Here is a 57,671-nt window from a genome sequence, read left to right on the forward strand (position 1 = left end):
TCAGGTTCCAGAAGCTCATCACCACGCCCTTCATCGCCTGCGGCGCCTGGCTGTAGGCAAACTCCAGACCGGTTGCCGAGACCAGCACCTCACCGAAGGTCAGCAGCGCGTACGGCAGCATCTGCCAGAAGATGGACATGACGTTGCCGCCGTCCATCATCACCTGGATGCCACCGACCACAATCCAGGCCAGGCCGCTGAAGGCGATACCGGCGGTCATGCGGCGCAGCGCGGTCGGCTCGAAGCCGAAGCGGCGCAGCATCGGGTACAGCACCAGGTTGTTGAACGGAATCAGGATCATCACCAGCAGCGGGTTCAGGGCCTGCATCTGCGAGGCGGTGAACCACGACGGCATGGCCATCTGCTGGCCCTGCAGCACCCAGGTGGACGCCTTCTGGTCGAACAGCGAGAAGAACGGCGTGGTCAGCGCGAAGATCACCAGCACGCGCAGCACCGAGCGTACGCCTTCCACGGCTTCGGCCGGATGCACCGCCCGGGCCCGGTCGAGCTGGATCCAGGTTCCGCCCCCCACGCCGGCCAGCACCAGCACCAGCGCGATGCACAGGCAGATCACGATGCCCAGGCTGCCCACCAGCCCCATCGACGCCACCGCCAGCACGGCACCGAGGATGGCCAGGGTACGGCCCGGACGGCCCTTGCCCGGCACCTGCGCCGACAGCGCGGTCCGCACCACGTTACCGAACGAATGCGGGTCTTTCGGCGGCAGCGGCACCAGTACGTAGCGCTTGCGGCCCATCCAGAACACGAAGGTGGCCACGAACATCAGGATGCCCGGGATGCCGAACGCCCACTGCGGGCCGAGGTTCTTCAGCGCCAGCGGAATCAGCAGCGAGGCAAACAGCGAACCGAAGTTGATGATCCAGTAGAACGCGTCGAAGACCAGCTTGGCCAGGTGCTTGTTGCTCTGGTCGAACTGGTCGCCCATGAACGAGGCCACCAGCGGCTTGATGCCGCCGGCGCCCAGCGCGATCAGGCCCAGACCGACGAAGAAGCCCTCGCGGCTGTTCTCGAACACCGCCAGGCAGGCGTGGCCGGCGCAGTAGATCAGGCTGAACCACAGGATGGTGTGGTACTTGCCGAAGAATCTGTCGGCCAGCCAACCGCCCAGCAGCGGGAAGAAGTACACGCCGATCATGAAGCTGTGCATGATGTCCTTGGCCTCGCCGGCCCGGCCATCGGCCGTGATCTCCTGCAGCAGCAGCGAGGTGATCAGGAACTGCACCAGGATGTTGCGCATCCCGTAGAAGCTGAAGCGTTCGCAGGCCTCATTGCCGATGATGTAGGGAATCTGGCGCGGCATCTTTCCCTTGCCAGCGCTGGCGGCTGCGATCATGCTCATCCTATGGGGCTGTCCTGCGAATACGAAAGGGCGCGAGCTTACCGGAAGCCCCACACCTGCGCACGCTGCGGCCCTACATGACAGCGGCCGGCGAACATGGCAGGCCAATGGCGACAGACGCTGCCGGAAGTCACGAGGCGTCGACGGACAAAGCGTAAACTTATCGTTATGCGCATGACGTCGACTGCTGTGTTGGGACGCTGGCCAGGATGGGTCCTGTTGCTGGCGCTTGTCGTGTCCGCTCCTGCGGCCAGCGCGCGCCAGGCCGAGGGCACCCGCCCGCACCTTCTCAAGATCGCCACCCTGGAACTGCCGGTCGCCGACGACGGCCAGTGGCAGCAGCGCCGCGACCAGGTGCTGCAGTTGCTGGAATCCCTGCAGCCGGATGTGATCGCGGTGCAGCGGGTGCTGCAGAGCCAGGGCCGCAACCCGGCCTGCTGGCTGGCCACGCGCCTGCGCTACAGCTGCGACTTCGTCACCGCCGACCCGCCCAGCCAGGGCCTGCGCCACGGCAGCGCCATGCTTACCCGGCTGCCGGTCACCGAAGACGGCGTTACCCTGCTGCACCCGCCCGGCCAGTTCAGCGCGGCCGGCATGATGCGGGTCAAGGTGCAGGAGGAACTGGTCAACATCTACATTGCCCGGCTGCGTCCGGACCCGGACGAGCCGGACGTGCGCCGCCATCAGACCAGCGACCTGATGACCTGGATCGGCGCCACCTCCGATGGGCTGCCCTCGCTGATTGCCGGCGATTTTTCCGCCGAGGCCGGCGAGCTGGTCCGCAGCACGCCCGGCTTCCAGCCGGCGCGGAAGAACCCGGGCGAGCGTGTCGATCCGCCATCAATGGCCGGCGCGGCACGCGGCCACGGCCTGGACGTGCTGTTCCAGGTCAAGCACTTCGATGGCCTGCGGCAGGAAAACGTCAAGCTGCCGGCTGCCGAGGGCGAGACCGGCGCGCTGCGCCTGGGCGTGATGGCCACCCTGCGCCTGCAGGGCGAAACGCTGTAGCGCCTCCCGCTGGAACGACAACGGCCAGGCATTGCTGCCTGGCCGTTGCGTCATCCAATGCCCTGTGATCAGGCGATGGCGTCCTGGTAACGACGCTCGACTTCGTTCCAGTCGACGACGTTGAAGAACGCGCCGATGTATTCCGGGCGACGGTTCTGATACTTCAGGTAGTACGCGTGCTCCCACACATCCAGCGCCAGGATCGGCGTGTTGCCGTCCATCAGCGGGCTGTCCTGGTTGGCGCTGCTTTCTACCACGACCTTCTTGTCCGGGGTCACGCTCAGCCACGCCCAGCCGCTGCCAAAACGGGTCAGCGCAGCCTTGGTGAAAGCATCCTTGAACTTGTCGAAACCGCCCAGCTGGGACTCGATCGCCTTGGCGACGTCACCGACCGGCGCACCGCCGCCGTTCGGCGACATCACGGTCCAGAACAGCGAGTGGTTGGCGTGGCCGCCGCCGTTGTTGCGCACCGGGCCCTGCAGGTTTTCCGGCAGCGACTTGGTCTTCTTCACCAGCTCTTCGACCGGCAGGTCGGCGAACTCGGTGCCTTCCAGCGCCGCATTGACGTTGTTGATATAGGTCTGGTGGTGCTTGGTGTGGTGGATCTCCATCGTGGCCGCGTCGATATGCGGCTCGAGCGCGTCGTAGGCGTAGGACAGCTTGGGCAGGGTGTAGGCCATGTGGTTCTCCTGGTAGCTCACTCACCCGGCGAAGACCGGGCGTTGCGGTGTCGATGATGGGGATGGTCTGCGAGCATACCAAGGGGCATGTAAAGGATTCTTCGTCGCGCGCGGTGTGCCGCGTGATTGTTATGCAGCGGTGACGGCGCATCCCGCAGGCAGTACGCAGCGTCATCGGAGATGCAGGCCGATGGCGGTAGAGTACGCGTCACCTTTCCTGCCTTCCGCCCCTCATGCGCAAGCCCTTGCTGCTCCTGCTCGCCATTGTGCTGCTGATCGGCGGACTGGCCGCCATCAAGCTGGCCCAGCGTCCGCCACCGCCGCAGTTCGCCCCGTCGCTGACCCAGCCGGAGGCCGCGCCGGTACCGGCCGCCGCATCGACGCGACCCCGCGATGCGTTGCCGCCGTTCCTGCCACCCGAGGCGCGACGCACGCTCGCCCTGATCCAGCAGGGTGGCCCCTACCCGCACCGCCAGGACGGCAGTGTGTTCGGCAACCGCGAACAGCGCCTGCCGCAGCGCCCGCGCGGGTATTACCGCGAATACACCGTCGACACCCCGGGTGCCGGCAACCGGGGCGCGCGCCGCATCGTTACCGGCGGCAACCCGCCGACCGCGTGGTTCTATACCGACGACCACTATGAAACCTTCCGCAGTTTCGACGTACCACCGGCCGGGAGCTGGCAATGACACATGATGGATTCGAGCTGGGCCTGCACGACATCAACAATGCCGGCGTCTACGCCATCGGCAACGAAGACGTCGCCCCCCTCTCGGCCGCGATGCGCGATGCCGGCCTGCGCATCTGCCGGATCGACCTGGCCGGCTGCAGCGACAAGCGCACGCTGCTGATGCGGCTGGCTGCGCAGCTGGACTTCCCATCCGGCTTCGGCGGCAACTGGGATGCGCTCGCCGACAGCCTGCGTGATCTGCAGTGGCTGCCGGCCAACGGGTATGCGCTGTTCTTCAACGATGCCGACGACCTGCGCGCTGGCGCGTCGGCCGACTTCGACACGCTGCTGGACATTCTGGACGAGGCAAGCGCGCACTGGAGCGGGCAGAACGTGCCGTTCTGGGCCTTCGTGGCGCTGCAGGATGCCGCGGTGGAGCCGTAAGACAACTCCGTTGGGGCCGTTGGCCTCAACGGCTGCCGTTGTCTTCCTGCAGTTCCTTCTTGAACGGGATGTCCGGCGGCGGTCGCGCCACCGCCGGCTGGTCGTTCATGTTCGGATTGGTCAGGCCACAGCCGCCACCGAACTGCAGCATCGACACCACACAGGAGATCTTGGTGCTGGTACCGGGAATCGGAATCTCCACCGCCTTGATGCCCTTGCGAACCCACTCGGCGAGCAGTGACTCGTTGGGCGCCCAGTACTTGTCGAACGAGGTCGGGGTGTAATCGTACGGCGGACGCTTCAGCCAGGTGCCCGACTGCGCGATGCGCTCGCGGCTCCAGCCATCTTTGTCACCGCCGGGCGCCCCCCGCTCATGGTCGCCCTTGCCGTCGTCGCCGGGCACGCGCACGCTGCCATCGGCATTGAACAGGCCGGTACCGGCCTGGTTGGCCTGCTGGGCGCCGCGCCGCGCGCCATCGCGCGCCTGGGCGTCTGCACCCCAGTCATCACCCCGCTGCGGCGTGGCCCAGCTGCCGGGCTGCGGCGCCAGCTGCGTACCCGCGCGCGAACTGGCCGGGGCCGACGCGGCCGGGCCATCGCGGACCGGCGCGGACGTGGTCGACGGGGACGACGTGGTCGCGGCACTGGTGCTGGTGCCGGCGGCCGCCACGGTCGGCGCGCTTGGCGCCGGCCGGGGGGCGGCATTGGGAATGCTGCGCTCCCGCACCTCGATTTCCGCTGCAGCGCCCCGCACGTTGACCTCGCGCTGAGGCACCGGGGCCATCGCCACCGGGGCGGTGGGCGCCGGCTGCACCTCGCGCTCGCGCACCTGCAGTTCGCGTTGCGGCACCGTGGCCTCCACCCGCGACTGCGGCATCTGCATCGGCACCGGGCGCTCGCTCATCAGCGTCACCTCGCGCTCGCGCACACTGACCTCCGGAGTGCGGTCACGCGGCGGCGTGGCAAGCGCCGGCAACGGGACGGCCGAACGCGCCACCGGCGTTTCCACCACCGCCACGGTGCGTTCGCGCACGGTTACGTCCTGCGGTTCGCGCGGCACCACGCGGACTTCGGTGCGCGGCACGCTCGGCGGCGGCACCACAAAATCGGTAGTGGCCTCCTGCACGACGGTGGCCTGCAGGGGTTGTTCGTTGGCCGGCGTCGCCTCGGCCGGGGGCGCCGGCTCGGCGGCCGCCGGTGGCGGCGCGGCGGCCGATGCACTGGCGTCGGTCGGCTCGGCCGCCGGGGACGGCGACAGCGTGGCGGCCTGCGCCGACGCCCCCGCTGCGGTGGCATCGATCTGCGTGGCCGGCGCATTGGCCGCCACGGCTTCGGCACTGGACGCGCCACCGCCATCCTCGGCCGGCGTGCCCTTGCCGACGAAGGCGACCTGGATACGGTTGCCTTCGCCACCCTCCTCCGGATCGACCGGGGTGCGCACCAGTGCCACCCACAGCAGCAGTACCGCAAACAGAACGTGCAGCAGCGCACTGATCAGCGCCGAGGTCCAGCGCATCCAGCGCTGGTCGCGGGGGGCCGGCTCCCAGGTCTGCCAGAACAGGCGGCGCACCGCCTGCACAAAGCCCAGCGCGGGCAGGTGACCGGTCGGCACAGGCGCAGGCCGCTGCAGCATCTCCGTCACGACGCCCGTGGCCCGTGGCGGGCGCGGCAGCGGCGTCAGCGCACGCAGCCACAGGCCCCAGCCATACGGCAGGCCCGTGGTTTTCTCCAGGATGCGTTCATCCGGCTGGCGTGCCAGCAACCAGTCGAGAATCTCGTCGGCTCGGCGCAAGGGCACGCAGTGCGGTCAGGCGGCCGTGCCGCGTGGAATGTACGGCGCGTCGCCACTCTCGTGGTCGGTCGCGTCGCGCACCGCGGTAATGCCGGGCACACGTCCCATCAGGGTCTTCTCGATCCCCTGCTTGAGCGTGACATCGGCCATCCCGCAGCCCTGGCAGCCGCCACCGAAGCGCAGCAGCACCACGCCATCGGAGGAGACTTCCTGCACGGCCACCTTGCCGCCGTGCGAGGCCAGCTGCGGGTTGACTTCGTTCTCCACCACCCAGCGCACGCGCTCGACCAGCGAGGCGGCATCGGTGGGCGCCTCGCCCTTGATCTTGGGCGCCTTGATGGTCAGCTGCTGGCTGCCGGCGGCGTTGGCGACGATGTCGATGTCGGCGCCGTCGAGCCAGGCCACACTGGCGGCATCGACGTACAGGGTGAACCCGTCGCAGTCCACCGCCCACTCGTCACCGAGCAGTTGGGTGGGTTCGGCGAATTCCAGCCGCGCGTCGGCGCGCGGCGTGCCGGCATCGACCGCGCTCAGGCGGACGCCCATGCCGGGCACGGCCTCACGCTCGATCAGCTTGCGGAAGTAGGACTGGGCAGTGTCGGATATCTGGATCATCAGGCTATTCTAGCCAATCGCTCGTTACGCGCTCATTCGGTTTATACACTGAACGGCGCATTGTTCAGACATCTAGATGTGGAGGATTGCATGGCCGACCTGATTCCCCTGGCGCAGGCCCATTGCGTGCCGCGCAAAGGCAGCGACCACAAGCTGGGCGCAGCCCGCGTGGCCGAGCTGCTGGCCCAGGTGCCCGGCTGGGAGCTGGCCGAACAGGGCCAGGCCCTGACCCGGACCTTCCGCTTCGATAATTACCACGGCACGATGGCGTTCGTGAATGCCCTGGCGTGGGTGGCCCACCGCGAGGACCACCACCCCGACCTGGGCGTGCATTACGACCGCGCCGTGGTGCGCTTCTCCACCCATGATGTGGGCGGACTGAGCGAAAACGACTTCATCTGCGCAGCGAAGGCTTCGGCCCTCACGGAGTGACCCCATGAAACTGTCATCCATTCTGTTGTCCAGCGTCGCCGTGGCCGCCCTGGCCGGCTGCAACAGGCCCGCCGAACCGGCCGCACCGGTTGCGCCGCCCACCGAGGTCGCGGCAGTGAAGACCCCGCCGCCGGAGTACCCGATCGAACTGGCCTGCCAGGGCATCGGCGGCACCAGCACCTTCAGGGTGGTGATTGGTGCCGACGGCGCCCCCGGCGAGGTGGCGCTGGTCACCGGCAGCGGCAACACCCAGCTCGACGAGCAGGCGAAGAAGGCGGTCCAGGCCTGGCAGTTCAAGGCCGCCACCCGTGCCGGCCAGCCGGTGTCCACCACGATCCAGGTGCCGATCAGCTTCAACCCACCGCAGCCCAAACCCGACCAGTGCTTCGCGATCGAAGAGCGGCTGCGTCAGGGCGGTTGACCGCCCCGTTCCTGCCCCCCGGAAGCCAGCGCACGCCAGCTCCATCCCCCCCTGATCACGCACCGCCTGCCCCGCACGCCCTTTCCCCGGCGTGACGACTACAGGGGCGACGGCGCGTTGTTACCCGTGTAAAGGATGCGGTAGCGCATGCTGGATATTTCGAGCGACAACGTATGGATCGCCCTGCTGGTGACCCTGGCTGCCGGCCTGGCCACCGGCCTGGGCAGCCTGATGGTGCTGTTCTCGCAACGCCCCAATCCCCGTCTGCTGGCATTCGGGCTGGCCTTCGCCGGCGGGGCGATGGTGTTCGTGTCGCTGACCGAGATCCTCAACAAGGCCATCGATTCCTTCACCCTGGCCTACGACGCGCGGACCGGCTTCGCCTACGGCACGATGGCCTTCCTGGCCGGCGTGCTGCTGATCGTGCTGATCGACCATCTGATCCCGAACCCGCACGAAAGCCTGGACAAGCAGGACCCGCTGTTCCGCGACAACAACAAGGCCTATATCAAGCGGGTCGGCCTGCTGACCGCGATCGCGATCACTGCGCACAACTTCCCTGAAGGCCTGGCCACCTTTTTTGCCACTCTGGAAAGCCCGTCGGTGGGCATGCCGCTGGCCTTCGCCATCGCCATCCACAACATCCCCGAAGGCATCGCGATCGCCGTCCCGGTGTACTTCGCCACGCAGAACAAGGTTTACGCCTTCGGTGCCAGCCTGCTGTCCGGCCTGGCCGAACCGGTGGGGGCCGCGATTGGCTATTTCGCCCTGTCCGGCGTCCTCAACCACGCCACCTTCGGCTGGGTATTCGGCCTGATCTCCGGGGTGATGGTGTTCCTGGCGCTGGACGAACTGCTGCCGGCCGCCAAGCGCTACGCGAAGGGTCACGAAACGGTCTATGGCCTGGTGGCCGGCATGGGCAGCCTGGCCATCAGCCTGGTTCTCTTCAAATGGTAATGCCGTCCCGCAGCGCGTCATGCCGGCCGCTGGCCGGCTCCACGCGCTGCCGCATTCCGCGCGCACCCGGCCGCCCCTGACCGGGACGGCAACCACGCCCCATCAACGCAACCGGTTCAGCACCTCGGTCAACTCGTCGGCCAGCGGGGCGTTGAGCAGGTACGGGGTCTTGCCGTTGTCCAGCGCAAATTCCAGCGAGGCGGCGTGCAGGAACAGGCGCTTCAGCCCGATCTGCTCACGAAGCCGCTTGTTGACGTCCGGATCGCCGTACTTGTCGTCACCGGCCACCGGGTGGCCCAGGTGCTGGGCATGCACGCGGATCTGGTGGGTGCGCCCGGTTTCGATGCGCACCTCACAGTACGAATGGCCGCCCTTGCGCTCCAGCACCTTGAAGTGGCTGATCGATTCCTTGCCGATCGGATTGACCTGCACATGCCGCTCGCCGCCCTGGCGCAGCCCCACGTGCAGCGGCGCGTCCACCGTCATCGTGCCATCCGGCATGCGCCCCACCAGCAGGGTCAGGTAGCGCTTGCGGATGCCCGCACCGTGGTCCTCCCGCAGCAGCGCCTGCAGTTCGCTCAGCGCCGACCGCTTCTTGGCCACGATCAGCAGCCCCGACGTGTCCCGGTCCAGCCGGTGCACCAGCTCCAGCGTCCTGCCCGGGCGCAGGGCGCGCAGGGTCTCGATCGCGCCGAAGCTGATCCCGCTGCCGCCGTGGCTGGCCACGCCCGACGGCTTGTTCAGCGCCAGCAGCCGCTCGTCCTCATAGACGATGGCGTCTTCCAGGCGCTTCATGAAAGCAGCGGGCGGGCCCGCCTTGTCTCCTTCCTCGGTGAGACGGACGGGCGGCACCCGCACCTCGTCGCCGGCCTCGAGCTTCCGCTCGGCCTTGGCGCGGCCGCCATTGACCCGGACCTGGCCGCTGCGCACCAGCTTGTAGATCAGGCTGCGCGGTGCACCCTTGAGCTGGCCGAGCAGGAAGTTGTCCAGGCGCTGCCCGGCGCGGTCGGCCGGGACGGAGATCATACGTACGCTGGTCATGGCTTCAGCGGCTTTGGGGGTGGGCTCGGTAACGGTCATTGGCCTTTTATTCTGTTACACTCGGCGGGCGAGATAAGGGATTGATTTCGTTGGAAGTTGCTCTGGGCCAGAAGCCCGACTTCCCGCGATTCCGGCACAGTGCGCAGCCACCGCCCCCGGGGCGGCCATGTTAGCGGCTCACCGGCGGTCCCGGCCATCGCCGGATGCCTGACACGCATCTGCGCTGAACATGTCCCTGTGGCGCTCCAGCCTGGCTGAAAGCTGCCTCCGGCCCAGAAACACCCAAACCAAAACAAATGAAGCGCTCCCGCGGCCTGCCGTGGTGTCGTAGCGCTGGAAACCCAAGCCGCCCTCCCCGCGCATGCGCGATGGGCGTCGAAGCGTGACCAGAAGCGAAACCCCATGGCGTTCCGCGCGGTAGCAGCGCGCGAGGAACGCAAGTATGAAGCGAATGCTGATCAATGCCACGCAGGCCGAAGAGCTGCGGGTAGCCATCGTGGATGGCCAGACGCTGTACGACATCGACATCGAACAGCCGTCCAAGGAACAGAAGAAGTCGAACATCTACAAGGGCCGTATCACGCGCCTTGAACCGTCGCTGGAAGCGGCCTTCGTCGAGTACGGCGCGGACCGTCACGGCTTCCTGCCGCTGAAGGAAATCTCCCGCGATTACTTCCAGGCGGGCGTGGACCACAACAAGGCCGGCATCCGCGAACTGCTGCGTGAAGGCCAGGAAGTGGTTGTCCAGGTGGACAAGGAAGAGCGTGGCAACAAGGGCGCCGCCCTGACCACGTTCATCTCCCTGGCCGGCCGCTACATGGTGCTGATGCCCAACTCGCCGAGCGCCGGTGGCGTCTCGCGCCGGATCGAAGGCGAAGACCGCGCCGCCCTGAAGGACGCGCTGGACAAGCTGAACATCCCCGACGACATGGGCGTGATCATCCGCACCGCCGGCGTCGGCCGCGATGCCGAAGAACTGCAGTGGGATCTGGATTACCTGCTCCAGGTCTGGAAGGCCATCGCCGAAGCGGCGCTGACCAAGCCGGCCCCGTTCCTGATCTACCAGGAGTCGCGCCTGATCGTGCGCGCCCTGCGCGACTACCTGCGCGCCGATGTCGGCGAGATCCTGGTGGACACCGAGGAGCTCTACGAGACCGCCCGCGAGTTCATGCAGCAGGTGATGCCGCAGACCCTGCGCAAGCTCAAGCATTACAAGGACGACATCCCGCTGTTCAACCGCTTCCAGATCGAATCGCAGATCGAAGGCGCGTATGAACGCAACGTGCGTCTGCCGTCGGGTGGCTCGATCGTGGTCGACCAGACCGAGGCCCTGACCGCCATCGACGTCAACTCCTCGCGCGCCACCAAGGGTAGCGACATCGAGGACACCGCGTTCCAGACCAACCTGGAAGCCGCCGAGGAAGTGGCCCGCCAGCTGCGCCTGCGCGACCTGGGTGGCCTGGTGGTCATCGACTTCATCGACATGGCCTCCAACAAGCACCAGCGCGAAGTCGAGAACCGCCTGCAGAACGCGCTCAAGTACGACCGTGCGCGCGTGCAGCTGGGCCGCATCTCGCGCTTCGGCCTGATGGAAATGAGCCGCCAGCGCCTGCGTCCGAGCCTGGGTGAATCCAGCCAGATCGTCTGCCCGCGCTGCGACGGCCACGGCCGCATGCGCAGCGTCGAATCGCTGTCGCTGTCGATCATCCGCGTTGCCGAAGAGCATGCGATGAAGGAGAACACCGGGCAGGTGCTGGTCCAGGCCCCGGTCGAGATCGCCAACTACCTCCTCAACGAGAAGCGCAGCGCGCTGCGTGAGATCGAACAGCGCCATGACGCGCCGATCGTGATCGTCGCTGACGAGCAGCTGCACACGCCGCACTACGAAGTGACCCGCCTGCGCGAGAACGAGCTGGGCGAGGAAAGCGGCAAGCCGAGCTACCAGCGCGGCACCCCGCGCAAGCTGCCGGTGCATGCCCTGACCAAGGCGCAGCTCAACATCCCGGCCGCCCCCGTGGTGACCCAGGTCAAGCACAGCCAGCCGGCCCCGGTGCGAGAAGCGCCCGAACCGGTCGTCGCGCCGGCACCGGTCGCCCCGGCACCGGTCGCCGCCCCGGCGGCCACCGGCGTGGTCGGTTGGCTCAAGCGCATCTTCGGTGGCGAACCGGCTCCGGCCGCCGCCCCGCAGCCGGGCAACCGCCCGGCCCAGGAGGGCAACCGCGCCAACCGCACCAAGGACCGCAACGGCAAGGACCGCAACGGCCGTCGCGATGAGCGTGGCGAGCGCGGCGGCACTGGCGCCGCGAACGGCCAGGCCCAGGGGCGTGGCAAGGACCGTCGCGAGGACCGCGGCGAGCGCGGTGAGCGCGGCTCGAAGAACGAGCGCCGTGACGAGCGTCGCCAGGACGTGGCCCCGGCCGCCGGTGCTGCCGCGCAGGTCCAGGCTCCGGGCCAGGGCAAGCCGCGCGGTGAGCAGCAGCCCAAGCAGCCGCGCAGCGAGCAGCAGCCCAAGCTGAAGCAGCCCAAGCAGCCGCAGCAGCCCAAGCCGCAGCAGGGCGAGGAGAAGGCAGCCCGTCAGCCGCAGACCGACGCACCGAAGCCGGGCAACACCGCCGCGCCGGTCGCCGATGCCGCCGTGGTGGCCGCCGCAGCCGTGACCGTGGCCGACGCCACCGTCGTGACCTCGCCGGTGCAGGACGCTGCGGCGCTGGCCGCCGCATCGGCGGCAACCGAGCAGGCACTGACTGCCGGCGATGCCGCAGAGCAGAATGATGCCGCCGGCAATGGCGATGATGCCAATGGCGAAGGCGGCTCGCGCCGTCGTCGCGGCCGTCGCGGTGGCCGTCGCCGCCGTCGTGGCAATGGCGAGCAGGCCGCAGGCAACGATGGCCTGAACGATGACGGCGGTCTGGACGACGACGGCGACGAGCAGGACGGCGAGCAGGACGGTACCGACGCCGCCCAGGCCGAGCGTCCGGTTGCCGCCAACGGCCAGCCGCAGCCGGAGTTCGACTTCGACGATGAAGCTGGCTCGGCGCCGAACGCTGCGGCACCGGTCCAGGCCCCGCGCCCGGCACCGGCCGCCGCTGCTGCACCGGCGCCCGTGCAGGCCCCGGTCGCTGCCGTCGCCGCTGCCGCGCCGGTTGCCGCGATCAGCAGCCCGGTGGTGACCGCCGGCCACACCGAAGCCGCTCCGGCCGAGGAAGCCGCGGCACCGTCCTACACGGATCGCGTGCCGTTCGTGGAATCGCCGACGCCGGCCCCGGCCGTGGTCGCCGCCTCCGCACCGGTTGAACCGGTCCGTGCCGACGCCCCGGTGGCCGACGCACCTGTCGCGCCGACGCCGGCCGCTGCTCCGGATCCGGTGGCGGACGCGCCGGTGGTTGAAGCGCCCGTCGTGACCCCGGTGGTTGCCGAGGCACCGGCCGTTGTCGCACCGGCCGCCGCGACCGTCGTCGAGGCACCGGTGGTCGTGGACACCCCGGTCGAAGCCGCACCGGTCGAAGCCGCACCGGCCGCGCCGAGGGTGGACGCCGCGCCGGTCGTGGCCCGCAGCGAGACCGCCGAGACCGTCCGTCCGGTGCAGACCAGCATGCTGGATGCCGTGGATCCGGTGCCGGCGGCCGTCGAGAAGGTCGACGCCGCGCCGGTAACCCGCGTTGAACCGGCGCCCGTCGCACCGGTGGTGCAGAACGGCCAGTTGTTCGGCTCCGCCACCAGCGATGTCCCGGCCAGCACCGACGCGGCCGCACAGGCAGCGCAGGCCGAGGCCCGCGACGACATCCCCACCGATGCCGCGCAGACCGATGCCGCCCCCCAGCAGGACCCGGAAAAGACCGACAAGGCCTGATCCCGATCCAGCGGCATGTGCAACAACAGACAGCGGCCTTCGGGCCGCTGTCTGCGTTTGGGGTCACCGCCGGCTGTGGCATGCTCGGGCCCATGCGCCGATCCGTTCCCCTGCTTGTCTGCGCGCTGCTGTTGGCCTTGTCCGCCTGCCAGCCCGCACCGTCACCGCTCAGCGATGCCGCCATTGCCGTACGCGATGCGCCGCCCGAGCACCACTTCCGCGGCACGCTTGGCGGCACACCGGTGGAGCTGCTCGTCCAGGACTGCAAGGTGTTCAAGGTCGTGCGCGGCACCGGCCAGACGCTGTCGCTGGCCGAGGTGCTGGCACCGGCGCCCTACCCGTTCTTCACCGCGTGCCAGCGTCAGTCGCTGCGCCAGGAAGACGATGCGGTGGTCGCCGTGCTGGGGCGCATGGCCCTGGGCGCCGGCGGCTGCTGCGCGACCGGCGGGACCTGGCGGACCCGCAATGGCCAGGCCTGGGAAAAGACCAGCGAACAGGCCGTCCCCTGAGCGCCTGCCACGCGGCCGTCGATCAGGGAGCGGTGGCCGCCGGAGCCGCCGCGCGCGGCGCGAACTGCAGGCGCGTCCACACGCCGTAGTGGTCCGATGCCCAGCGGCCTTCCGCGTAGGGCTGATCGAACAGCAGCCGGGCTTCGCGCGCGATCAGCCGATCCTGCTGGAAGAAGATGTGGTCGATCCGCGAGGGCGCCTGGTAGTAGTGCCGGTTGAGCGTGCTGACCGCCGCGAGATCATTGACGTGCACGCTGCCGTAGCTGTCGCCGTAGTGGTTGCGCAGCGCGCTCAGATCGCCCGCATCGACCAGCGCGTTGAAATCCCCGGCGATCACCACCGGCGCGTCGTCCGACGTGGCGGCGATGAAGGCCAGCAGATCGGCCACCTGTTCGCCACGGATGCGGCTGCCGCTGTCATCGGAGCGCTCGTTGAGATGGGTGGCGTACACGTTCACCGGCTGGCCATCGACCGCGATCCGCAGGTGCGCCACCGTGCGGTAGTCGGTAAGCGGGGCGAGCAGATGGTCGTTGCGCGCCAGCACGGGGCGCGCGGTCAACAGTGCGTTGCCGTAGCGTTTGGAGGCACCTGGCGGGTCGGTGGAGACGAACTGGTAGTCGTACCCAAGTCTGCGTGCCAGCCACTGCGCCTGGTTGCGCACCTTCGGCTTCTGGATCACTTCCTGCAGCGCGATCGCATCCGGACGCAGTGCCTTGAGCTCGCGCAGGATCACCTCACGGCGCGCCGGCCAGTCCTCGCGGTCATGGTGCAGGTTGAACGTCACCATTGTCATGCCCGACGACGGCGCTTGGGCAGGCTCCGCTGCGGCGGCCGCTTCAGCCAGTGCCAGCAACGCCAGCAGACACACAGCGAGGCAACGGCTGCCGCGGCGTCCCCATCGGTTCAACAGGTGCGTCATTACGGTGCCTTGCGTTCTGCCCGGCGTACCGCCGCCGGAATGTCGATCTGGACGGTGGCCGGCAGCTGCATCACCCGCAGTTCCTTGCCTTCCCACTGGGCCGGTTCGCCGTTGATGGTGGTCCCGCCGGGTTCACCGCTGTACGGCCACGGCAGCACCACGCCACCGGGCGGGGCCACCAGGCCGGCCGACACGGTGAGGGTCAGCTGCTTCTCGCTGCGGCTCAGTGCGTAGTTCAACTGGCCGTTGGGCGTGCGCAACCCCTGTACGGCGATGCCCTTGCCTTCCAGCCAGCGCACCGGCACGCCGGCCGCCAGCACCAGGCTGTCGTCGAGGTCGCGGTTGTAGGCGAACATGTCCAGCGCCGAGCGGACGAAGTCCGAGGCAACCCAGGCATGCGGCAGGTCGCCGACAAAGAACGGTTTGCGCGGGGTGTGCGACACCACTTCGGCCCACTGGTTCCAGGCCTGCGGGGCGCGATCATTGAAGAAGAACCCGGTGGCCTGCCAGGCGCGGTCGCGCCAGCCCAGGCGTACGAACGCGGCGACATTGCGCCACTCGTACGGGGTGTAGTCCTTCCATTCCCGCTTGCCGTCGCGCCGTTCCACGAACTGGCTCCAGTAGCGCTCGAACGTGTTGTCCAGGTACGGCTGCGGCAGACGCCCCTGCTCACCGCCCGGTGCCAGCGCGATGGTGGTGGAGGTGGCGTCGAAGTCACCCAGTTCGGCCGAGCCAGGCAGGTAGTCGATCTTGTGCAGCGCGACCGCGGCCTGCAGCGAGGCCTGCAGATCGTCACGGAACTGATCGCGCGATTCGCTCATCTGCAGCGCTTCGGCCTTGCCCAGCGCCGTGGCGATGATCGCCGCATCCTTGTAGCCGCGCAGCGCCCAGAAGTTGTCCCAGTACGAATGCATCGGCTTGGCCGAATAGCCTTCGTGGCTGATCGAGGCCGGCATCATCCCGTAGAACGCCGGATTGCGTGCCCGGTTCTCTTCGGTGCGCTCGCTCAGGCGCAGCTGTTCCATGTAGTTGAACGCGCCCTGCACGTGCGGCCACATCTGCTCCAGGAAGGCGGTGTCGCCGGTGTAGCGCCAGTACTCGGCAATGTTGAAGATCAGCTCACCGTGGCTGTCGTTCTCCGGCACCGGGTCGCTGCCGCGCGCATCCACGCAGCACGGCACCTTGCCGTTGTCGAACTGGTACGGCGCATACCAGCTCACGTAATCGCGCACCGCGTCATTGCGGCCCATGCGCAGCAGACCCTCGGAAATCATCGCGCCGTCGCGGATCCAGCTGCGCGAGTACGAACGCGTGCCCGGCTGCAGGCTCGGGCCGATGCGCGAGATCAGCATGTGCGCCAGCGCGGTGCGCAGCGTATCCACCAGCGGCTTGCCGGCGTCGGGTACCTGCAGCTTCACCTGGTCCAGCCGGGTGCGCCACATCGAGGCCACCTGCTGCTGGGCCTTGGCGGCGTCGAACCCCTTGGGCATGGCCCAGGTACCGGTCTGCGGGAGGACCAAGGCCACCTCGCGGGTTTCGCCGGGTGCCAGCTTAAAGCGGTACAGCAGCGCGCCGGAGGCCAGCCCGGTGCTGTCCTTGACCTCGCGGGTCTCCGGAAGTTTGCCGCTGGCCAGGTGCATCACCTCCAGCTTGCTGTCGAAGGCGGTGGCGAAGGCCGCATCGGCCGGCTGCACGGCATGGATGCGCGGGGTACCGTTGACGTCGACATGGGTCGGGTCCACCGCGAGTGCGTCGATCCGGCTGAAGCCGCCCACGGTGTTGAGGAACTGGGTCGGCGGATTGACCTGCCACGGCCGCACGGCCAGCGCCAACGTGTACTCGTGGGCCACCTTGTCCGGGTTGCGCAGGGTGTAGCGGCCGATCAACTGCGCGTTGTCCGGCCGCCCCTGCACGAAACCGGTCACCTGCAGCGCGGCCTTGTCGTGGGCCCAGTCCACGCTGGCGATCGGCAGATAGCCGTCCTGCAGCGATTGCCGGCTCTTCACGTCCGCCCAGGTGAGCAGCTTGTTGTCCACCAGCACGAACGGTTCAACGCTGAAGCTGGACTTCGCCACCTCCAGCGCGCCATCTTCGCCGATCAGCGCCTGCTCGCGGCCGCCGTCCAGCCCCAGCAGGGTCCAGTAGGGCTGCTCGCCGCTGAAGCCGCGCGGCACCGAGCCACGCGGCAGATCCGAACCGACCGACTGGATGAAGTCATTGGGGGTGTCGGCGAAATCCAGCGGCTTCAACCCGATGTCGCGGATGCCGTAGCGCCAGTTCGGGCCGCCCTTGAGGTCGAAGCGCAGGTAACGCGCTTCGGTTTCCGGCAGCGCCAGCCAGTCGCGGCCGCCGCCACCGGCGGTGACCTCGCGCAGCGTCTTCCAGCTGCGTCCGTCCTGCGAGGAGCGCACGGTGTAGCGCGTGGCCTCCAGCCCCGGCAACCATTGGATCACCGCGCCACCGAACTCGCGGACCTTGTGCAGGTCTAGGCTGATGGTCTGTTCGGCGACCCCGCCACTGATCCAGACCGTGTCCGGCTTGCCATCGACGATGCGGTTCTGCAGCGCGGTGGCGGTGTCGGCGATCACCGACGGCGTCAACGCACTGGTGTCTTCCGGTGGCAGGGCCTGCAGGGTGAGGCGGTCGAAGCACACCGTGCCCTTGCCGCCGACCTTGCTGTAGAGGGTGAACTCCACGGCGGCGCTGCGGGTCAGCGTCTTCTCGGTACCCGGCCCCCAGGCCTTGTCAATGTGGCGCTTGCGGTACTGCACGCCGGTCCACGCCTTGGGAAAGACAAAACCGGGGCGGTTGACCCACCACACGTTGTCCCCGCTGGCATCGATCAGCTTGAACTGCAGGTCGTTGGACGGCGAATCGCCGCGCAGCTGGAAACCGACCTGATAGTTGCCCGGCCACTCCACGGCCAGCTCGCGGCGGATGCCGACATACCCGGAGACGTCATGGAAGTCGTAGTCCAGGCACAGCGCGCGCCCGCCGCCGAGGCCGGCGACGCTGCGCAGCGAGCCGCTGACCTGGTCGGACAGCACCAGCTTCCACGGCGACATGTCGTCGAAGCCGTCCAGCACCCGGGGTGCAGCCGGCGTCGCCGGCGGTGCGGCCGCGGCCGCCAGTGACCAGACCAGACCCAGACCCACCGCGACGACGACTCGCTTCACCCTTTGACACTCCCCAGCAGCAGACCTTGGATGTAGTAGCGCTGCAGCACCAGGAACAGTGCCAGCACCGGAACCACCGTGACCACCGCACCGGCCATCATCATTTCAACGTCCATGATGTGTTCGCGCGAGAGTGTGGCCAGGGCGACCGGCAGAGTGTAATGCTCCTGGTCGGTCAGCACGATCAACGGCCACATGAAGTCGTTCCACGAGCCCATGAAGGTGAAGATCGAAAGTGTCACGAGCACCGGCTTGAGCATCGGCAGCACGATCTGGAAGAAGATCCGCAGCTCCCCTGCCCCGTCAATGCGCGCCGCTTCCAGCAGTTCGTCCGGGATCGACCGGGCGTACTGACGGACCAGGAAGATGCCGAACACGGTGGCCAGCGCCGGCACGATCACCCCGCCGAAGTTGTTGACCAGGCCCAGCTGCTTCATCAGCAGGAACAGCGGCAGCATCGCCACCTGCGCCGGGATGACCAGCGCTGCCAGCAGCAGCTGGAAGATGCGCTCGCGGCCGACGAAGCGCAGCTTGGCGAAGGCATAGCCGGCCATTGTGTTGAGCAGCAGCGAGCCCAACGTGATCGCCAGCGACACCAGCAGGCTGTTGACGAAGTTGTTGCCCATGCCGGTCCGCGCGAACAGCTCGTGGTAGTTCGCGGTGGTCACCGAGGACGGCAGCAGCGGCGGCGGGAAGTGCGCCGCCTCGCCGGTCGGCATGAACGACACCGACAGCATCCACAGCAGCGGCGCCAGGCTGACCAGCGCCAGCACGGTCAGGCCACCGTTGACCCACCATGCATGCCAGCGCGATTGACCGATTTCACGACTCATACCAACTGCCTCTTGCGGCCGAAACGCAGCATCAACGTGGTCACCGCCAGGATGATCAGGAACAGCAGGAACGCCACCGCGGAGGCGCGTCCCAGGTTCCACCACTTGAAGCCCTCTTCAAACATGAAATACAACACGCTCACGGTGCTCTGCAGTGGGTCGCCGCGGGTCATGACGTACGGTTCGGCAAACAGCTGGAAATAGCCGGACACGGTGATCACCCCGACCACCAGCAGCACCGGGCCGAGCATTGGCAGGGTGATGTGCAGGAACTGCTTCCAGCGCGAGGCACCGTCGATGCGCGCGGCTTCGTACAGATCGTGCGGAATCGCCTGCAGGCCGGCCAGGAAGATCACCATGTTGTAGCCGAAGTTCTTCCATACGGCGAACAGCATGATGGTCGGCATCGCCCAGTTGGGATCGCCAAGCCAGTCGATCGGGCTGATCCCCAGGTGCCCCAGGCCATAGTTCACCAGGCCGTAGCTGGTGTGGAACAGGTAGCGCCAGATCACCGCCACCGCCACCAGGGTGGTGACCACCGGGGCAAACAGCGCCGTACGGAACAGCGCCTTGAAACGGGCCGCCGGCGCGTTGAGCAGCATGGCCGCGCCCAGCGATACGCCGATGGACAGCGGCACACCCACGATCACGAAGTAGGTGGTGTTCCACAGCGACTTCCAGAACATCGGGGTCTGCAGCAGATCGATGTAGTTGCCCAACCCGACGAACCGCAGGTTGGCGCTGTCCGACAGCGAATACAGGTCGAAGTCGGTGATGCTCAGCGCCAGCGCCGACAACACCGGCAGGCCGAAGAACACGCCGATCACCAGGATGGCCGGGCCGGCGAACATCCAGCCGGCAAGCGAACGCTGCTTCATGGGCGGGCCTCCTGCTGCTTCTGCGCTTCAATCCAGCGTCGTTTGGCGAGGATCTTGTCCACGCGGTTGTCCAGTTCGGTCACGGCCGCATCCTGATTGAGTCCACCACGCACCACCTGCTCGGTGGTGATGCGCATTTCCTGCGCGATCCGCTCCCACTCCAGCACCTTCGGGGTCGGCTTGACCCGCTCGAGCTGATCGCGGAACGGCTGTGCCAGCGGATCGTTGGCCAGCGAGGGGTATGCCCAGGCGCTGCGACGCGGCGGAAGATCGCCGATGATGGAATGGAAACGCTGCTGGATCTGCGGGCGCGACAGGAACTCGATCAGCTTCCAGGACGCCTCCTTCTGCTGCGAGGAGCGGAAAATCACCAGGCTGGTGCCGCCGGCGATGCCGGCGCCCGGACCGTCCGGGCCCGGCAGTGCGGCGGTGCCCCACTGGCCTTCCAGCGCCGCCGGCTGCAGCTTCTTGAACTCACGGATGTTCCAGGGGCCCGAGACGTAGAACACATTGAACCCGCGGAAGAACTCGTCCCAGACATTGGAGATCTGGGTTTCGGACATGCGCGGCGCCCAGCCCTGGGCGAACATGTTCTCGTAGAAGGCCAGCGTGCGGCGGAAGCCGGGGCTGCGGAAGTTGCCACGGGTATCGTTGTCGCGCAGCAGCGGGTCCGGCTGCTGCAGGGCCAGCGACAACTGCTGCTCGAATTCGTTGATCGGCATCAGCACGGCGTAGCGGTTGGCGCCCTGCATCGTCTTGATGGCCGCCATCATCGCATTCCATTCGGCCCACGTCCGCGGCGGATGATCGAAACCGGCCTTGGCCAGCAGGTCCTTGCGGTAGTACAGCAGGCGGGTATCGACATACCACGGCACGCCCACCAGTTCGTCGTGGATGACGTTGGTATCCCAGATGCCCTGGAAATAGTCGGTCGGGTCCACCACCGTGGACTTCGCCACATACGGCTGCAGCGGGGTCAGCGTGTTGAGTTCGGCGAACTCGGGAATCCAGGTGTTGCCGAGCTGGCACACGTCCGGCAGCCCATCGGCGGCGAAGGCGGTCAGCAGCTTCTCATGCGCCGCTGTCCACGGAATATTCTGCACATCGACATGGATGCCCGGGTTCTCCGCCTCGAATTCGCGGATCAGGCCGGTCACGACCTCGGCCTCGCGGCCCATCGCCCAGAAACGCACGGTGACGCCTTCCGGCTCTTTCCGGCAGGCACTCAACAACAGGCTGCCGACCAGCAGCAGCAACAGACTCAGACCCAGCGTGGGGCGCGACGACAATGGCACTGCTTACTTCCCTTGAGGCTGGTTGCGGTTGGTGTTGTTCTTCTGTTCCTGCGCCGCGGCCGCGCGCGATTCGGCGATGCCGACCGATCGTGCCGACGCTGCTTTCTCATCCTTCTGCAGCGTCGTCGGCGCCGTCTCGCCTTCCGGGGTCAGCCAGCCGCCACTGAAACCGGCGCGCTCCAGCCCCTTGCGGATATGCGGGTTCTTCTTCATCACGTCCCAGACGAAATCGTTCCGGTAATTGGCGATCATGGTCAGGATCGGCCCCTGGTCGATGCCGATGTAGTCGCTGGCCACCCAGCCACGGTCCGGCACCAGGCGCCCGGTCTTGATCGGGATGTCGTAGTTGAAGCTGGGATTGAACGAGTCCAGGAAGCCGTAGCTGGAATAGATGTAGTCGCCGTAGCGCTTGTGCATCTCTTCGGTGGCCGGGATCACCTCTTCCGGCGCGAACACGATCGAGGCGATCGCCGCGGTCGGCGCGATGGTGCCGTCGTCGAAGTTCTCGCGCAGGCCGGCGCCGCGCGAGGAGTAGTGCCGGAACTGGCGCTGCTCGCCGCGATACTCCTGCGTGGTGTTCTGCGGGCCATCGCTGGCAGTCAGGCCCCACACGTTCTCGCCGTAGTCCTTCCAGTTCATCGGGTTGGCGATGGCGTACTCGCGCTGGGCCAGCGCGGCCGACCGGCTGTTGAGGAAGTAGGTGCTGCCCCGCTCGCGCATGTAGGCGTCCTGGATGTCGCGGAAATCCACCCACACGTGCGTGTACTGGTGACCGAACAGCGGGCCGAAGGACAGGTATTCCTGGCCCTGGTAGACGCCCCAGTCGTTGTCGTAGGTGCGCGTCCACACCGTCCATGCGTCAGGACTGACCGGATGGGTCGGCGAACCGAGCGCGAGGATGTAGACCATCATCGCCTCGTTGTAGCCCATCCAGTCGTGGTCGATGAAGCCGCTCTCCGGGAACCAGCCCATCGAGATCAGCGGCGCACGCTGCTGCAGCCAGGGCCAGTCCACGCGCTTGTACAGCGTATCGGCGATCTCGCGGATCTCTTTCTCTCGCGGGTCATCGCCACTGTAGTAGGACTGCGCGAACAGCACGCCCATCATCAGCAGCGCGGTATCCACGCTGGACAGCTCGACCCAGCTGTCGTACCGGCGGCCCTGCTGCATGTCCAGGAAGTGGTAGTAGAAGCCCTTGTAACCGCCCTTGCCGGTGCGCTGCGGCCCCATCGGCAGGTCGCGGAAGAACTTCAGCGTCAGCAGGGTGCGGTCCACCGCCTGGGTGCGGCTGACCCAGCCATTCTCGATGCCGATCGGATAGGCGGTCAGCGCGTACCCCACCGAGGCGATGCTGGCGAATGGGCGCGACGGGAAGCGATCCGGGCTGAGTCCGTTGACTTCGTTGGTGGTGTCCCAGAAAAACTGGAAGGTGCGGCGCTCGATGTCGTCGAACAGCGGCGGCAGTTCGGGCTTCATCGGACGCGGCGGCGCATCGGCCTCCACCAGAATGACCGGAGGCTTGGGCTTGGCCGGTTGTTCCGGCGCCTTCTGGCAGCCGACGATCGCTGCGGACAGCAAAGTCAGCGTCACCACCCGACGTGCATTCATCGACCACCACCTTTTCGCATGTTCGTGCTGGAGAGCATAGCCTCAACCAGATTGAAATCGTTTACAGACCCGACGCAAAAAAAATCCGCGTGTCGAGGGCGGATCCAGTCTGTCCGGGCAACGCGGGCTACCTGCCGCACACGCGCTTGTCCATCGCCGATGGGCAAGCGCCTGTGCAGTCCGCCGGTCGGCCAGGGGCCGGCCGGCGGTGCTGCCCCGGCATCGCCTGCGAAGGCGATGCCGGGTAATGCGATCAGAAGCGGAAGCCGACTTCCGCCTTGACCTGACGCGGCGTACCAATGATTTCGCCGGTCTCGTTGTAGCTGGCCTCCAGCTTGCCGTTGGTCTTGACGTAGTTGTAGGTGGAGAAGTTGTCGAAGTTGAACACGTTGATGATGTCCAGGCGAGCGTACAGCTCGGTATCGCCCGCCATCTTGAACGTCTTCGTCGCCTGCAGATCGACCGAACGGTAGCCGAAGATCTTGCCACCCAGCAGGAACTTGCCATTGGCGTTGGGCACAGCCGCCTGCGGCGTCGGCAGGTTGTAGCCGCTGGCCTGCGGCACCGGGTACCAGTCGTTGACGGCGGTCGGGGTCGCCAGGGTGATCTTGCCACCGAAGGTGATGCCCCAGAAGCCGGCGTACGAACCGGTGACCACCAGGCGGTGGCGCGGCGCGCCGTTCGAGCGGATGGTCGGGTACTCGCTGATCAGGCCGCGGTCGAACGCGTACTTCTCATTGATGTCGCGGTTGTGGCGCGCGGTGGTCCAGGTGTAGGCGACCGAGGTGCCCCAGCCGCTTTCCTTGGTGAACGGCTTCTGCGCCGACAGCAGGACCTGGGTCGCACGGGTCTTGATGCCCTGCTGGCCGATGATCAGGCTGCCGAAGCCCGGCACGTTGCAGCTCCAGGCCTGGCTCAGGCCCGGGTCGGAACCGCCGCACAGGCGCGGGTCATCGAAGAACTGGCCGGTCGGGTAGCGGTTGCCCAGGGTGAAGGCGAAGCCGTCGTAGCTCAGCGTGCGGGCGATCGTGGCGTCGGTCAGCCACTCACCGATCTGATTGCTCATGCCCAGGCTGAACTGATCCGAGTACGGAGCCTTCAGGTTGTTGTTCAGCAGATCCACTTCCAGACCGGCATTGCTGGTGGCACCCACGAGGTTCTGCAGGTTGCCGATGCCGTTGAGCAGGGCCGGGTTCCAGTCATAGCAGGCGGCCTGGCCGTTGATGCAGGTGCCGGTGGCCGGGTTGCGGAAGTAGATGGTCGGCTGCGGCAGCGCCAGCTTGGTGGTTTCCAGCTGCAGGTTGTCGAACAGGTCGCGATCGTACGAACGGCCGGCACCACCGTGGATCACGTGCTGCTCGTCGGCGTTGATGTCATACGAGAAGCCCAGGCGCGGCTGCCAGGCATCCTTGAATGCCTTGCGGTTCTTGCCGGTGCTGATGTAGTCGCTGATGTCCAGACCGCCCAGCGCCAGCGAATCGGCGTAGGTCTGGCCGGCGGGGGCGCGCGGATCCTGCGAGTAGATCGCGTCGACCACCTGCTGCGGGGTCACGAAGTCCAGGTAGGACGGGGTCTTCTCGTAGTCCCAGCGCAGGCCGAGGTTGAGCTGCAGGTGGTCATTGACCTGCCAGTCGTCCTGGATGAACAGGCCGATCTGCTTGGACTTCGAACGCACTTCGCCGGACACGCCCGACACGCCGGTTACCGGCTTGACGAACTGCGCCTTGTACGGAATGGAAGACGGGAAGTCCGGATCGCCCAGGCTGTAGGTGAAGGTCGGATTGATCTGCGCGGCATCGGATGCGTACAGGTCGATCTGCTTGTACTTCGCGCCCATCTTGATGGTGTGGTCGCCCATCCACTGGATGCCATCCAGGGTCAGGTTGTCTTCGATCGACCAGCCCTTCTGGCCCTTCACCTGAGAATCCAGCGCCGATGCGCCACCGATCTTCACCACGGTGCGGTCTTCGGTGCCGTCCGGTGCGGTGTAGGTGATGCCGTTGGCCAGGGTCAGCGGGGTCGGGTTGTTGAACGAATCTTCATGGGTGACCATCATTTCGTTGTAGTAACGCTCGCCGCTGTGATTCCAGCGCAGGGCGTAACGACGGTCGGTGTTGACCACTTCACGGCCGGCTTCCGGCGAGGTCTGGCCGCTGAACTGCGACTGGGTTTCATCGCGGTCCTGGAAGGTCAGCTCGATGCGATCGTTGTCGGTCGGCTCGAAGTCGATCTTGGCGAAGATCAGGTCCTGCTGGAACGGCTGGCTGGCCGGGCCGAGGCCGGCGGCGCCATCGGGCGGCAGCAGGCCGGCAGCACCGGTGACCGCGCCATCCGGCGCGATGGTGACCGGCAGGTCGAAGCGCTTGGCTTCATAGGTCACAAAGAAGTGGGCCTTGTCCTGGATGATCGGGCCGCCCAGGGCGAAACCGTATTCCTTCTCGGCCGACACCATCTTGTCGTTGCCGCCCTGGCGCTCGGCCGGGGTCTTGGCGCGCATGTCCTCATCGGTGTAACGGTAGAAGGTTTCACCCTTGAACTCGTTGGTACCGGACTTGGTCGCCGCGGTCACGGCCGCGCTGGAGACCTGGCCGTACTCGGCCTTGTAGTTGCCGCTGATGACCTTGTATTCACCGATCGCCAGCTGCGGGAACGGGTTGCCGGCGCTGCCGGACTGGCCGGCGACGCCGCCGCCCTTGACGTAGCTCTTCTGGCCCACGCCATCGATGTACACGTTGGTACCGTCGGAGTTGGTGGCACCGCCGCGCAGCGAGGTGTTGCCCTTGGCGTCGCGGGTGAAGATCAGGCCCGGGACCGCGTCGGCGAATTCCAGGAAGTTGCGCGACACCTGCGGGGTGGTCTGGATCTGCTGCAGGCTGACGGTCTTGCCCACTTCGGAGGTACGCACTTCCTGCAGCAGGGTCGGCGCAACCACGTTGACCGTGTCCAGGTTGGTGGCATTGGCGGTGCTGCCGTTGGCCGGCGCGCCGCTGAAGTTCAGCGTCGCGGTCGAGGCCACGGTCACGGTCACTTTCTGGGTCTGGCCGTTGGCCACAACATCATAGGTACCCGGGTCCAGGCCCATCAGCGAGTAGCTGCCATCGGCACGGATGGTGCCGCGGCGCACGGTACCGGTGGCGACGTTGGTCGCGATGACTTCGGTGCCGGCCTCGGCCTGTGCAACCTGGCCACGCAGCGAGGCGTTGGCCGACTGCGCCATCAGGTCCGGCGCAGCGCCCAGCATCAGACAGCTGACCAGTGCGGTGGTCAGCAGGCGACGGGCCGGCGCACGATTGCGGTGATTGGAATACGTCATGTAACTCTCCGGGTGGTGGTGGCCGTCATTGCGGCCCCTGTATTGTTTTTTTGAAGTGGATGTACGCCCGGCCTCGCGGCCGGATTACTGCTCGGATCTGGACCTGCTCGAATCACGCACGATCAGGGTCGGCACCAGCGTCTGCTTGTCGCCGGCCCCTTCCGTGTTGTTGCCATCCATCAACTGCAACAGGCGCGTCGCGGCTCTATCGCCGAGGTCGGCGATACTCACCTGCATCGTCGTCAACGACGGGTGAACGAAACGTGCCAGCGGAATGTCATCGAAACCCGCCAGTGCGACATCGAGCGGAACACGGATGCCCGCCTGCGCGAAGGCGTACAGACACCCCAGCGCCATCATGTCGTTGGCGGCAAACACCGCATCGGGCAGCGTGCCGGCTGCCAGCAACTCCTGTCCGGCGCGATGGCCGGAAGCTTCGTCAAAGTCACCGGGCAACTCGATCCCGTCGGCAGCATCGCCGAATGCGGCCAGCGCATCGCGGAAACCGCGCAGGCGCTCACGGGCGTCGTAGTTGAGATCCGGACCGGAAATGAATGCGATACGGCGATGGCCGACTTCCAGCAGGTGGCGGGTCATGGCCATCGCACCGGCATGGTCATCGATGCTCAGCACCGGATGATCCTGCTCGGGCAGATAGGTATTGATCAGCACCGTCGGCAGGGACTGCGGCAGGTTGTCCGTCAGGAAGCCCGGGCTTTCGGCGTACGGTGACAGCACCAGCAGGCCATCCACCCGGCCGCGCATGGCGCGCAGCGCGGCCCCCTGCTGCTCCTGGTCGCCGTGGTAGCTGGACACCAGCAGGTGCTGGCGGCGCGCACGGGCCACGTTGTCGATGCCGCGCATCAGCTCGGAGAAGAACTCGCCGTACAGGTCGGGCAGCACCACACCGATGGTGTTGGTGCGCCGGCTGCTCAGGCTGCGGGCCGCCGCGTGCGGGGTGTAGCGCAGGCGCGCCGCCACCTCCAGCACCAGCTTGCGCACGGGCTCGGCGACATTTTCATGACCGTTCAGGGCACGCGAGACCGTGGCCACGGAGACCCGGGCTTCGCGAGCGACATCTTTGATTGTGATGGCTGCCTTGTTCACCTCGCCGCCCTCCACGGCTTAGAGATCTGGGCTTGGCGCGGAATGTAAGCGTTTTCAATCCTGAATGTAAACACTACGTTAGCCTCATGTCTCACGGCGGTAACGGAACGCTGTCCACGGCGGGTCCTTCCAGGACTCGCCAGGACAAGACGGGACAAGGGTTTCAGCGGTTTTCGGTCGGACTGCGGGCGTCGATGGACAGCGCGTGGATATCGGTCTCCATCATGGTCCCGACGGCCGCATAGACGGCCCGGTGGCGCGCCAGCGGCGCCATTCCCGCAAACGCCGTGCTCACCACGTGCACCGTGAAGTGGCCACGGCCATCGCGCGCGCCGGCGTGGCCGGCATGGCGGTGGCTGTCGTCCTCCACCACCAGCTGCTCCGGGGCGAAGGCCTGCTGCAGGGCCGCACGGATGCGCTCGACGCGCTCGGCGTTGCTCATGGCAGCACCTTGCGGAACGGCCGCACCTGGACCCGCTCGTACACCCCGGCCGCCACGTACGGGTCGGCATCGGCCCAGGCGCGGGCCTGTTCCAGCGACTCGAATGCGGCGATCACTACGCTGCCGCTGAAGCCGGCCGGGCCGGGATCTTCGCTGTCGATGGCCGGGCATGGGCCAGCCAGCAGCAGACGCCCTTCGTCCTGCAGGGCCTGCAGCCGCGCCAGATGGGCCGGCCGCGCCGACTGGCGGGCAGGCAGTACGGCCGCGCCGTCATAGCCTTCAATCACATACCACACAGGAAACTCCCGAGACTCATATAAACAAACGGGACGATTCTAGCCCGGCTCGCTGGACACTGCCGGTGCAAAGCCGTACTCTTGTGTCCATTGCACGTGGCTGGATGCAGCGGCCCGTCGACCCCCGGCTCTCCCGGCCCCGTGTCGACCGACCCACTGCCCCACACCAGCGCACGTAGACGACCTCCCCGTAGTTCTGTCGCTGCCCATCGCGGCGCGCCTTGCTGTTTGAAGTGTGGAATCGCGCCGACAGCGGCGTGCCTTGGCCTGCCACCCTGCCACCTGGTTCTCCAGTGGCCGGCACGGTGCGGCGACCGGTCCGTTGCAATACTGACGTCAATTTGATGACTTCCGAACTCGCGCTCGACGCGAACCCGCAAATCCGGCCGACCGCCCCACAGCAGCAGGAAATGCCGCTGGCCGTGGTGCATGGGCAACCGGTCCTGCAGATTCCGCAGGACCTGTACATCCCGCCGGACGCGCTGGAAGTGATCCTGGACGCCTTCGAGGGTCCGCTGGACCTGCTGCTGTACCTGATCCGCCGGCAGAACCTGGACATCCTCGACATCCCGGTGGCCGAGATCACCCGCCAGTACGTCGAGTACATCAACGTCATGCAGGAGCTGCGCTTCGAACTGGCGGCCGAGTACCTGGTGATGGCGGCGATCCTGGCCGAAGTGAAGTCGCGGATGCTGCTGCCGCGGCCGCCCAGCGTGGAAGGCGACGAAGCCGACCCGCGTGCGGAACTGGTGCGCCGACTGCAGGAGTACGAACGTTTCAAGCAGGCCGCCGAGGACATCGACGCCCTGCCCCGGCAGGATCGCGACACCAGCCTGGCGCATGCCTTCGTTCCCGACCGCGCGGCCGTCAAGCTGCCGCCGCCGGTGGACCTGAAGGAAATGCTGATGGCGCTGCACGACGTGCTCAAGCGCGCCGAGCTGTTCACCGGCCATGCGATCAAGCGCGAGGCGCTGAGCGTGCGGCAACGGATGGGCGACGTGCTGGGTCGTCTTGAAGATGGCCGGTTCTACCGGTTTGAATCGCTGTTCACTGCCGAAGAAGGCAAGCTGGGGGTGCTGGTGACCTTCCTGGCCCTGCTGGAACTGGCCAAGGAGCAGCTGCTGGACATTGTCCAGGAAGCTCCGCTGGCGCCGATCTACGTCAAGTCCCTGGCCGCCGGCAATACCAACGAACCGCTGCAGTTCAACAGCGAGTTCGACGACAACGACGCCGCCAACGAATCCGACTGAGCACCCGACCCACGCATGGATCAACCGCTGATCAACCGTATTGTCGAAGGCGCGCTGCTGGCATCCAGCCAGCCGCTGACGCTGGCGCAGTTGCAGGGCCTGTTCCCCGAAGAGGAACCGGCGCCCCCGGGCAGCATCGAGCGCGCGCTGGAACTGCTGCGCGAGGGCTGCAGCGGGCGTGGCGTGGAGCTGGTCGAGGTCGCCTCGGGCTTCCGCTTCCAGATCACCAACGAGGTCCACGGCTACATCACCCGGCTGTGGACCGAACGCAAGACCCGTTACACCCGCGCCACCCTGGAAACGCTGGCGCTGATCGCCTATCGCCAGCCGATCACCCGCGGCGAGATCGAGCAGGTGCGCGGCGTGGCGGTCAGCAGCAACATCATCCAGGCACTGGAAGAACGCGAATGGATCCGCGTGATCGGACACCGCGACGTCCCCGGACGGCCGGCGCTGTTCGGCACCACCAAGGGCTTCCTGGACTACTTCGGGCTCAAGCGCCTGGATGAACTGCCGCCGCTGTCCGAACTGCGCGACCTGGGCGAGCTGGAACCGCAGCTGCCGCTGGACAGCGACGGCCAGCCGGCCGCTCGCCTGGCCGCCGGCGCCGCCAGCCCGGACCCCGACGGGGACAGCGACGCCGCCAATGACGACGGCATCCCGTCGCCGGCCACGGGTGAGGACACGGTGGAACCGGACGCCGACCAGCACGCCGACGAGGCCCCACCCCCGGCATCCGATCCGGCACAGGACCTCGACCCGGCCGCCGCCCGGGTTGCCGCGCGCGCTGCGCTGGCTGCCGCCCGACTGGCGGATCGGCCCGCAGATCAGGACAATAGCGAGGCGTCCGCCGATGCGGAAGCCGGTACCACCTCATCCCATGCGCCGTTGCCGCTCCGCGACGACGACGCTGATACGACCGCCAGCGATGGCGAACCCGTTACCGCGCCGGGAGAGCGCGCGGCGCACCAGAACGAAACCGAAGACAACGCCGTCGCGACGACGACCGTGGCTGTTGACGAAGCCGATCCCGAACCAGAGGCCGACGAAACCGTCGCCGGCCGGAGCCAAGTAAATGAGTGACACCCCCCGCAAGCTGTCGTTGAACAAGCTTTCGCTCAAGCGCGAATCCGACACCGATCAGCCCAAGCTCGAAGAGCGCCTGCACAAGGTGCTGGCGCAGGCCGGTCTCGGTTCTCGCCGCGCGCTGGAACAGCGCATTGCCGATGGCCTGGTCAAGGTCAACGGCGAAGTCGCCCAGACCGGTCAGTCGATCAAGAGCGGCGACAAGGTCGAACTGGATGGCCGTGGCTTCGTCGCCACCGCGCTGACCGAGACCTCGCGCGTGCTGGCGTACAACAAGCCGGAAGGCGAAGTGACCACCCGCGAAGACCCCGAAGGTCGTCCCACCGTGTTCGAAGCGCTGCCGGCCCTGAAGGGCGCGCGCTGGATCGCGATCGGTCGCCTGGACATCAACACCACCGGCCTGCTGCTGGCGACCACCGATGGTGAGCTCGCCAACGCGATGATGCACCCCTCCTACGAGGTGGAGCGCGAGTACGTCGTGCGCGTGCGTGCACCGGAAGGCGAGGAAAAGGTGCCTGACAGCATCGTCGACCGCCTCGCCCGCGGCGTGGCGCTGGAAGACGGCCCAGCCAAGTTCGACGAGATCGAACGCATCGGCGGCACCGACTCGCACGACTGGTTCCGCGTGGTCGTCAAGGAAGGCCGCAACCGCGAAGTGCGCCGCCTGTGGGAGTCGCAGGGCTGCCAGGTCAGCCGCCTCAAGCGCACCCGGTACGGCAAGGTCAGCCTGCCGCGCGAACTGCTGCGCGGCCAGTCGGTTGAACTGCCGGCCAAGCAGGTCGAAGCGCTGCGCGCCGAACTGAAGCTGGAAGAAGGCGCGCCGTCGGCGCTGACCCTGCAGCCGGTGATCGGCCAGCGCCGCGCCGCCAAGACCACCGTGCGCGTGTCGCGCGAAGGTGGCCGCGGCAACGCCTACGTCAACGGCCACAACCAGGCCGATGAAGGCCGCGAGCTGCGTCGTTTCGACAACGTGCGCGAAGAGCGCGGCCGGGGTCGCGGCGGCAAGGGCGGCGGCTTCAAGGGCGGCCTCACGGTCAGCGGCGAAGCGGCAGCCAAGCAGTCGCAGCGTCCGTTCAAGCAGCGTCCGGACAAGGGCAACCGCGCCCTGCCGGAAGGCAACCCGGCTGCATTCCGCAGCTGGTACGTGCCGGACGGTGTCAGCACCGGTCCGAGCAACCATCGCAATGCCGGTCCGGGCGCTGCCCGTGGTCCGGGGGCGCGCGGCCCGGGTGCCGGCGCAGGTGCCGGTGGCCAGGGGCGTCCCTACGGCAAGCCGAAGGGTCCGGGCGGCGCAGGCGGCCAAGGGCGCGGCGGCTTCGGCGGTGAAGGCCGTGGCGAAGGCCGTGGCGGATACGGCGGTGAAGGCCGTGGCGGCTTCGGCGGCCAGGGCCGTCCGGCCGGCGGCGGCAACCGCGGTGGTCAGGGCGGTCAGGGCGCGTCGCGCCACCCGTACGGCCATCCGGGCAATGCGCCCAGCTTCCCGTCCGACCACGCCAATCCGGGCGCCAGCCCGTACGGCAGCGCACGTCCGGCCGGCAATCGCGGTCCGGGTGGTCCGGGTGGCAACCGTGGTCCGGGCGGTCCCGGCGCACGTGGTCCCGGCGGTCCCGGCGGCAATCGCGGTCCGGGCGGCAACCGTGGCCCGGGTGGCCCCGGCGGTCGTGGCCCCGGCGGCCCGGGCGGTCGTCCGGGCGGCGCACGCCCCGGCGGCAGCCGCGGTCCCGGCGGCGGTGGTCACCGTGGTGGCGGCCCGCGCGGCGGCTGATCGCTGAACCGCAGAACACAAAAAACCCCGGCGTGAGCCGGGGTTTTTCGTTTGGCAGGTCGCTCCCGGGCTGCTGTCAGCGCCGCTCGATGGTGAAACGGCCCACACCCACGCCCAGATCCCAGCCCTTGCCCGTGCCGGCCAGCGCCAGCGAGACGTCGCCCTTGGTCATCACCTGCGCATTTCCGGATTTCTCCGCGCCAGCATGCGCTTCAACCGACGCGTAGGAGCCGAGCAGATCGTTGACCGCGTACGCGCCGGAGAACTTGCCCTTGCCATCCACGATCCTGGACTTGCCCACCGTCAGCCCACCGCCCTTGGCGGTGATCTTGACCGGGATGCGCGCGCCGTTGTCGCAGGTGATGGTGCCGGTGCCCGACGCGGTCTTGTACAGCACAGACCAGCCCGCCAGGTTGTAGTGCAGCTTGCAGTCGATGTTGCCGGCGGCCTGTGCGGCGGGAACCGCGCCCAGGCTTGCCAGTGCAGTCAGTGCCAGGGAAAGCGTCTTCATTGCAGTGCACTCATGCGGAAAGGAACGGCCCAGAATCTAGCAGCGCGCGCATCGCGCCAGCATGTGGCCGCCTACGCGCATGCGGCCACCGTTCAGTAGCGCCGGCCGCTGGCCGGCTGCATCGGTTCGGCATGGCGTACGCGGCGCCGGCCAGCGGCCGGCATTACGCGCGGGTGTGGAGGTCAAAGCTGTCCGCGTCCAGCATCGCCGGAAAACGCGCGCGGTGCGCGGCCAGCGCCGCCGCCGAGATGGTGGTGGTGACTACCTGCTCGCGTTCGCGGATCTCCACCTGCGGCTGGCCGAGGCAATCGATCACCGCGCTGTCGCCGGCGTAGTGCAGGTCGTTGCCGTCGATGCCGACCCGGTTGACCGCGGCCACGTAGCACAGGTTCTCGATCGCACGGGCACGCAGCAGTGTGCGCCACGGGTAGGCACGCGCGGAGGGCCAGTTGGCGACGAAGATCTGCAGGTCGAAATCCAGGTCGTTGGCACGCTCCACGTTGTAGCGGTTGCGGCAGAACACCGGGAAGCGCAGGTCGTAGCAGACCTGCGGATTGATCCGCCAGCCCTTCCAGTCCACGCTCAGACGCGCGTTGCCGGCGGCATAGCGCAGGTGCTCGCCGCCGTAACGGAACAAATGACGCTTGTCGTAGTACTGCAGGTCACCATCCGGCGTGGCCCACAGCAATCGATTGAACACGCCCTCCCCCACCCGCAGCTGCACGCTGCCGGTGACCGCCGCGCCCAGCCGCGCCGCCTGCTCGCGAAGCCAGGCCACGGTCGGGCCGTCCATGTTCTCGGCCTTGTCGATGGCGTCGTTGGAGAAACCACTGGTGAAGGTCTCCGGCAGGATCACCAGATCACTCTGCCCGGCCAGCGGTGCCAGCAGCGCACCGTAGTGCGCCCGGTTGCCGGCCGGATCATGCCAGCGGGTGTCGCCTTGGACGAGGCTGACGCGCAGATCGGGGCGTTCGGCGGCGGTCATCACAGCACCTGCAGACGTGCGATCGCCGCGTCCAGCGTGGCGTCGTTCTTGGCAAAGCACAGCCGCACCAGGCGCTGGCCTCGCGGCGCGGTCTCGTAGAACGGCGACAGCGGAATGGCGGCCACGCCCTTCTCGATGGTCAGCCACTTCACGAACTCGTGGTCAGGCAGATCGCTGATTGCCGAATAGTCGACCAGCTGGAAGTAACCGCCCGGCACCGGCAGCGGGGTCAGGCGGGTGGTCAGCAGCTGTTCGCGGAAGCGGTCGCGCTTGGCCTGGTAGAACGCGCCCAGTTCCAGGTGGTGTTCGGGCTCGTCACGGATCATCGCAGCGAAGCCGTACTGCGCCGGGCCGAAGCTGGTGAACGTGTTGTACTGGTGGACCTTGCGGAACTCGGCGCTCATCGCCGGCGGGGCGATGGCGTAGCCGATCTTCCAGCCGGTGCAGTGATAGGTCTTGCCGAAGCTGGAAATCACGAACGCGCGCTCGCGCAGCTCGGGGTAGCGCAGCGCCGATTCATGGCGGCGGCCGTCGTAGATGATGTGTTCGTACACCTCATCGGAGATCAGGTAGATGCCGGTGCCGCGCAGGACGTCGGCCAGCGCCTGCATGTCCCCGGCAGTCAGCATCGCACCGGATGGATTGTGCGGGGTATTGACCATCAGCAGGCGGGTCCGCGGGGTGATCGCCGCACGCACGCGATCCCAGTCCACCGCGAAGCTCTGCGGGTCCAGCGGCACGTGTACGGCCACCGCGCCGGCCAGCGCGATGGCCGGCTCGTAGCAGTCGTACGCCGGGTCCAGCACGATCACTTCCTCACCCGGGCGCACCACGGCGTGGATGGCGTTGAAGATCGCTTCGGTGGCGCCACTGGTCACGGTGATCTCGGTATCCGCATCGACCTGCGCGCCGTACAGCTCCAGCGACTTCTGCGCGATGGCCTGGCGCAGCGGTGCCACGCCGGTCATCGGCGGATACTGGTTCAGCCCGCCGTGCATGGCCTTGACCGTTTCATCGATCAGGCGCTGCGGCGCGGAGAAGTCCGGAAACCCCTGCCCAAGGTTCACGGCACCGTGCTCGGCGGCCAGCTGGGACATCACGGTGAAGATGGTGGTGCCCACCTTGGGCAGCTTGGTCTGGGGTTGCATCGGCAAAGAATGAAGAGGAAAGGGGGAAAGGCCAGTGTACGCAAAACGTCCGCGGCCATGACGGCCCGCCCTCCCTCCACCCTGCCACCTCACCCCCGCTACAATGGCGGCCCTTTCCCGGTGTGAAGCCTGAGCCCCTTGAACGCTCCTCCGTTGCTGGCCGCGCAAGGCCTCGGCTTCAGTCGCAACGATGAACCGGTCTTCGGGCCGCTCGACTTTCATATCGATGCCGGTGAAGCCCTGCTGGTGCAGGGCGACAACGGCGCCGGCAAGACCACCCTGCTGCGGGTACTGGCCGGGCTGCTGCGCGCCGACAGCGGCCAGGTGCAGATCGATGGCCGCGTGGCCGGTCACAAGGAACGGTCGCAGTATGTGGCGTACCTCAGCCACCTGCCCGCACTCAAGCCGGACCTGGACACGCTGGAGAACCTGCATTTCCTGTGCGGCCTGCATGGCCGCCGCGCGCGCCAGATGCCCGGCAATGCGCTGGCCATCGTCGGCCTTGCCGGCTATGAGGACACCCTGGTCCGCCAGCTCTCGGCCGGCCAGAAGCGTCGCCTGGCACTGGCCCGGATCTGGCTGTCGCCGGCCCCGCTGTGGCTGCTCGACGAGCCCTACGCCAATCTCGACCTGGACGGCATCAACCTGGTGAACCGCATGATTTCCGCGCATCTGCGCAGTGGTGGGGCCGCCCTGGTCACCACCCACGGCGCGTACGCCGCCCCGCCCGTGCGCACCCGCCTGATCGACCTGACGCCCGCCGGGCACCCCCCGGTCGCCATCGGCGGTGCCGCATGATCGCGCCGGGCACCGAACCGGGCCTGTGGCAGACCGCCTGTGCCCTTGTCACGCGCGACCTGCGCCTGCTCTGGCGCCGCCGTGGCGACGCGCTGCAACCGCTGCTGTTCGCGCTGCTGGTGGTGGTGCTGTTCGCGCTGGCACTCGGCCGCGAGTCATCGCTGATGGGTCAGGTCGGTGCGGCGGTGCTGTGGCTGGCGGTGCTGCTGGCCGGCCAGCTGGCGCTGGATTCGCTGTTCCGCAGCGATGCCGAGGACGGTTCGCTGGAGCAATGGCTGCTGGCACCGGTCCCGCTGGCCTGGCTGGTGCTGGTACGGGTGCTGCTGCACTGGGCCACCACCGCGCTGCCGCTGATCGCCATCACGCCGCTGCTGGCCGAAATGCTGCACGTGCCACATGACCAACTACCGATCCTGCTGGCATCGTTGCTGCTGGGAACGCCGGTGCTGAGTCTGATCGGTGGCGTGGTCGCCGCGCTGACGGTGAGCATCCGGCGCTCTGGTATTCTCGTGGCGTTGCTGGCCCTGCCGTTGTACGTACCGGTGCTGGTGTTCGGTGCCGGCAGTGTCGGCGCTGCGGCACGCGGGCAGGATCCGGTCGGTGCGCTGCTGCTGCTGGCCGCCGGGCTGGTGGTGGCACTGGTGCTGGCGCCGCTGGCGACGGCTGCCGCCATCCGGATCTCGCTGAGTTGAGCTGCTGTTCCCGTGCCACCGTTCCAGTGTCATCGTTTAACGAGCCACTCCACGTCCGTTGGATCGTCGCCCTTCGTTGGATAGCCACTGCCGCATGCACCCGATAGTCCGCTGGTTCCATCAACTCGGTTCACCGCCCACCTTCGACCGCTTCGCCACGCGGTGGTCGCGCATCTTCTATGTCGCCGCGGTGCCGGTGCTGCTGCTCGGCATGTGGCAGGGCCTGTTCGTGGTACCTGCCGAGCAGACCCAGAACGATGCCTTCCGGATCATCTACATCCACGTGCCCAGCGCGTGGATGAGCCTGTTCGTGTTCGCCCTGATGGCCTTCTACGCGGTCATCGCCCTGGTGTGGCGGATCAAGATCTGCGAAATCCTGGCAATGGCCTGCGCGCCGATGGGCGCCGGCTTCACCCTGATCACCCTGCTCACCGGCAGCATCTGGGGCAAAGGCACCTGGGGTGGCTGGTGGGACTGGGACCCACGCCTCACCAGCGAACTGATCCTGCTGTTCCTGTACCTGGGCGTGATCGGTCTCTACCACGCCATCGACGACCGACGCAGCGCCGCACGCGCGGCCGGGCTGCTGGCCATTGTCGGCGTCGGCCTGCTGCCGGTGATCCGCTATTCGGTCGACTGGTTCGGCGGCCTGCACCAGCGCCAGTCGATCAACGTGTTCGGCACCAACGCAGTGCGCCCGGAGCTGATCGCCCCGCTGTGGTGGATGGTGGTGGCCACCAAACTCTGGTTCGTCGGTTCGCTGCTGGCCAAAGCGCGCGCCGACAACCTCGCGCGCGAGGCCGGCAAGGCCTGGGTCGGCGAGCGCTTCGGCGACACCGCGCCGGCCACATCCGAGGAGCTGCCGCGATGACGCACGTCCCCTTCATCATCGCCGCCTACGCGGTGTTCGTGCTGGTGCTGGGAAGCGACGCGCTCGGCTCCTGGCTGCGTCTGCGCGTGGCCCGGCGGCAGGCACTGCGACGCCAGCAGCGGTTGCAGGCGCGCACCAAGGCGCTTCCCGACACGCCGCTGGCCACGGAGCTCACCCGATGACCCCGTCGCAGCGTCGTCGCATGGTCTGGGTGCTGCTGCTGCTGCTCGCCTCGGGGCTGGCAACCACGCTGGTGGCCTTCGCGCTGCAGCGGAACATCGCCTATCTCTATACGCCGTCGGAAGTGCTGCGCGGCGATGTGGATGCGCAGTCGCGCTTCCGGCTTGGCGGCATGGTGGTCAAGGGATCGTTCGAGCGCGCATCCGGTTCGCTCGATGCCCATTTCGTGGTGACCGACGGTGATGCCGTGCTGCCGGTGACCACTTCGCGCATCCTGCCGGACATGTTCCGCGAAGGGACCGCCGTGGTGGCCAGCGGCCGCCTGCAGGACGGCCGCTTCATTGCCGATGAAGTGCTGGCCAAGCACGACGAGAACTACATCCCCAAGGAAGTGGCCGACAAAATGGGCCAGGCGCATACCAGGCACGACGTGACCATGCCCGCTGCGGAGACCCGCTGAGTGCTGCCCGAACTGGGGCAGGTTCTGCTGGTGAGCGCCCTGCTGATGGCCCTGCTGCAGGCCGTGCTGCCGCTGTGGGGCGCCCAGCGCGGCCAGCAGGCCTGGATGGCGGTGGCGCGGCCGGCGGCCTTTGCCCAGCTGGCCCTGCTGCTGGGCGCGTTCGCCGTGCTGACCGTGGCCTTCGTGGTGCAGGACTTCTCGGTGCGGTACGTCGCCGAGAACTCCAACTCGCTGCTGCCGATGGCGTACCGTTACTCGGCGGTATGGGGTGCGCATGAAGGCTCCCTGCTGCTGTGGGCGCTGGTGTTGGCGCTGTGGAGCGGCGCGGTGGCGCTGTGGTCCAGACGGCTGCCGCCGGACGTGCGCGCACGCGTGCTTGGCGTGCTCGGCATCATCAGCATCGGCTTCCTGGCGTTCCTGATCTTCACCTCCAATCCATTCGCGCGGCTGCTGCCGGCGCCGCTGGAAGGCCGCGACCTGAATCCGCTGCTGCAGGACCCCGGGCTGATCATCCATCCGCCGATGCTGTACCTGGGCTATGTCGGTTTCGCCGTGCCGTTCGCCTTCTCCATCGCTGCCCTGCTGGAAGGCCGCGTGGATGCACGCTGGCTGCGCTGGACCCGGCCGTGGACCAACGTGGCGTGGGGCTTTCTGACCCTCGGCATCGCGCTGGGCAGCTGGTGGGCGTACTACGAACTCGGCTGGGGCGGCTGGTGGTTCTGGGACCCGGTGGAGAACGCCAGTTTCCTGCCGTGGCTGGCCGGTGCCGCGCTGATCCACTCGCAGGCGGTCACCGAGAAGCGCGGCAGCTTCGCCAGCTGGACACTGCTGCTGGCCATCGCCGCATTCGCGCTGTCGCTGCTGGGCACCTTCCTGGTGCGCTCGGGCGTACTCACCAGCGTGCATTCGTTCGCCGCCGATCCCTCGCGCGGCACCTTCATCCTGGTGTTCCTGGCCCTGGTCGTCGGTGGCGCGCTGCTGCTGTACGCGCTGCGCGCCGGTGCGCTGGGCAACGATGATCCCCGGCGCGGGTTCATGCCGACCTCGCGCGAGACCCTGCTGCTGGCCAACAACCTGCTGCTGGCCGCCGCCTGCGGCATGGTCCTGCTCGGCACCCTGTACCCGCTGCTGGCCGATGCGCTCGGGCTGGGCAAAGTCTCGGTCGGCCCGCCGTATTTCGGCACCCTGTTCGTGGTGCTGATGGCGCCCCTGGTGGCGCTGCTGCCGCTCGGGCCGCTGGTGAACTGGCAGCGCGACCAGGCCTCGCGCGCGCTGGCCATGCTTGCGCCGTGGGCCGCGCTGTCGCTGCTGCTGGGCGTCATTGCCTACTTCATGGCGCCGCAGGGCGCACTCAAGACCGCCGCCGGCGTTGCCGCTGCGGCCTGGGTGGCGCTGGGCACCGCGCGCTTCGTGTGGACCCGCCTGCGTGGCAACGGTCGTTTCAACGCCGAGATGGTCGGCATGCTGCTGGCCCACGGCGGCGTGGCGGTGTTCCTGGCCGGCGCGCTGCTGGTGGAGGCGCTCAACGTGCAGCGCGAAGTCGCCCTCGCTCCGGGCCAGGCAGTGCAGGTGGGCGCCTACGAACTTCGCTTCGAAGGCGTGGACCACCAGCAGGGCCCGAACTACAGCGCCGACCGCGGCCACGTCCGCGTGCTGCGCCACGGCCGCGAGCTGGCCCTGCTGCATCCGGAGAAACGCGCCTATGCCAGCGGCGGCCAGGTCATGACCGAAGCCGGCATCCACGCCCGCATCAGCGGCGATGTGTACGTGGCGCTGGGCGAGCCGCTGGGCAACAATGCGTGGGCCGTGCGCGTGCACATCAAACCGTTCGTCCGCTGGATCTGGCTGGGCGCGCTGTTGATGGCCCTGGGTGGCTTCGTCACCGCCGCCGACCGCCGTTTCCGTCGCCCGTAGGAGTTCCCATGTCCGATCCCCGCCCCACCCCGTCCCGCCCGCTGCCACCGGTTGCGATCGTGATCGGCGTGCTGTTCTTCTTCGGGCTGCTGGGTCTGATGGTGTATGGCGTGATGAAGTCCGGCGCGCCCGACCGCGATGTGCTGCCGTCCGCGCTGATCGGCAAGCCCGCCCCTGCTTTCCAGCTGCCGGTCCTGCACGATCCCACCATCACCGTGAGCAGCGCCGAGCTGCGCGGCGCGCCCTACGTGCTCAACGTATGGGGCAGCTGGTGCGCGGCCTGCCGTGAAGAACACCCGGTCCTGACCCGCTTCGCCGAAACCAAACGCGTGCGCGTGATCGGCTACAACTGGAAGGACGAACCGGCCGACGCGCTGCGCTGGCTGGAGCAGCTCGGCAACCCGTTCGTGCTGGTCCTGAGCGACGTCGAGGGCCGCACGGCCATCGACTGGGGCGTCACCGCCGCGCCGGAAACCTTCCTGGTCGACGCCAGCGGCGTGGTGCGCTGGAAGTACAGCGGCGCGCTGAGCCAGCGGGTGATCGATACCCAGCTGATTCCCGAACTGGACAAGGTGGAACGCGCCAATGCCGATGCCCAGCATCATCTGCCGGCCGCACCGTAACCCGCGCGCGCGGGCACGCGCCGCGCTGCTCGCGCTGCTCGCGCTGGCGCTGCTGGCGCTGCTGGCGCCGCTGGCGGCGCTGGCGCAGGCCGTGTCCGACCCCACCCCGCTGCAGTACCGCAACGCCGCCGAGGAAACGCGCTTCCATGCGCTCACCGCCGAACTGCGTTGCGTGCAGTGCCAGAACCAGTCACTGGCCGATTCGGATGCGCAGATCGCCCACGACCTGCGCCGGGAAGTGCTGGCGCTGATGCAGCAGGGCCGCGACGATGCCCAGATCAAACAGTTCCTGGTCGAGCGCTACGGCAGCTTCGTGCTGTACCGGCCGCCGATGGATGCGCGCAACGCACTGCTGTGGTTCGGCCCGCCGCTCGCGCTCCTGGCCGGTGCCGGCGTGCTGGTGTGGGTGGTGCGCCGGCGCGGCCGCCGCATCCAGCCTATCGAACAACGCGAGGATCACTGGTGAGCGAGTGGCTGATGGTGCTGGCCGGGCTGGTCGCGGCGGTCATGGCGATGGTGGTGTTGTGGCCGCTGCGCCGCACCGGCCGCGGGCCCTTTCTCGGTGGGGCGCTGGCAATGGGCATCGCCGGCGCGTCGCTGTATCTGCTGGTAGGCACACCGCAGGCGGCCGAGGAAGCGCAACGCACCGCCCCGGCGACGCTGCGCGACGGTGTGCAGGACCTGGAGCAGGCGCTGGCGCGTGACCCGCAACGCGCCGACGGCTGGGCACTGCTGGGACGTTCGCAGTTGGCGCTCGGCAACCTCGAGGCCGCCAACCGCGCCTATGCACGCGCCATCGCGCTCGCACCGGATGAGCCGGTGGTCCTGGTCGAAGCGGCGCAGGCACGCGCCCAGGCCGACCCGGACAAACGCTTCGACGATACCGCACTGACGTGGCTGCGCCACGCCGCCCAGCTCGCGCCCGAGAGCGAACGCGCCGGCTGGCTGATCGGCATCGCACAGCGCCAGCGCGGCCAGGATGCCGACGCTGCCGCCACCTGGGAAGCGCTGCTGCCGCGCCTGGACCCGGGCGCGGCCACTGCGTTGCGCGAGCAGATCGCCATCGCCCGGGCCAGCGCCGGGCTGCCGGCCGGCCCCGCCGGCTCCGCCGACGCCAGCGCCGCGCGCCCCGGCCTGACCATCAAGGTCATGCTCGACCCGCAGTTCGCCGCGCGTGCACGCCTGCACGGCGATACCAGCGTGTTCGTCATCGCCCGGGTACCGGGCGGCCCGCCAATGCCGGTGGCCGTGGAAAAACACCGCGCCGATGCACTGCCGCTGGTGGTCACGCTGGACGATGCCGACAGCCCGATGCCGACCCAGGCGTTGTCGGCGCTCGACGAGGTGGAGGTGTTCGCCCGGCTGTCCGCGTCCGGCAACGCCACCCGCCAGGAGGGCGACCTCGACTCGGCGGTGGTGCGCGTGAGCCTGCCCCATGCCGCCCCGGTGCAGCTGGTGCTGGGCTCGCCCTGAGCGGGCGATCACCGCGATACAGCGTGCCGCCAGCGGCACCGTGCACCGATTCGGGCGAGCTAGAATGCCCGCATGACTGAATTCATCCCACCGGGCACGCGCTACCACGCCTTGCCCTCGCCGTTCGCGTTCAAGCGCGGCGGCCAGTTGCATGGCGCCCATGTCGCCTATGAAACCTGGGGCACGCTGGATGCGCAGGCCGGCAATGCGATTCTGCTGGTGACCGGCCTGTCGCCGGACGCACATGCCGCCGCCAATGCGGGCAATCCGGCTGCCGGCTGGTGGGAGCCGATGCTCGGGCCGGGCAAGCCGATCGATACCAACCGCTGGTTCGTGGTGTGCGTCAACTCGCTGGGCAGCTGCAAGGGCTCCACGGGACCGGCCAGCATCGACCCGGCCACCGGGCAGCCGTATCGCCTGCACTTCCCGGAGCTGTCGATCGAGGACGGCGCGAACGCGGCCATCGATCTTGTGCGCGCGCTCGGCATCGACCAGCTCGCCTGCGTGATCGGCAATTCGATGGGCGGCATGACCGCGCTGGCCGTGCTGCTGCTTGCGCCCGGCATCGCACGCAGCCACATCAACATCTCCGGCAGCGCGCAGGCGCTGCCGTTCTCCATTGCCATCCGCTCGCTGCAGCGCGAAGCGATCCGCCTCGATCCGCGCTGGGATGCCGGCCAGTACAGCGAAGACAGCTATCCCGAATCGGGCATGCGCATGGCGCGCAAGCTCGGCGTCATCACCTACCGTTCGGCGCTGGAATGGGACGGCCGTTTCGGTCGCGTGCGGCTGGATTCGGACCAGACCGACGACGATCCGTTCGGCCTGGAGTTCCAGGTCGAAAGCTATCTCGAGGGCCACGCGCGTCGCTTCGTGCGCTTCTTCGACCCCAACTGCTACCTGTACCTGAGCCGCTCGATGGACTGGTTCGACCTGGCCGAGTACGCCGACGGCGACGTGCTGGCTGGCCTGGCCCGGATCCGGGTGGACAAGGCCCTGGCGATCGGCGCCAACACCGACATCCTGTTCCCGGTGCAGCAGCAGCAGCAGATCGCCGACGGCCTGCGTGCCGGGGGCGCCGATGCGCAGTTCATCGGGCTGGATTCGCCACAGGGGCACGACGCCTTCCTGGTCGATTTCGCACGCTTCGGCCCGGCCGTGGGCGACTTCCTCGGCACGCTGTGACGCACCTGCGACGCTACCTCGCCCTCACTGCGGCCGGCGCCCTGATCGCCATGACAGTCACCGGCGCGCTGCCGCTGTGGGCCGCAGCCTGGTACGCGCTGACCAGCGCGGTGGCATTTACGCTGTATGGCGTGGACAAGCGCGCCGCGCAACGCGGCACCTGGCGCACGCCCGAACGCACCCTGCAACTGCTGGCCTTCGCCGGAGGCTGGCCGGGTGCCCTGCTCGGCCAGTCCGTGTTCCGCCACAAGCACCGCAAGACCGCCTTCCAAGGGATCTTCGTGCTATGCGCCGTGGCCAACGTCGCCTCGCTGGCCGCCCTGCTCAGATAGTACCGGCCGCAGGCGGGTACCACGACCAACGGCAACGGTGGATCTGCTAGCCTGCCCGTGCACCCGGCAACTCGGACCGGGCCAGCACTGCCGTTCAAGGAGGAATGCCATGCATCCGTGTTCGATCTCTCTGTCCCCCCTGAAGAAGGTCGTCTCCACGGCCCTGCTGCTGTCGGCACCGCTGCTTGCCGGCGCTGCGTCCCCGGGCACCTTCTTCGATGCCGTCGAACAATACGGCGCGGACAATTTTGCTGGCTGTACCCGGACGTTGGACACGCTGTACAACAGCGGCGGCGCGTTCCCCGCCGGTGGCGAACTGCTGCTGGTCGAATGCGCGGCAGCCTCCGGCGATCGCGCTGCCGCGCTGGCCTATATCGACGCCCTGCTGCCCACCGGCCGTCTGCCGCTGGACGACCTGCGCACCAAAACGCGGCCTGGCCTGGACGCCCTGCGCGCCGATCCGGTCTGGCCATCGGTGCTGCAACGCATCGCCGCCGAAGAACACAGACACGCCGCACAACGCGATGATCCCCTGCGCGACGCGCTGCTGCAGCGCGAGGCGAAGGACCAGGCCGCCCAGCACGCCGCGGTCGCGGCCGGCGGCGGCAGCGCCTGGGCGCAGACCACGCCGGTAAGCGTGGAAAACGCCACCTGGCTGAAAGCAACGGTTGCCGAGAAGGGCTGGCCGGAGCGCTCGCGGGTAGGCGCCGATGGCGCCAAGGCCGCCTGGGTGATCGTGCAGCACGCCGATCATGACCCGGCCTTCCAGGCCGAGATGCTGCCACTGATCGAGAACGCCGCAAGGCGCGGTGAAGCCGACCTCGCCGACTACGCCCTGCTCACCGATCGCGTGCTGCTCGCCCAAGGCAAACCGCAGCGCTACGGCAGCCAGTTCAAGGAGAACGCCGACGGCATCTTCGAGCTCCAGCCCACTGCCGATATGGACGGGCTGGACGCACGCCGCCGCGAGGTGGGACTGCAGCCGCTGGCCGCCTACAAAGCCGTACTGGCAGAGATGTACGGCAAGCAGGTTCGCTAGCGCCGGCCGGAACGCCACCGCAGTCCGTCAGGCGACCTGGATGACCACCTTGCCCAATGGCTCCTGCTGAAGCCGGGCGAATGATGCGCACACGCCCTCAAGGCAGCGAACGCAGCCACGCCGCTGCTGCCTCGACGCCGCCCTGCTCACCCGATGCAGGCGTTTCCGGCCGTATGCCCTGCGGATACACATCCCCCTGGCGATCCACGAACATCGCGGTCGTCAACAGGAGTGCGCCGCCGTCGGGAAGTGGATAGGTTCGGTTGGAGGTTGCCCGCCCCGAGGTTGGCTCGCCGAAGAACCGGGTGTCAGGGCGGCCCCTGAATGCAACGGCGACCGCCTCACCAGAGCTGGCGGTCTTCGCGCCCACCAGCACGGCCACGCGACTGCGGGCCAGGTCGATGGTGCATGCCTTGGCGCCGCGAGAAGGCCAGCGGGTCACTGCACCGTCCCGGGTGCGGTTCGCGCCGATGTCGCCAGCGCCGAGCAGCGGACCCAACCCACTCAACATGGGCCACATATTGCCGCCGGTGTTCTGGCGAAGATCGACGATCCAGCCCTTGGACGACGTGGGCGCCAGAGTGGCGATCTTCTCGCAGAGTCCGGCGCTGAATGCGTCGCCGGCTGCGGCATCGGTTCCGCGCAGCCCCGGTACGAGCACGTAACCGATGTCCTGCATCTGCCGCGATTCAATAGCCGTCGATGCCACGGCGGTCGTGCGGGCCGTCGAGGCCTGACCCGGTACCTGCAGGAAACTGTGCCGGTCACCGAGCGCATTCAGCACCCGCTGCAGTCGGCCATACGCCTCCTGCGCAGGACGTTGCGTGAGGCCGGGGGCCCGCATCATCGCCTCCTGGGCTGACCAGTCCACATTGCCCGCGTTCAATGCGTTGGCGCGGATGATCGGAAGCGCATAGGCGATCATGTCGTACGCAGAAACACCTGCCGACACCGCAGGTTCCGACGTCAGCGTGAGTCGCTGGACGTTCACCCGCCCTGCCGCGTCAAGTGTGACGCCCAGCTTGAGGTGGGTCGCGTCCGACGGGATGTAGAGCTGCAGCTCCCTCGCCTGTGCTCCCTCACCGGCGCGGGCTGGGCTGGCCCCCGTGCTTGCGAACGCCAACCGTCCGTCCGGGCCGTCCGCACGCAGCCAGAGCGCAGCGATGCCGGTGCCCTCGGCGACCAGGAGCGAACCGGCCAGACGCACCTCCCGTCCCCGGAAGGCAGTGGCGTCCACTGACGTGATGGCACCGAAGAACGTGTCCTGCCCGACCGACTCGGCAGACACGGTGACCGCTCCCCCCTCGGGCGTCAGGATATCGCCCGCGCCGCTGGTCCGCGCGTGGGGGCCGATGTTGTTCCAGACGGACCGCGCGGTGGCGCCGCCGCTGAGGAGCATCAACACAAGGAACGCAGCCATGCGCACCATACTCAACATCCGTGTCTGAGTGGGATCGCGATGCTAGTTCACGTACGTCTCATTCAACAAGCGGGGGTGTGGCCGGGGAGACGCTCCCGCGCAACGTGAACGGGACCAACGGGGTAGCCAGGCCTCGTTTGCGCCGCAGGACGGCCAACCGGACCGGACCTTCACAGCTACCACGGCAGCACCAATGCAACTATGCATGACGCGACCTGCCTCCCCGGTAACCTATGCCCCACTTTCCTCGTCTTTTCGGCCGTTGGCTGCGCCTGCGTCGTCGCGTACGTTGGCGCTGGCGCGAACGCCAGGCGTCGGCCCCGGCCATCGAGGCCACCGAGGGCCCACTGCGTGCCGCGCTGTACAGCGTTGAACAGATGGAGGTGTATGGCCGCGCCCTCGCGCGCCAGCATCGCGTGAGGATGCGACCTGGCCCGGAGCGCCTGCTTGATCGACTGCAGGCCAACGAGCGTGTCCTGGAAGACGCCAACACGCTGCTCAGCAGCGTGGTGCGCGAACAGCGCCCGGTCACCCCGGCCGGGGAATGGCTACTCGACAACTACTACCTGATCGAAGAACAGATCCAGACCGCGCGGCGTCACCTGCCGCGCGGCTACAGCCGGCAATTGCCTTCACTGGCCTCGGGGCCATCGGCCGGGTTGCCGCGCGTGTATGAACTGTCGATGCAGGCCATCGCGCACGGCGATGGCCGCATCGACGCCGACACGCTGGGCCGTTTCATTGCCTCGTACCAGTCGCTCGCGCCCCTGAGCCTGGGCGAACTGTGGGCCGTTCCCATCATGCTGCGCCTGGCACTGCTGGAGAACCTGCGGCGCATGGCGGCGCGGGTGATGCGCGATGGCACTGACCGTCGCCTGGCGGCGCAATGGGCTGAGAGCCTCAATCGGGCGGCGTCCGACACGCCCACCGATGTGGTCCTGGTGGTGGCCGACATGGCACGGTCCGCGCCCCCCTTGACCGGCGCGTTCATCGCCGAGCTGACCCGCTCGCTGCTGGGGCGCGGTGGCGCATGGGCCATGCCCATCGCCTGGCTGGAACAGTGGGCAGGCGCAGCCGGTCAGCGCATCGACGAACTGGTCGCCGCCGAGGGGCAGCAGCAGGCGGCCGACCAGGTCTCCATCGGCAACAGCATCGGCAGCCTGCGCTTTCTCTCCACGATGGATTGGCGCATCTTTGTCGAAGACATGAGCGTGGTCGAGCAGCGGCTGCGGGAAGACCCGATGGCCGTCTATGCGCAGATGGATTTCGGCACCCGCGACGCCTACCGTCACGTGGTGGAGAAGATCGCCCGCGGCAGCCGCGTGGCGGAGGAGCGTGTTGCGACCATCGCGCTGGACCTGGCACGGGCGGCTGGACCGCCTGATGGGCCACGCACGCACGTGGGCTACTGGCTCGTCGGTGAAGGCCTGCACACCACCGCTGAGGCGGTGGCGCAGACAGCGCCGCGCCACCGCAAGGCACGGCCACTGGCGCATCGCGTGCCGCTTGCGCTGTACCTGCTGCCGATCACGCTGCTGGCGGTGCTGGCCACCGCGGGCCTGTTGGCCGCCGGCAGCGGCGCGGTGCCGGCCTGGCTGGCCGCGCTGCTCGGGCTGCTGGTGTTCAGCGAGCTGGGCATCGTCCTGGTGAACTGGACCGCGACGGTGCTGGTCACCCCCAGGCCGCTTCCGAAACTCGATTTCAGCGAGGGCATCCCTGCATCCTGCGCCACCGTGGTCGCGGTCCCGTCGATGCTGTCCAGCATCGACGGGATCGACGTTCTGAGCGAGGCACTGGAAGTCCGCTTCCTGGCCAACCGCGATCCTCACCTGCGCTTTGTCCTGCTGACGGACTTTCTCGACGCCGCAGCAGCCACCACATCGATGGACGACACCCTGCTTGCGCACGCCGTGGCGCGGATAGAGGAACTGAACCGCCGTTACGTGTCGGAACACGGTGATCGCTTCTACCTCCTGCACCGCCCCAGGCAATGGAACCCGGGCGAACGGGTATGGATGGGGCACGAGCGCAAGCGCGGCAAGCTGGCAGCGCTCAATGCCCTGCTCCGCCGCGGCAACGCGGCCGCATTCATGCGCATCGTCGGTGACACGGCTGCCCTGGTCGGCATCCGCTACGTGATCACGCTGGATGCGGACACGCAGCTTCCACGCGATGCTGCACGCGCATTCGTCGCCACGTTGGCGCACCCGCTCAACCGCCCGCGCTTCGATCCGACGCTGCAACGCGTGGTGGAGGGTTACGGCATCCTGCAGCCCAGCGTCGGCACCAGCCTGGGCAGGCGGCGCACCTCGCGTTTCGCCAGGATGTTCGGCAGCGAGCCCGGCATCGATCCGTACACGCGCATGGTTTCGGACGTCTACCAGGACCTGTTCGACGAAGGTTCGTTCGTGGGCAAGGGCATCTATGACGTCGAGGCCTTCGAGCATGCGCTCGAGGGCCGCCTGCCCGAGAACAGCATCCTCAGCCACGACCTGCTGGAAGGCTGCTATGCACGCGCAGGCCTGGTCAGCGACGTGCGCCTGTACGAAGACTATCCCGAGCGCTACGTTGCCGATGCCAAGCGCCGGGCGCGCTGGATCCGCGGCGACTGGCAGCTGTTGCCCTGGTTGTTGCCGTGGACACCGCGGCCGGCATCTGGATGGGAACGCAACCGGCTCAGTCTGCTGTCACGCGGCAAGCTGCTGGACAACCTGCGCCGGAGCCTGGTGCCGATCGCTGCCCTGGCCTTGCTGGTGGCCGGCTGGCTGTGTGCCGAACATCCGTCCATATGGACGGCGTGGGTGCTCGCGCTGTGGTTTGCGCCGCCATTGATCGGCATGCTGCGCGATGCGCTGAGCGTTCCTGAGGACACGCCGCTGGAAGCCCACTACATCAAGGTGGGGCGCGGAACGCTGCAGTCGTTGCTGCGCGCGTCCACCCAGGTCGCGTGTCTTCCCTACGAAGCGTTGCTGGCCAGTGGCGCGGTGCTGCGCACGCTCTGGCGCATGGCCATCACACGCCGGTATCTGCTGCAATGGAACCCCTCCAGCGAAGTCGAGCGCCGCCTTGGCGGCGACCGCAGCGCGGAATGGCGGGTGATGGCGCCGGCATCGCTGCTGGCGCTCGCGCTGACGGCTGTCGTGGCCAGCGTGCGTCCGCAGGCACTGCCGCTGGCCCTGCCCTTGCTGGTGGCATGGACCTTCGCGCCTGCGTTGATGGCGTGGCTGGGTCGGCCGCCGGTCGCGAGCGTGGCGGAACTGTCGGTCAGCCAGCGGGCGTTTCTTGGCCGGCTGGCGCGGCGTACCTGGTCATTCTTCCAGGCGTGGGTGCGCGAACAGGATCATTGGTTGCCGCCAGACAACATCCAGGAGCATCCCGCGCTGGTGGTGGCGCGACGCACCTCGCCGACCAACATCGGCCTGTCCCTGCTGGCCAACCTGTCTGCGTGGGATTTCGGCTATCTCCAGCAGGACGCAGTGGCGGAACGGACAGCCCGCACGTTCGATACGCTGGACCAGCTGCCGCGCCATCGCGGTCACTTCCTGAACTGGTACGACACCGAAACCCTGGCGCCGCTGCCGCCACGCTACGTCTCCACCGTGGACAGCGGCAACCTTGCCGGCCACCTGCTTACGCTACGCCAAGGCCTGCTCGCACTGGTGGACGCGCCGGTGTTGGCGCCGCACACGTTCGACGGCCTGGCCGATACGCTCGCCGTGCTGGAAGAGGAACGGCAGCGCCATCGCCCCGATGACGCGCCCCTGGGCGACGCCCTCAACCACCTTCGCCAGCGCCTGGCGTCAACGCGTATCGACCCGCCCCGCGGGCCGGCGCAGGTGCTCGGCCGATTGCAGGAACTGGCCGGTCTGGCCGACGCGGTGCTGGTGCAGTGGCCGGAACCGCCATCGCCCGAGGACGGCACGCTGCACTGGCCAGCCCTGTTCGCTGCCGAATGCCATGCCGCCCACGCCTCACTGGCCGGCATCCCTGCCGATGCCGGCGCGGACAGCGACGCGCCGCTGCCCAGCCTGCGCCAACTGGCCGGCCTGCCCGGTACGGCCGGTGCGGATGCACGCGCGCGCATCGAGCAGCTGCAGGACCTGGCACACCGCGCCGGACAGTTCTCGCTGATGGAATACGGGTTCCTGTTCTACCGGACCCGCAACCTGCTGTCGATCGGTTACAACGTCGACGACCACCGCCTCGACAACAGCTTCTACGACCTGCTGGCCTCCGAAGCGCGGCTGTGCGCCTTCGTCGCCATCGCCCAAGGCCAGTTGGCGCAGGAGAGCTGGTTCGCGCTTGGCCGGATGCTCACCGAGGTCAACGGCACGCCCACGCTGTTGTCATGGAGTGGCTCGATGTTCGAGTACCTCATGCCGCAGCTGGTGATGCCGAGCTATCCGGACACGCTGCTCGACCAGACGACGCGGCATGCGGTCGAGGCACAGATCGTCTACGGGCGCACCCTGAACCTGCCGTGGGGCGTGTCCGAGTCGGGCTACAACGCCGTCGATGCCCGCCTGAACTACCAGTACCGCGCGTTCGGAGTGCCAGGATTGGGGCTCAAGCGCGGTCTGGGTCAGGATCGGGTCATCGCCCCCTATGCCAGCATGATGGCGCTGATGGTGGCGCCGGAGGCGGCGTGCCAGAACCTGCAGGCCCTGGACGCATTGGGGTTCTCCGGCCGCTTCGGTATGTACGAAGCCATCGACTACACGCCTGCCCGGGTGCCGCCGGGACAGGATCACGTTCTGCTGCGTTCGTTCATGGCCCACCATCAGGGCATGGGGCTGCTGTCGTTGGATTACCTGTTGCGCGACCAGCCGATGCAGCGCCGCTTCGTTGCCGACGTCGAGTTCCAGGCCACCTTGCTGCTGCTGCAGGAGCGCATCCCGCGCATCGGCGTATTCCATCCACATGAGGTCGAAGCCCTGGGCGAGCACTCCGCCCTGGCCGAACACGAGACGGCCCTGCGCGTCCTGCGCGACCCGGGCGGCCCGCGTCCGGAAGTGCAGCTGCTGTCCAACGGTCGCTACCACGGCATGCTGACCCATGCCGGCGGCGGGTACAGTCGCCACGGCGATCTGTCGCTCACCCGTTGGCGCGAAGACGGCACTACCGATGCCTGGGGTACCTTCTGCTATCTGCGCGATGTGGACAGCGGCGAGTTCTGGTCGGCTGCATATCAGCCCACCTGCGTGCCGATGGACAACTACGAGGCGATCTTCTCCGACGCCAAGGCAGAGTTCCGCGGTGTGCGCCGCAGCTGCGAGAGCCACCTGCAGGTGGCCATCTCCGCCGAGGACGACATCGAACTCAGGCGCCTGCGCCTGACCAACCGCAGCCGTCGCCCGCGCACGGTGGAGATCACCACCTATGCCGAAGTGGTGCTGGCACCTGCAGCGTCCGACGACGCCCACCCGGCCTTCAGCAACCTCTTCGTGCAGAGTGAGATCCTGGCCGCCAAGCAGGCCGTGCTGTGCACCCGCCGACCACGCTCGCACGACGAGGTGCCACCGTGGATGTTCCATCTGGTCGCGGTGCATGATGCGGAGGTGGTGGCGATCTCCTACGAAACCGACCGTGCGCGCTTCCTGGGGCGTGGTAACACCCCGCGGGCGCCGCAGGCGCTGACTACCGATACCGACCTCTCCGGCACTGACGGCTCGGTGCTGGACCCGATCGTGGCAATCCGCGTGCGTGTCGTGCTTGAGCCCGAGCAGACCGTGCAGCTGGACATGGTGTATGGCATCGGCGCCGACCGCCCCGGTTGCGAGGCGCTGGTGGACAAGTACCGTGATCGTCGCCTGGCCGACCGCGTCTTCGACCTGGCCTGGACGCACAGCCAGGTGGTGCGCCGGCAGATCAACGCAAGCCAGGCCGAAGCATCCCTGTACGAACGCTTGGCCGGCCACGTGTTGTACGCCAATGCGCTGCTGCGCGCCGGCACCGGCGTCCTCCAGCAGAACCAGCGAGGCCAGTCCGGGCTGTGGGGCCATGCCATCTCGGGCGACCTGCCCATCGTCCTGCTCAAGGTCACCGACGTGGAGAACGTGGAACTGGTCAGGCAACTGGTGCAGGCGCATGCGTACTGGCGCCAGAAGGGACTTCACACCGATCTGGTGATCTGGAACGACAGCAAGGCCGGCTATCGGCAGGAACTGCAGGACCAGATTCTGGGAATGGTGGCGGCCAGTTCGGAGACCGGCCTGCTCGATCGCCCGGGCGGTATTTTCGTCCGGCCCGTGCAGAACATGAGTCATGAGGACCGCATTCTGCTGCAGGCGGTCGCCCGCGTGGTCATCAGCGACGAGGACGGCACGCTGGTCGCGCAGGTGGGCCGCCAGCCCCTGCCTGCCCGCCGCATCCCGCCCCTGGTGCCGCAGGTGGAGCAGCAGGAACTGGCGTTGTCGATGGAGGCGACGCCCGGGCACCCCGCCATCGCCGGGGCCGGACCCGAGCCCGGGATGCCCCCGGGTCCCGAGCAGGATGAAGAGGTGGACGACCCGTGGCCCTTCCTTCCGTACCGCGGCACCGGCCAGTTCGACAACGGTACCGGCAGTTTCAGCGAGGACGGCCGCGAGTACGTCGTGGTGGTGCGCGAAGGTGCCCCGACGCCGGCGCCGTGGGCCAACGTGATCGCGAACGCCCGCCTGGGCACGGTCGTCAGCGAGAGTGCGCCGGGCTACACCTGGTTTGAGAATGCACACGAATTCCGCTTGACGCCCTGGCTCAATGATCCGGTGTCCGACACGGGCGGCGAGGCCTTCTACCTGCGCGACGAGGAGACCGGCCGTGTCTGGTCACCGATGCCGCTGCCGTGCAGGGGCACCGGTGCGTACCGCACGCGTCATGGATTCGGCTACACGGTCTACGAGCACAGCGAAGACGGTATCGTCAGCGAATTGTGGGTGTTCGTCGACGTCACCGCGCCCCTCAAGTTCTCGGTCCTGCGTCTGCACAACCTCTCGGGCCGGCCACGGCGGCTGTCGGCCATCGGCTACGTTGAATGGGTCATGGGAGACCTGCGCACAAAGTCACGCATGCACGTGGTCACCGAACGCGACCCGCAGACCGGCGCGCTGCTGGCGCGCAACAGCTACAGCACCGAGTTCGGCGGCCGGGTGGCGTTTTTCGACACCGATGCAGAAGGCTGCGGCTGGACCTGTGATCGCCTGGAGTTCATCGGCCGCAACGGCAGCCTGCATGCGCCGGCGGCGTTGCGTCGCGAACGTCTGGATGGGCGGATCGGTGCGGGCCTCGACCCCTGCGCGGCGATCCAGGTGCCACTCACGCTGGGGCCGGGCGACCGGAGTGAAACGACGTTCCGCCTTGGCGCGGGGCGCGACCGCGAGGAAACGCTCGCGTTGGCACACAGCCGCCAGGGCGCCCATGAGGCAATCGATGCGCTGGACGCAGTGCGCATCCACTGGCGCAACGTGCTGGCCACGGTGCAGGTGCGCACGCCCGACCCGGCATTGGACGCGCTGGCCAACGGCTGGCTGGTCTACCAGACCCTGGGCTGCCGCTACCTGGGACGCAGCGGCTACTATCAATCCGGCGGTGCATTCGGCTTCCGCGACCAACTGCAGGACGCGCTCGCGCTCGTGCACGCTCGCCCGGATCTGACCCGCGAGCACCTGCTGCTCTGCGCTGCACACCAGTTCACCGAAGGGGATGTGATGCACTGGTGGCACCCCCCGCAAGGTCGCGGCGTGCGCACCCGCTGCTCCGACGACTATCTCTGGCTGCCCCAGGGCGCATGCCGCTACCTGGAGGTCACTGGCGACGCCAGCGTGCTGGATGAAGTGGTCGGCTTCATCGAAGGTCGTGCGGTGACACCGGAAGAGGAAGGGTATTACGACATGCCCACACCGTCGGTGCAGCGCGGCACTCTGTATGCCCACTGCATCGTCGCGCTCGACCGCGGTTGCCGGTTGCTCGGCGAGCGCGGTCTCCCGTTGATGGGCAGCGGCGATTGGAACGACGGCATGAACCGTGTCGGCGACCAGCAGCGCGGTGAAAGCGTATGGCTCGGATTCTTCCTCCATGACACGCTTCGCCGCTTTGCTGTGCTGGCCGACGCGCGTGGCGACGCCACCCGCGCACAGTGGTGCCAGCGGCAGGCCGAGAGCCTGCGCCGGAATCTGGAACACCACGCCTGGGACGGGGCATGGTATCGCCGCGCCTGGTTCGACAACGGCGCCGCCCTGGGCTCGGCAGAGAACCGGGAATGCCGAATCGATTCGATATCCCAGAGCTGGTCGGTGCTGTCCGGCGTTGCCGCGCCAGAGCGTGCCCGCCAGGCATTGGATTCGCTCTATACGCATCTGGTGCGGAAGGATGCCAAGCTGATCCAGCTCCTCGACCCGCCCTTTGACAAGACGACGGAGGACCCTGGCTACATCCGCGGGTACGTCCCGGGTGTGCGTGAGAATGGTGGGCAGTACACCCACGCGGCAGTGTGGGCGGCGATGGCATTCGCACAACAGGGAGATGCGGTGCGCGCCTGGGAGCTGGCCGGCATGATCAACCCTCTCAATCACACCCGAGACCCGGCAGCGGTGCAGACCTACCGCGTCGAACCCTACGTGTTGGCGGCCGATGTATACGCCGTGTCGCCGCACGTCGGGCGAGGCGGCTGGACGTGGTACACCGGCTCGGCCGGGTGGATGTATCGCCTGCTGGTCGAATCCCTGCTCGGCATACGCCGCCAGGGCGATCGTCTGTCGCTTGCACCGTGCCTGCCCGATCACTGGCCGTCATTCGAACTGAGCTACCGCTTCGGCCGAAGCTTCTACGAGTTCGTGGTGACCCGCAGTGCACAGGGTCAGCCTACGCTGCAGGTGGACGGGATCCCGCAGCCGGACCTGACCGTGCTGCTCCGCGATGACGGTCATCATTACCGTGTCACGCTTGACCTGGGGGCGGCCCCCACATGAGCCTGCGCCCCGAAATACAGGTACAACTTGATGCGCTGGGCGACATGCTGGTCCACTGGTTGGATCAGGTGCGGCATCCGGCGCAGTTCTGGCCGCAGTTTGAAGCGTTGGCGGCAGAGATTCTGGACCAATGCGAGCATGCGGAGCGGGACCAGGCGCACGCGCACATCCACGCCATGCTCAAACGCCACGCGCTGGAGCTCCCGGCCGGGTACGAACGTGACGACAACCTGGAGTAGGTCAACGGCCGTGCTTGAGGACCGTCAACCTCTTTGCGCCAGCACGCCCCGCCTCCTTTCCTGCCAGCGAACGTTTCCGGCCAGAAGCAGACACCCTCACGGGCCGGCAGGTCAACGGGAGCCTGCAACCGCCCAAGCCCCTCCCTACCTCAGTGCACCGGGCCCAGATTGCTGGGCATGCCCCTGCGCAGCACCGACAGATACCGCAAGTACTTGCCAACGAAGATGCCGGTGAACCCACCAGACAGCAGCAGATACGCGGCACTGAAGTTGCCGTTGGCACTGAGCGCAGGCGACACCGCAAGCGCCACCTCGAACCCGTACTTCACCAGGAACGTGACCAGCAGCAGCGGCAGCAGGCTGTAGTCCGCACTGCGCCACAGCTGGCCCGTTGCCTCATCAACCGTCAGCGTCGCCCGGCGCAGCAGCACCCAGCCAAGCATCGCACCTGCACAGATGCCGGCGAGCCACTCGCTCCACGCCACCAGCGAACCGCCGTAGCGGTGGCTGATCGACCAGATGCCCCACACCATGAACAGGGCCGGGACGATCGCCAGCCTACGCAGGGAGGTCTGTCCCGGCCGCATGGCCGCGACGCCGCGGGTGATGAGATACGCAAGGATCACCCAGACCCAGATCGGGGTGTGCGAGAGGATGGGCTGCAGCTGGGTCACGGGAGGTCCTATCAGTGAGTGGCCGCACGGAGGGCGGTGGTGGCCCTCACTATTGACGGACCGGCCTACCTGAACAAGTGACAGGTGTCAGCGATACCAGATGACTGCTATTGCGTCCGGGCGCGCGTAGCGGACGCCCGCTCAGGCCGGCGGAGCGGCTATGGCCGCAGCGGGCATGGCACCGGCAGGCGCCATCGCAGGCGGGCCGGCCCCCGTCCGCTCGCTGGCGGCGGCCAGGGCCTGGTTGATGCGCTGCGTGGTACCGCGCTGGTCCAGGTCCACGCCGATGAAGTAGGCGAAGCGGCCATCGCATCGCAGCTGCGTGGACTCGAGACCTTCCGTATCCGCCAGGACCCGCTTCAATGCCTTGGCCCAGCCGCGCCCCGGCACGCAGTTCAGTTCAACCACCACCACCGACTCGCCGCCATCCAGCGGCAGAGCCTCCAGACGGACGACTTTCGGCGCTGCATGTAACCGGGCACTCATGGCTGGAAGCTCCTGCAAGGTGGCGACGGCCGAAGTATCCACGGCGTGCGCCAAGGGCCTGTCAAGGTGAGGACAGCCCCATGTGTACGTGTGAGCTTCGCACTGCCGAACTGACGCCGTCAGCGCTCCAAAGGCCCGAGCTCTTTCATACGGCGCACGCAGCCGGCAGGATATGCCCTTTAGAACGACTCCTGCTGCAGCCACGCGGTGAGGCGCCGCGTCGCGGCCTGCGCGGTCAGGATGATGTCGCCCCCCTGTCGATGGATCGCATCGAACCGGGCCACCGTGGTATCCGTCGCGATCCGGACTCACTGCTCTCCCCCACCACCGCAACCACAGCGCGGGCGCGGCTGGACCGAGCGCGATAGGCGGGGATCACCGCCTCCTGCGTGAAAGAGGAATCCGGTGCTTGGTCAGCGGATCGCGTCGATTTGGATGGCTGCCCTTCACTTCCGGCCAGCGCCGCGGACACACCCAGGCGGCGTGCAGAATGTGCCGAGGGAAAGTGCGTGGTGCCAAGGTGCTGCCTCACACGCAGCGGTCAAAATACTAGACGCTGCCCTCACGCTCGATGACAAGAACTCTTGCCTCTCCGACTGGGTGGGCAACGTGCTCTGTACCGATGGAGGCATGGAAGACGTCACCTGTTTCAAGAATCGTGCTGTGCTCCACCCCCGAGAGCCTGTATCGCATCTCGACCCGACCGTTCAGGACGGCAAAGACCTCCTCTCCATCATTCACATGCCACTTGTACGGCTCGTCTGTCCAATGAAGGCGAGTGGTGATTCCGCCCATATTGGCGATATCCTCAGCGCCCCAAGGACGGTCAGCTTTGAAAGTACTTCCACGAAAGATTTTCATGCCGGTGATAACGCCTGATGGAGTTGGCAAGCAACAGGAGTAGCTCCAGCACAGGGCCCAGCTGCAGCGGCTTCGCCCAGAACAGCAGCGCAATCAGCAGGCTCTGGTGCAGCACGTACCATGCGTAAATTGCTTCAGTGCAGTAAAGCAGCCGGCGGAAGGGGCGGTTGAGGTACCGCTTAGCCCACCCCAGCAGGGTCGGCAGCATGCCCCACACGTGGAGCATCCCGCAGCACATCGCTATCAGATTCAAAGGTGGATCAGACCGCAGGCCCAGCTGACCCAGCGCGAGGCAGACCACGAATCCCCCCCCAACCGTCCCAAGCGATGCCCAGCGCAACGCCTCCACCCGCTGCCAGAAGCTCGGCTCCCGGCCGAGCAGATAGCCGGACAGAAACACAGTCACCAAGCTTGCGTGCGGGTAGAGATCGTCTCGGCGAACCGCAGCGGAATCCAGTACCGGGATCAGAATATGCAGGCCGTCTTGATGACTCGCAAGAGCGCCCGCAATGCCCCTGGCAGCTGACGCCGTTGGGCGGTACCCACGCAGCCGCGCCCGCACGCACTCTCTTCGGCAGCCACACAACGCCTCCGCGTGGCGTCGAAGTTCATGATCTGCGAGGTCTCGTCAGCCGCCGCTTGGCCAACGTCGCTGCACGTGGTTTTGGGATCGCCTGCAGAAAGGTGATCCAATCGCAAGGCTGCCAGCGCCGGACGGCATTACTTAAGGCACTGAACATTGACTACACCTGTAGTCAACATAGCACCCTCGACCCACAGGGAGGTGCTCATGAAGAAGAAATGGACCGTGCTGGTGATGTCGCTGCTGCTGGGTTGCGTGGGGCCGGTACTGGCCAACACCGCCGATGCGCTGGATGCCCTCGAGCGCCACGCCAGCGCCGCGCATTCCGATGCCGTGCTTGTGCAACAAGAAGGCCGCCTGCTTCTACAGGGCGGCGCCAGTGGCATCCGTGAATCCATCCATCTGATGTCGGCAACGAAGTCGGTACTGGCCTTGGCCATCGGACTGCTCCTCGATGACGGACGCCTCGCCTCCATCGACACGCCAGTCAGCACGGTTTACCCAG

The 57,671-nt window shown here is 67.7% G+C and carries 49 protein-coding genes (1 of these 49 running past the window's edge); 26 read left to right on the forward strand and 23 right to left on the reverse strand.

Annotation, left to right across the window (positions count from 1 at the left end):
- Positions 1-1,354: oligopeptide:H+ symporter (locus ACPEH1_RS10970; protein ID WP_423715795.1), on the reverse strand; the 1,354-nt coding region annotated here is incomplete at its 3' end.
- 180 nt (positions 1,355-1,534) lie between these two features.
- Between ACPEH1_RS10970 and ACPEH1_RS10975 the strand changes: the two genes are divergently transcribed.
- Positions 1,535-2,368 carry an endonuclease/exonuclease/phosphatase family protein gene (locus tag ACPEH1_RS10975; protein WP_051008579.1) on the forward strand — a complete coding sequence of 278 codons (834 nt, stop codon included), beginning with the start codon at positions 1,535-1,537 and terminating at the stop codon, positions 2,366-2,368.
- Positions 2,369-2,436: 68 nt separating this feature from the next.
- On the opposite strand, the gene ACPEH1_RS10980 is transcribed toward ACPEH1_RS10975, so the two are convergent.
- Positions 2,437-3,048 (reverse strand): superoxide dismutase, encoded by a 612-nt coding sequence (locus ACPEH1_RS10980; protein ID WP_026070662.1) that lies wholly within the window; start codon positions 3,046-3,048, stop codon positions 2,437-2,439.
- 233 nt (positions 3,049-3,281) lie between these two features.
- Here ACPEH1_RS10980 and ACPEH1_RS10985 point away from each other — a divergent pair, with 233 nt between their 5' ends.
- Positions 3,282-3,737, forward strand: a complete 456-nt coding sequence (locus tag ACPEH1_RS10985; protein ID WP_017355352.1) for a ribonuclease domain-containing protein — start codon at positions 3,282-3,284, stop codon at positions 3,735-3,737.
- The gene (locus ACPEH1_RS10990; protein ID WP_017355351.1) at positions 3,734-4,162 is read left to right on the forward strand and encodes a barstar family protein; all 429 of its coding nucleotides are present in this window, start codon (positions 3,734-3,736) and stop codon (positions 4,160-4,162) included. Before ACPEH1_RS10985 ends, ACPEH1_RS10990 begins: the two co-directional genes overlap by 4 nt.
- A gap of 25 nt (positions 4,163-4,187) precedes the next feature.
- Here the strand turns inward: ACPEH1_RS10990 and ACPEH1_RS10995 are convergent, their stop codons facing one another.
- Both ACPEH1_RS10995 and ACPEH1_RS11000 read right to left on the reverse strand, forming a co-directional pair.
- Positions 4,188-5,960: a hypothetical protein gene (locus ACPEH1_RS10995; RefSeq protein ID WP_423715773.1), complete on the reverse strand. Its 1,773-nt coding sequence runs from the start codon at positions 5,958-5,960 to the stop codon at positions 4,188-4,190.
- Positions 5,961-5,969: 9 nt separating this feature from the next.
- Entirely contained in the window at positions 5,970-6,569 is a 600-nt protein-coding gene (locus ACPEH1_RS11000) for an NfuA family Fe-S biogenesis protein (protein WP_017357208.1), read from the reverse strand.
- A gap of 90 nt (positions 6,570-6,659) precedes the next feature.
- Between ACPEH1_RS11000 and ACPEH1_RS11005 the strand changes: the two genes are divergently transcribed.
- The 3 genes from ACPEH1_RS11005 (at position 6,660) to zupT (ending at position 8,379) form a co-directional block, all read left to right on the forward strand.
- Positions 6,660-7,001 carry a 4a-hydroxytetrahydrobiopterin dehydratase gene (locus ACPEH1_RS11005; protein ID WP_017357207.1) on the forward strand — a complete coding sequence of 114 codons (342 nt, stop codon included), beginning with the start codon at positions 6,660-6,662 and terminating at the stop codon, positions 6,999-7,001.
- Positions 7,002-7,005: 4 nt separating this feature from the next.
- Positions 7,006-7,422 carry an energy transducer TonB gene (locus ACPEH1_RS11010; protein WP_166473212.1) on the forward strand — a complete coding sequence of 139 codons (417 nt, stop codon included), beginning with the start codon at positions 7,006-7,008 and terminating at the stop codon, positions 7,420-7,422.
- A 147-nt stretch (positions 7,423-7,569) separates the two neighbouring features.
- Entirely contained in the window at positions 7,570-8,379 is an 810-nt protein-coding gene (zupT, locus tag ACPEH1_RS11015) for a zinc transporter ZupT (RefSeq protein ID WP_136003318.1), read from the forward strand.
- A gap of 102 nt (positions 8,380-8,481) precedes the next feature.
- Here the strand turns inward: zupT and ACPEH1_RS11020 are convergent, their stop codons facing one another.
- Positions 8,482-9,459 carry an RluA family pseudouridine synthase gene (locus ACPEH1_RS11020; RefSeq protein ID WP_423666301.1) on the reverse strand — a complete coding sequence of 326 codons (978 nt, stop codon included), beginning with the start codon at positions 9,457-9,459 and terminating at the stop codon, positions 8,482-8,484.
- Between the two features lie 403 nt (positions 9,460-9,862).
- Here ACPEH1_RS11020 and rne point away from each other — a divergent pair, with 403 nt between their 5' ends.
- Positions 9,863-13,270: a ribonuclease E gene (gene rne / locus ACPEH1_RS11025; protein ID WP_423715774.1), complete on the forward strand. Its 3,408-nt coding sequence runs from the start codon at positions 9,863-9,865 to the stop codon at positions 13,268-13,270.
- 92 nt (positions 13,271-13,362) lie between these two features.
- Positions 13,363-13,779, forward strand: a complete 417-nt coding sequence (locus ACPEH1_RS11030) for a hypothetical protein (protein ID WP_423715775.1) — start codon at positions 13,363-13,365, stop codon at positions 13,777-13,779.
- A gap of 22 nt (positions 13,780-13,801) precedes the next feature.
- Here the strand turns inward: ACPEH1_RS11030 and ACPEH1_RS11035 are convergent, their stop codons facing one another.
- From ACPEH1_RS11035 to ACPEH1_RS11080, 10 genes are all read right to left on the reverse strand, one after another.
- Positions 13,802-14,698, reverse strand: a complete 897-nt coding sequence (locus tag ACPEH1_RS11035) for an endonuclease/exonuclease/phosphatase family protein (protein ID WP_136003310.1) — start codon at positions 14,696-14,698, stop codon at positions 13,802-13,804.
- The gene (locus tag ACPEH1_RS11040; RefSeq protein ID WP_313274379.1) at positions 14,698-17,874 is read right to left on the reverse strand and encodes a discoidin domain-containing protein; all 3,177 of its coding nucleotides are present in this window, start codon (positions 17,872-17,874) and stop codon (positions 14,698-14,700) included. The genes ACPEH1_RS11035 and ACPEH1_RS11040 overlap by 1 nt, the downstream gene beginning before the upstream one ends.
- A complete protein-coding gene (locus ACPEH1_RS11045; protein WP_017357393.1) occupies positions 17,871-18,707 on the reverse strand; it encodes a carbohydrate ABC transporter permease in 837 nt (278 codons plus the stop codon). The genes ACPEH1_RS11040 and ACPEH1_RS11045 overlap by 4 nt, the downstream gene beginning before the upstream one ends.
- The gene (locus ACPEH1_RS11050) at positions 18,704-19,585 is read right to left on the reverse strand and encodes a carbohydrate ABC transporter permease (protein WP_017357394.1); all 882 of its coding nucleotides are present in this window, start codon (positions 19,583-19,585) and stop codon (positions 18,704-18,706) included. Before ACPEH1_RS11050 ends, ACPEH1_RS11045 begins: the two co-directional genes overlap by 4 nt.
- A complete protein-coding gene (locus tag ACPEH1_RS11055) occupies positions 19,582-20,856 on the reverse strand; it encodes a sugar ABC transporter substrate-binding protein (RefSeq protein ID WP_423715796.1) in 1,275 nt (424 codons plus the stop codon). Before ACPEH1_RS11055 ends, ACPEH1_RS11050 begins: the two co-directional genes overlap by 4 nt.
- A gap of 27 nt (positions 20,857-20,883) precedes the next feature.
- The gene (locus tag ACPEH1_RS11060; RefSeq protein ID WP_017357396.1) at positions 20,884-22,488 is read right to left on the reverse strand and encodes a glucoamylase family protein; all 1,605 of its coding nucleotides are present in this window, start codon (positions 22,486-22,488) and stop codon (positions 20,884-20,886) included.
- 253 nt (positions 22,489-22,741) lie between these two features.
- Positions 22,742-25,801, reverse strand: a complete 3,060-nt coding sequence (locus ACPEH1_RS11065; RefSeq protein WP_017357397.1) for a TonB-dependent receptor — start codon at positions 25,799-25,801, stop codon at positions 22,742-22,744.
- A gap of 84 nt (positions 25,802-25,885) precedes the next feature.
- Entirely contained in the window at positions 25,886-26,923 is a 1,038-nt protein-coding gene (locus ACPEH1_RS11070; RefSeq protein ID WP_017357398.1) for a LacI family DNA-binding transcriptional regulator, read from the reverse strand.
- Positions 26,924-27,071: 148 nt separating this feature from the next.
- Positions 27,072-27,350 carry a BolA family protein gene (locus ACPEH1_RS11075; protein WP_136003306.1) on the reverse strand — a complete coding sequence of 93 codons (279 nt, stop codon included), beginning with the start codon at positions 27,348-27,350 and terminating at the stop codon, positions 27,072-27,074.
- Positions 27,347-27,646 (reverse strand): YciI family protein, encoded by a 300-nt coding sequence (locus ACPEH1_RS11080; protein ID WP_017357400.1) that lies wholly within the window; start codon positions 27,644-27,646, stop codon positions 27,347-27,349. The genes ACPEH1_RS11075 and ACPEH1_RS11080 overlap by 4 nt, the downstream gene beginning before the upstream one ends.
- 344 nt (positions 27,647-27,990) lie before the next feature.
- On the opposite strand from ACPEH1_RS11080, the gene ACPEH1_RS11085 reads away from it, so the two are divergent.
- From ACPEH1_RS11085 to ACPEH1_RS11095, 3 genes are read left to right on the forward strand one after another with little or no spacing between them, the layout of a single operon-like run.
- The gene (locus tag ACPEH1_RS11085) at positions 27,991-28,896 is read left to right on the forward strand and encodes a segregation and condensation protein A (RefSeq protein ID WP_017357401.1); all 906 of its coding nucleotides are present in this window, start codon (positions 27,991-27,993) and stop codon (positions 28,894-28,896) included.
- 15 nt (positions 28,897-28,911) lie between these two features.
- The gene (gene scpB / locus ACPEH1_RS11090) at positions 28,912-29,979 is read left to right on the forward strand and encodes an SMC-Scp complex subunit ScpB (protein ID WP_423715776.1); all 1,068 of its coding nucleotides are present in this window, start codon (positions 28,912-28,914) and stop codon (positions 29,977-29,979) included.
- Positions 29,972-31,747 (forward strand): pseudouridine synthase, encoded by a 1,776-nt coding sequence (locus ACPEH1_RS11095; protein ID WP_136003301.1) that lies wholly within the window; start codon positions 29,972-29,974, stop codon positions 31,745-31,747. The genes scpB and ACPEH1_RS11095 overlap by 8 nt, the downstream gene beginning before the upstream one ends.
- A 76-nt stretch (positions 31,748-31,823) precedes the next feature.
- Here the strand turns inward: ACPEH1_RS11095 and ACPEH1_RS11100 are convergent, their stop codons facing one another.
- The 3 genes from ACPEH1_RS11100 to ACPEH1_RS11110 all read right to left on the reverse strand — a co-directional run bounded on the left by ACPEH1_RS11100 (position 31,824) and on the right by ACPEH1_RS11110 (position 34,391).
- Positions 31,824-32,258 carry a hypothetical protein gene (locus ACPEH1_RS11100; RefSeq protein WP_136003298.1) on the reverse strand — a complete coding sequence of 145 codons (435 nt, stop codon included), beginning with the start codon at positions 32,256-32,258 and terminating at the stop codon, positions 31,824-31,826.
- Positions 32,259-32,421: 163 nt separating this feature from the next.
- Positions 32,422-33,243 carry an amidohydrolase gene (locus ACPEH1_RS11105; RefSeq protein WP_153165359.1) on the reverse strand — a complete coding sequence of 274 codons (822 nt, stop codon included), beginning with the start codon at positions 33,241-33,243 and terminating at the stop codon, positions 32,422-32,424.
- Positions 33,243-34,391, reverse strand: a complete 1,149-nt coding sequence (locus tag ACPEH1_RS11110) for a pyridoxal phosphate-dependent aminotransferase (RefSeq protein ID WP_312710442.1) — start codon at positions 34,389-34,391, stop codon at positions 33,243-33,245. Before ACPEH1_RS11110 ends, ACPEH1_RS11105 begins: the two co-directional genes overlap by 1 nt.
- A 138-nt stretch (positions 34,392-34,529) precedes the next feature.
- Between ACPEH1_RS11110 and ccmA the strand changes: the two genes are divergently transcribed.
- From ccmA to ACPEH1_RS11170, 12 genes are all read left to right on the forward strand, one after another.
- Positions 34,530-35,189, forward strand: coding sequence for a heme ABC exporter ATP-binding protein CcmA (ccmA, locus tag ACPEH1_RS11115; RefSeq protein ID WP_165699834.1), 660 nt, complete (start codon positions 34,530-34,532; stop codon positions 35,187-35,189).
- Entirely contained in the window at positions 35,186-35,881 is a 696-nt protein-coding gene (gene ccmB / locus ACPEH1_RS11120; RefSeq protein ID WP_136003290.1) for a heme exporter protein CcmB, read from the forward strand. Before ccmA ends, ccmB begins: the two co-directional genes overlap by 4 nt.
- Positions 35,882-35,975: 94 nt before the next feature.
- Complete coding sequence (gene ccmC / locus ACPEH1_RS11125) at positions 35,976-36,752, forward strand: heme ABC transporter permease CcmC (protein WP_017357316.1); 777 nt, start codon at positions 35,976-35,978, stop codon at positions 36,750-36,752.
- Entirely contained in the window at positions 36,749-36,934 is a 186-nt protein-coding gene (locus ACPEH1_RS11130) for a heme exporter protein CcmD (RefSeq protein WP_017357315.1), read from the forward strand. The genes ccmC and ACPEH1_RS11130 overlap by 4 nt, the downstream gene beginning before the upstream one ends.
- A complete protein-coding gene (gene ccmE / locus ACPEH1_RS11135) occupies positions 36,931-37,392 on the forward strand; it encodes a cytochrome c maturation protein CcmE (protein WP_017357314.1) in 462 nt (153 codons plus the stop codon). The genes ACPEH1_RS11130 and ccmE overlap by 4 nt, the downstream gene beginning before the upstream one ends.
- Positions 37,393-39,306, forward strand: coding sequence for a heme lyase CcmF/NrfE family subunit (locus ACPEH1_RS11140; protein WP_423715777.1), 1,914 nt, complete (start codon positions 37,393-37,395; stop codon positions 39,304-39,306).
- Between the two features lie 8 nt (positions 39,307-39,314).
- Complete coding sequence (locus ACPEH1_RS11145; protein WP_136003288.1) at positions 39,315-39,929, forward strand: DsbE family thiol:disulfide interchange protein; 615 nt, start codon at positions 39,315-39,317, stop codon at positions 39,927-39,929.
- A 34-nt stretch (positions 39,930-39,963) separates the two neighbouring features.
- On the forward strand, positions 39,964-40,395 hold the full coding sequence (locus ACPEH1_RS11150) for a cytochrome c-type biogenesis protein (protein ID WP_423715797.1): 432 nt from the start codon (positions 39,964-39,966) through the stop codon (positions 40,393-40,395).
- Positions 40,389-41,402 (forward strand): tetratricopeptide repeat protein, encoded by a 1,014-nt coding sequence (locus tag ACPEH1_RS11155; RefSeq protein WP_423715798.1) that lies wholly within the window; start codon positions 40,389-40,391, stop codon positions 41,400-41,402. Before ACPEH1_RS11150 ends, ACPEH1_RS11155 begins: the two co-directional genes overlap by 7 nt.
- A 72-nt stretch (positions 41,403-41,474) precedes the next feature.
- Positions 41,475-42,587, forward strand: coding sequence for a homoserine O-acetyltransferase MetX (metX, locus tag ACPEH1_RS11160; protein ID WP_313242285.1), 1,113 nt, complete (start codon positions 41,475-41,477; stop codon positions 42,585-42,587).
- Positions 42,588-42,637: 50 nt separating this feature from the next.
- Entirely contained in the window at positions 42,638-42,919 is a 282-nt protein-coding gene (locus ACPEH1_RS11165; protein WP_051008570.1) for a DUF1294 domain-containing protein, read from the forward strand.
- Between the two features lie 109 nt (positions 42,920-43,028).
- Positions 43,029-43,958, forward strand: coding sequence for a DUF6624 domain-containing protein (locus ACPEH1_RS11170; RefSeq protein ID WP_423715778.1), 930 nt, complete (start codon positions 43,029-43,031; stop codon positions 43,956-43,958).
- Between the two features lie 97 nt (positions 43,959-44,055).
- Here ACPEH1_RS11170 and ACPEH1_RS11175 read toward each other — a convergent pair whose 3' ends face one another.
- The gene (locus tag ACPEH1_RS11175; protein WP_423715779.1) at positions 44,056-45,387 is read right to left on the reverse strand and encodes a S41 family peptidase; all 1,332 of its coding nucleotides are present in this window, start codon (positions 45,385-45,387) and stop codon (positions 44,056-44,058) included.
- A gap of 224 nt (positions 45,388-45,611) precedes the next feature.
- Here ACPEH1_RS11175 and ACPEH1_RS11180 point away from each other — a divergent pair, with 224 nt between their 5' ends.
- Together ACPEH1_RS11180 and ACPEH1_RS11185 are read left to right on the forward strand one after the other, a co-directional pair.
- Positions 45,612-54,323, forward strand: a complete 8,712-nt coding sequence (locus tag ACPEH1_RS11180) for a GH36-type glycosyl hydrolase domain-containing protein (protein ID WP_423715780.1) — start codon at positions 45,612-45,614, stop codon at positions 54,321-54,323.
- Positions 54,320-54,562 (forward strand): hypothetical protein, encoded by a 243-nt coding sequence (locus ACPEH1_RS11185; RefSeq protein WP_017355098.1) that lies wholly within the window; start codon positions 54,320-54,322, stop codon positions 54,560-54,562. The genes ACPEH1_RS11180 and ACPEH1_RS11185 overlap by 4 nt, the downstream gene beginning before the upstream one ends.
- Positions 54,563-54,711: 149 nt before the next feature.
- Here the strand turns inward: ACPEH1_RS11185 and ACPEH1_RS11190 are convergent, their stop codons facing one another.
- The 4 genes from ACPEH1_RS11190 to ACPEH1_RS11205 form a co-directional block, all read right to left on the reverse strand.
- Positions 54,712-55,236 (reverse strand): DUF6622 family protein, encoded by a 525-nt coding sequence (locus tag ACPEH1_RS11190; RefSeq protein WP_312710520.1) that lies wholly within the window; start codon positions 55,234-55,236, stop codon positions 54,712-54,714.
- Positions 55,237-55,377: 141 nt separating this feature from the next.
- A complete protein-coding gene (locus ACPEH1_RS11195) occupies positions 55,378-55,722 on the reverse strand; it encodes a hypothetical protein (protein ID WP_017355096.1) in 345 nt (114 codons plus the stop codon).
- 549 nt (positions 55,723-56,271) lie between these two features.
- Entirely contained in the window at positions 56,272-56,583 is a 312-nt protein-coding gene (locus ACPEH1_RS11200) for a cupin (protein ID WP_026070628.1), read from the reverse strand.
- Positions 56,549-56,989: a hypothetical protein gene (locus ACPEH1_RS11205; protein WP_423715781.1), complete on the reverse strand. Its 441-nt coding sequence runs from the start codon at positions 56,987-56,989 to the stop codon at positions 56,549-56,551. The genes ACPEH1_RS11200 and ACPEH1_RS11205 overlap by 35 nt, the downstream gene beginning before the upstream one ends.
- Positions 56,990-57,373: 384 nt before the next feature.
- On the opposite strand from ACPEH1_RS11205, the gene ACPEH1_RS11210 reads away from it, so the two are divergent.
- On the forward strand, positions 57,374-57,671 hold the 5' portion of the coding sequence (locus ACPEH1_RS11210; RefSeq protein WP_423715782.1) for a serine hydrolase domain-containing protein. Its footprint extends 914 nt past the window's final position; only the first 298 of its 1,212 coding nucleotides appear in the window; it begins with the start codon at positions 57,374-57,376; its stop codon lies off the right edge, out of view.

The sequence above is a fragment of the Stenotrophomonas sp. NPDC077421 genome, assembly GCF_049545505.1.
Lineage (GTDB): Bacteria > Pseudomonadota > Gammaproteobacteria > Xanthomonadales > Xanthomonadaceae > Stenotrophomonas > Stenotrophomonas nematodicola.

What these genes read in the sequence shown, in the direction of transcription:
- ACPEH1_RS11075 (WP_136003306.1), bottom strand. Translation starts at nt 27,350, where the DNA reads ATGAGCAACGCCGAGCGCGTCGAGCGCATCCGTGCGGCCCTGCAGCAG.
- ACPEH1_RS11045 (WP_017357393.1), bottom strand. Translation starts at nt 18,707, where the DNA reads ATGAGTCGTGAAATCGGTCAATCGCGCTGGCATGCATGGTGGGTCAAC.
- ACPEH1_RS11175 (WP_423715779.1), bottom strand. Translation starts at nt 45,387, where the DNA reads ATGGTGCGCATGGCTGCGTTCCTTGTGTTGATGCTCCTCAGCGGCGGC.
- ACPEH1_RS10985 (WP_017355352.1), top strand. Translation starts at nt 3,282, where the DNA reads ATGCGCAAGCCCTTGCTGCTCCTGCTCGCCATTGTGCTGCTGATCGGC.
- ACPEH1_RS10975 (WP_051008579.1), top strand. Translation starts at nt 1,535, where the DNA reads ATGACGTCGACTGCTGTGTTGGGACGCTGGCCAGGATGGGTCCTGTTG.
- ACPEH1_RS11110 (WP_312710442.1), bottom strand. Translation starts at nt 34,391, where the DNA reads ATGCAACCCCAGACCAAGCTGCCCAAGGTGGGCACCACCATCTTCACC.
- ACPEH1_RS11020 (WP_423666301.1), bottom strand. Translation starts at nt 9,459, where the DNA reads ATGACCGTTACCGAGCCCACCCCCAAAGCCGCTGAAGCCATGACCAGC.
- ACPEH1_RS11105 (WP_153165359.1), bottom strand. Translation starts at nt 33,243, where the DNA reads ATGACCGCCGCCGAACGCCCCGATCTGCGCGTCAGCCTCGTCCAAGGC.
- ACPEH1_RS11195 (WP_017355096.1), bottom strand. Translation starts at nt 55,722, where the DNA reads ATGAGTGCCCGGTTACATGCAGCGCCGAAAGTCGTCCGTCTGGAGGCT.
- ACPEH1_RS11085 (WP_017357401.1), top strand. Translation starts at nt 27,991, where the DNA reads ATGACTTCCGAACTCGCGCTCGACGCGAACCCGCAAATCCGGCCGACC.
- ACPEH1_RS10980 (WP_026070662.1), bottom strand. Translation starts at nt 3,048, where the DNA reads ATGGCCTACACCCTGCCCAAGCTGTCCTACGCCTACGACGCGCTCGAG.
- ACPEH1_RS11000 (WP_017357208.1), bottom strand. Translation starts at nt 6,569, where the DNA reads ATGATCCAGATATCCGACACTGCCCAGTCCTACTTCCGCAAGCTGATC.
- ccmB (WP_136003290.1), top strand. Translation starts at nt 35,186, where the DNA reads ATGATCGCGCCGGGCACCGAACCGGGCCTGTGGCAGACCGCCTGTGCC.
- ccmC (WP_017357316.1), top strand. Translation starts at nt 35,976, where the DNA reads ATGCACCCGATAGTCCGCTGGTTCCATCAACTCGGTTCACCGCCCACC.
- ACPEH1_RS11030 (WP_423715775.1), top strand. Translation starts at nt 13,363, where the DNA reads ATGCGCCGATCCGTTCCCCTGCTTGTCTGCGCGCTGCTGTTGGCCTTG.
- ACPEH1_RS11185 (WP_017355098.1), top strand. Translation starts at nt 54,320, where the DNA reads ATGAGCCTGCGCCCCGAAATACAGGTACAACTTGATGCGCTGGGCGAC.
- ACPEH1_RS11060 (WP_017357396.1), bottom strand. Translation starts at nt 22,488, where the DNA reads ATGAATGCACGTCGGGTGGTGACGCTGACTTTGCTGTCCGCAGCGATC.
- ACPEH1_RS11100 (WP_136003298.1), bottom strand. Translation starts at nt 32,258, where the DNA reads ATGAAGACGCTTTCCCTGGCACTGACTGCACTGGCAAGCCTGGGCGCG.
- ACPEH1_RS11145 (WP_136003288.1), top strand. Translation starts at nt 39,315, where the DNA reads ATGTCCGATCCCCGCCCCACCCCGTCCCGCCCGCTGCCACCGGTTGCG.
- ACPEH1_RS11130 (WP_017357315.1), top strand. Translation starts at nt 36,749, where the DNA reads ATGACGCACGTCCCCTTCATCATCGCCGCCTACGCGGTGTTCGTGCTG.
- ccmE (WP_017357314.1), top strand. Translation starts at nt 36,931, where the DNA reads ATGACCCCGTCGCAGCGTCGTCGCATGGTCTGGGTGCTGCTGCTGCTG.
- ACPEH1_RS11010 (WP_166473212.1), top strand. Translation starts at nt 7,006, where the DNA reads ATGAAACTGTCATCCATTCTGTTGTCCAGCGTCGCCGTGGCCGCCCTG.
- rne (WP_423715774.1), top strand. Translation starts at nt 9,863, where the DNA reads ATGAAGCGAATGCTGATCAATGCCACGCAGGCCGAAGAGCTGCGGGTA.
- ACPEH1_RS11035 (WP_136003310.1), bottom strand. Translation starts at nt 14,698, where the DNA reads ATGACGCACCTGTTGAACCGATGGGGACGCCGCGGCAGCCGTTGCCTC.
- ACPEH1_RS11065 (WP_017357397.1), bottom strand. Translation starts at nt 25,801, where the DNA reads ATGACGTATTCCAATCACCGCAATCGTGCGCCGGCCCGTCGCCTGCTG.
- ACPEH1_RS11200 (WP_026070628.1), bottom strand. Translation starts at nt 56,583, where the DNA reads ATGAAAATCTTTCGTGGAAGTACTTTCAAAGCTGACCGTCCTTGGGGC.
- zupT (WP_136003318.1), top strand. Translation starts at nt 7,570, where the DNA reads ATGCTGGATATTTCGAGCGACAACGTATGGATCGCCCTGCTGGTGACC.
- ACPEH1_RS11180 (WP_423715780.1), top strand. Translation starts at nt 45,612, where the DNA reads ATGCCCCACTTTCCTCGTCTTTTCGGCCGTTGGCTGCGCCTGCGTCGT.
- metX (WP_313242285.1), top strand. Translation starts at nt 41,475, where the DNA reads ATGACTGAATTCATCCCACCGGGCACGCGCTACCACGCCTTGCCCTCG.
- ACPEH1_RS11005 (WP_017357207.1), top strand. Translation starts at nt 6,660, where the DNA reads ATGGCCGACCTGATTCCCCTGGCGCAGGCCCATTGCGTGCCGCGCAAA.
- ACPEH1_RS11050 (WP_017357394.1), bottom strand. Translation starts at nt 19,585, where the DNA reads ATGAAGCAGCGTTCGCTTGCCGGCTGGATGTTCGCCGGCCCGGCCATC.
- scpB (WP_423715776.1), top strand. Translation starts at nt 28,912, where the DNA reads ATGGATCAACCGCTGATCAACCGTATTGTCGAAGGCGCGCTGCTGGCA.
- ACPEH1_RS11165 (WP_051008570.1), top strand. Translation starts at nt 42,638, where the DNA reads ATGACAGTCACCGGCGCGCTGCCGCTGTGGGCCGCAGCCTGGTACGCG.
- ACPEH1_RS11095 (WP_136003301.1), top strand. Translation starts at nt 29,972, where the DNA reads ATGAGTGACACCCCCCGCAAGCTGTCGTTGAACAAGCTTTCGCTCAAG.
- ACPEH1_RS11170 (WP_423715778.1), top strand. Translation starts at nt 43,029, where the DNA reads ATGCATCCGTGTTCGATCTCTCTGTCCCCCCTGAAGAAGGTCGTCTCC.
- ACPEH1_RS10990 (WP_017355351.1), top strand. Translation starts at nt 3,734, where the DNA reads ATGACACATGATGGATTCGAGCTGGGCCTGCACGACATCAACAATGCC.